Raw genomic sequence first — 45,642 nt, forward strand, 5'->3', positions numbered from 1 at the left:
CCGGCACCCGGGAGAACTCCGGGGTGAACGGCACCACGCAGAGCACGTCCACGCCGAGCGCCTCGATCAGCTCGGCCTTGCGGGCCGGCTCGGTGAGCACCGCCGGGTGTGAGCCGGGGCGGACCACCTCGGCCGGGTGCGGGTCGAAGGTGACCACCACCGACTGCACGCCCAACTCGCGGGCTCGGGCCACGGCGTGCCCGATGGTCGCCTGGTGCCCCTTGTGCACGCCGTCGAAGACGCCGATGGTGACCACCGAGCGTCCCCACCCGCCGGGCGCCGCGTCGTAGCCCCGCCACCGCTGCATGCCGTTCCTCTCTGCTGTCCCGCCGGCTGGCGGGTCGACACCGCCGGCTGCGGGCCGGCGGACCTGCGCCCCGCGGTCAGGCCGGGGCGAGCACGATCTCCGCGCGGGCCCGTCCGTCCCGCTCGCTGACGATAGCGATCAGGCCGCCGGCCGGCCCGAAGACGGCGTACGGGCCGGTGAGGCCGGCCGGGTCCAGGGGCCCTCCGTGGGCGAGCACCCGGGCCTCGTCGGGGGTGGCCTCCCGGCGCGCGAAGAACCGGTCGGCCGCCGCGTCCAGTGGCAGGTTCACCACGTCCGGGGCGCGCTGCTCCAACTCGTCGAGGGTCGCCGCCTCGGCGAGGGTGAAGCCACCGACAGCGGTGCGCCGCAGCGCCGTGAGGTGCCCGCCGACGCCGAGCGCCACGCCGGCGTCCCGGGCGATGGCCCGGATGTACGTGCCGGATGAGCAGGTCACGTCCACGTCCACGTCGACCACGTCCGGCTCGGTACGGCGGATCGCCAGCACCTCCAACCGGGAGATGGTGACCCGCCGCGCCGGCAGCTCGACGCTCTCCCCGTCGCGGACCCGCTTGTACGCCCGCTGCCCATCGATCTTGATGGCGCTGACCGCGCTCGGCACCTGGTCGACCTCGCCGCTCAGCCCGGCCAGCGCCGACCGGATCGCGTCGTCGGTGACCTGCCCGGCCGGCACTGTGGCGGTGACGTCGCCCTCGGCGTCGTCGGTGACGGTGGTCTGGCCGAGCCGGATCGTCCCGGCGTAGCTCTTGCCGGCGCCGATCACGTAGGTCAGCAGCCGGGTGGCCCGGCCGACGCCGATCACCAGCACACCTGTCGCCATCGGGTCGAGGGTGCCGCCGTGCCCGACCCGTCGGGTCTTCGCCAGTCGGCGGATCCGCGCCACCACGTCGTGCGACGTCATGCCGCCGGGCTTGTCGACCACGATCAGACCATCGGTGCTCACGTCGGCCAAGCCTGCCAGATGGCACCCACCGCGCAGTGCGTGGGCAGGCCCCGGGTGACCGGGACGACCGGCGGCGCCAGCAGGGGCCCTCAGCGGACCGCGCCGGTCACCGCCCACCTGCCGTTGCGCAGTCGCAGCAGCAGGGCGACCAGCCGGATCACCACGAACACTGTGAGCCCGGCCCAGATGCCGCCGAGCCCGAGGTTGAGCGCGTACGCCAGCCAGATGGCCGGCAGGAAGCCTCCGAGCGCCGCCACGATGGTGAGGTTGCGCAGGTACCGCACGTCGCCGGCACCGATCAGCACGCCGTCGAGGGCGAACACCACCCCGGCCAGCGGCAGCATGACGACGAACCACGGCCAGGCCACCATGGCCTGCTCGCGTACCCCCGCATCGGAGCTGAACCACGACGGAACGACGCCGGCGCCGGCGGCGACGAGCAGCGCGAAGCCGACGCCGCAAACGCCGCCGAGCAGCCCGATCCGGCGGGCGAGCGCCCGCGCCCCCGCGTCGTCGCCGGCGCCGAGCGCGGCACCGACCAGGGACTGCGCGGCGATGGCGAGGGCGTCGAGCACCAGCGCGGTGAAGAACCAGAGTTGCAGGGCGATCTGGTGGGCGCCGACGGCGGCGGCGCCGAAGCGGGCGGCGACGGCGGTCGCGGACAGGAAGCTGGCCTGGAACGCCAGCCCACGGATCAGCAGGTCCCGGCTGAGCACCAGTTGCTGGCGGATGACGCGGGGTTGGGGCCGCAGTGACACCCGCTCGCCGACCAGGGCGGCGGCGAAGAGCAGCCCGCAGAGCGTCTGCGCGACGACGTTCGCCACCGCAGAGCCGACCAGACCCAGCCCGCCGGGGTAGACCAGCAGCGGGCAGAGCAGCGCGGAGAGCAGGTTGGGGCCGAGCACGAAGAACAACGGGCGGCGAGTGTCCTGCACACCGCGCAGCCAGCCGTTGCCGGCGGCGGCGAGCAGCAGGCCAGGAGCGCCGAGGGCCGCGATCCGCAGCCACTGCGCGGCGGCGTCGGCCACCTCGCCACCACCACCGGCGAGGGTACGCGCGAGCGCGCCGCCGCCGACCTGCATGCCGATCGCGATCAGCAGGCCGACACCGAACGCCAACCAGGACGACTGGACGCCCTCGGCGACGGCGGCCGCCCGGTCTCCCGCTCCGAAGCGGCGGGCCGCGCGCCCGGTGGTGCCATAGGCGACAACGGTGCCCACCCAGGCGGTGAGCGTCATGACCGTGCCGCCGACGGCGAGCGCGGCGAGCGGCACCCGGCCGAGGTGACCGACCACTGCGGTGTCGACCAGCACGTAGAGCGGCTCGGCGGCGAGCACCACGAGGGCCGGCAGGGCGAGCGCGGCGATCCGCCGGGGCGAGGCGGGTCGGTGGGCGGTGGCGGCGTGACTCATCGCCGCCGATCCTGGCACGGCTGCGGTAAGGATCGCAATCCCGCCGACTACTTACCGCGTCGGCGGCGGTGCGGGCTCGTCGTGGCCCGCGCGGTCCCTACCGCCGGACGGATCGGATCACTGCCGGGTGTCCATCGACGTCTGCAGCGCGCGGCGGGCCTGCTCGCGGGCGTCGTCGGTGGTGGTCTCGGGCTTGGGCTTGTTCGGCATGGTGGCGCTCCTCTTCCAGGGCGCGAGCCGCCGACACGCGGCGACCCTCACGGGCGGTCGTGCTGAACGCCCCACGGCGGTCCGGGGTTACCGGAGCAGCCGACTGGGCAGCGTGAGCCCGGGTCGATCCGACCCTGGAGGGAGGCGGCACGGGGTGTGGCACCACCGCCCATGACCTGCACCGCCAGGCGGTACCGGCCTTCTCCCAAGTTATCGTTCAGGTCCACATACTGCTTTCGGTTCCCGCCATTTGGACAGTCGACAACCCGGCTCAGCGAGCCAGGAAGTGCCACCCCAGCCACCACCAGAACCCGAACAGACCGATCCGGCCCACCGGCACCGAACCGACCTCGTAGCGCATCACGTACGCGCAGACCTCGCCCAGGGTGGGGATCCGGGACCCCTCCCGCCGGGCCATCCACTCGACCACAGCGAAGAGGACCAGCGCGGCGAGGAAGCCGCCGATCGCGAGCGCTCGCATCATCGCCGCACCAGCCCCCAGAACGCCGCCAGCCAGGCGAACCAGGCCGCCGACCGGGTCAGGTGGTCCTCCAGGAGAGGATCGGCGAGCCGGGAGAAGGTGGGGAAGTCGTCGCCGGCGGCCAACACGAAGGTCGCGCCCTCGAAGACCCCGAAGACCACCACCGGCACCGCCCACCAGGCCGCCCCCGCGCCCAGCCGGCGCGGCGCCGGACGACGGGGCACCCGGTTGCTCAGACCGAGCCAGATCAGCACCCCGCCGGTGCCGACAGTGAACAGATTCGCCTCGGTCGAGAAGGACGCGAACCGGCCACCGACAAGCGACAGGCAGACCAGGACGGGAACGGAGACGGCGGGCCGGTCCCAGGCGCGGGGGGCCTCCACGGTGAGGTCGTGCGGCTGCTCCATCCCGCAATTCTTCCCGGTCTCACGGAGCGCGGGAAGACCAACACTCCCCGGAGCTGACCCTGATCTTCGGGACCGACCGATCGATGACTGCCGAAGCCGACGTCAGCCGATCAGCGCGGCGTCCAGCTGACCGCGGATCGACTCGACCACCTGATCGACGGTGCCCCGACCGGTGAACCCGGCCGCGAACGTGTGCCCACCACCGCCCAGCGCGACCGCGACACGACTGACGTCCACCGCGCCCTTGCTGCGCATCGACACCGCCCACTCGGCGGGCCTGGTCTGCTTCACCACACAGCTCACATCCGCCTCGGCCGTGCAGCGCACCGAGTCGATGAGCGCCTCCAGCACGTACGGCCGCTGGTCGTGCCGAGCCAGGTCGTCCAACGTGGCGAAGGTCCAGACCAGCCCTCGCCCTCCGGCGGCGGCCGGCTCCAGCCGAGCCCGGCCGAGCACCTCACCGAAGAGGCGGACCGCGCCGAAGGGTCGGGTGTCGAAGACCCGCCGGGAGATGTCACCGGGCGAGATGCCGGTCGCCAGCAACCGGGCGGCCATCTCATGCACCGCCGGAGTGGTCGCCTCGAACCGGAACGAGCCGGTATCAGTGGTCAGCGCCACGTAGAGGCACTCGGCGATGGCCGGATCCACCACCACGCCGAGCCGGGCCAGCAGCTGTTCGGCCACGACCGACGTGGCCGCCGCGCCCGGGTCGACCAGGTTCACAGTGCCGAACCCGGGGTTGGAGGCGTGGTGGTCCAACACCAGCGCCGCACCCGCCGACGACAGCCGCCCGGCCAACTCGCCGAGGCGTGACTCGCTGGCCGCGTCGAAGCAGATCACCAGGTCGGGCGCCGGGTCGGCGGCGTCCGCCGGGACCAGCAGGTCCAGCCCGGGCAGCCCACGAAACGGCTCCGGCACCTCCGGCGGCCCGGGAAAGGTCGCCTGCACCTCGCGTACGCCGAACTGCCGCAGGCCCAGGCCGAAGCCGAGCATGCTGCCCAGCGCGTCGCCGTCCGGGTTGATGTGGCAGATCAGCAGCACCCGGCCGGTCGGCGGGAGAGCCCGCACCAATGCCTCGGCCGCGGCCCAGTCCGCCTCGGCGGGGCCGAGCCCGGCGGCCCCGGTGAGCGGGGCGCTGGCGGTGCTGGTCACCGCGATTCCCCACCCCGCGGAGTTTCCTTGACGTCGGCGGCCTCGTCGGCCTCGTCCGTCTCGTCGGCCTCATCGGTATCGTCGTCCACCCGGTACGGCTGGGCCTCGCCCGCGTACTTCGCCTGGGCGGCGAGCCGCTGCACCTCGGCGTCGGCGTTGCGGGCGGCGGCGAGCAGGTCGTCGATGTGCTTGACCTGGTCCTGTACGTCGTCGAGGACGAACGTGAGGGTCGGCGAGTGGCGCAGCCCGAGCGCCTTGCCGACCGTGCTGCGCAGCATCCCCTTGGCGCTCTCCAGCGCCGCCGCGGTGTCCGCCTGGGCCACCGAGTCACCGAGCACGGTGTAGAAGACCGTCGCGTCGCGCAGGTCAGCGGTAATCCGGGCATCGGTGATGGTGATCATCCCAAGCCGCGGGTCCTTGATCTGGCTCCGCACCACCGACGCGACCAGCTCACGCACCCGTTCCGCGTGCCGGCGTACCTTGGCCGGATCAGACATCTCGCCACCTCCACGGCGTCCTGCTCCCGGTCGACCCGGCGGCCCGGAGGCCGCCGGCCGACCGGCCAACATCTCGAACACTACCTTCGGGGCCGCGCCGGTCGCCCGGCACAGCCGGCACCATGGTCAGTCGTCGTCCACGCCGTAGAGCCGGCGGCGGACCGACAGCAACTCGACCTCGGGGCGATTGGCCACCAGGCGCTCACAGGAGTCGAGCACCTCGCGGACGTGCGCCGTCTCGGCGGCCACCACGGCCACCGCCAGCTGCGCTCGACCATGCAGGTCGAGCGCACCCACCTCGGCGGCCGACACCTCGAAGCGGCGCAGCGCCGCCACGATCGGCCGTACATATGATCTCTTGGCTTTGAGCGACCTGGAGTCGCCCGGCAGCAGCAGGTCGAAGACCGCGGTTCCGGTGAACATCGCCCCGGACGATACCGCCACCCCGCCCCGCATGATCAAGGGGTTTACGCCGTGCGGCGTAAACCCCTTGATCAGCGTGTCACTGCCGGATCAGGCGCGAACCTTCTCCCGCATCTCGAAGGTCTCGATGACGTCGCCGACCTGGACGTTGTTGTAACCACCCAGGGTCAGACCGCACTCGAAGCCCTCGCGGACCTCGGTCGCGTCGTCCTTGAACCGCTTGAGCGAGGTGATCGTGAGGTTGTCCGCCACGACCGTCCCGTCCCGAAGCAGACGAGCCTTCGCGTTGCGTCGGATGATGCCCGACCGGACGATGCAACCGGAGATGTTGCCGATCTTGGACGAGCGGAAGACATCGCGGATCTCCGCGGTGCCCAGCTCGGCCTCCTCGTACTCCGGCTTGAGCAGGCCCTTGAGCGCTGCCTCGATCTCCTCGATGGCCTGGTAGATGACGGTGTAGTACCGGATCTCCACGCCCTCGCGGTCGGCCATCTCACGGACCTTGTTCGAGGCCCGCACGTTGAAGCCGATGATCGTGACCGGCTCGGACGAGGCGCTCGCGAGCATGACGTTGCTCTCGGTGATCGCGCCGACGCCCCGGTCGAGGACCTTGAGCTGGACCTCCTCGGGGATGTCGAGGTTGAACAGCGCGTCCTCCAGGGCCTCCACCGAACCGGAGACGTCGCCCTTGAGGATGAGGTTGAGCGAGGTCTTCTCGCCCTCCTTGAGCTGCTCCATGAGCGTCTCGAGGGTGGCCCGACCACGGGAGTTGGCGAATGCCGCCGCCCGCCGCCGTGCCTGTCGCTGCTCGGCGATCTGCCGCACCGTGCGGTCGTCCGCCGCGGCGAGGAACGTGTCACCCGCACCGGGCGGCGCGGTCAGACCCAGAACCATGACCGGACGCGCCGGACCAGCCTCGGAAAGCTGGTTGCCGTTCTCGTCGAGCATGGCCCGGACCCGGCCGTGCGCCCCACCGGCGACGATCGAGTCGCCCGCCCGCAGGGTGCCCTTCTGCACCAGCACCGTCGCCACCGCACCGCGGCCCTTGTCCAGGTGCGCTTCGATGGCCACACCCTGCGCCGGCCCGTCGATCGGAGCGGTCAGCTCCAGCGACGCGTCGGCGGTCAGCAGGACGGCCTCGAGCAGTTCCTCGATGCCGATGCCGGGCTTGGCGGCCACGTTGACGAACATGGTCTCGCCGCCGTACTCCTCGGCGACCAGGCCGTACTCGGTCAGCTGCTGGCGGACCTTGTCCGGGTTGGCCTCCGGCTTGTCGACCTTGTTGACCGCGACCACGATCGGCACGTCGGCCGCCTTGGCGTGGTTCAACGCCTCGATGGTCTGCGGCATCACGCCGTCGTCGGCCGCGACGACCAGGATCACGATGTCCGTCACCTGGGCACCACGAGCACGCATGGCGGTGAACGCCTCGTGACCCGGGGTGTCGATGAAGGTCACCGCACGGTCCACACCATCGTGCGGAACGTGCACCTGGTACGCACCGATGTGCTGGGTGATGCCACCCGCCTCACCAGCGACGACGTTCGCCTTACGGATGGCGTCGAGCAGCTTGGTCTTACCGTGGTCGACGTGACCCATGACGGTCACCACCGGCGCACGGCTGACCAGACGCTCCTCGGCCACCTCCGCGTCGAGGTCGATGTTGAACTGCGCGAGCAGCTCGCGGTCCTCGTCCTCCGGGCTGACGATCTGGATGTCGAAGCCCAGGTGCTCACCCAGCAGCTGCAGGGTGTCGTCAGAACAGGACTGGGTCGCGGTGACCATCTCGCCCAGGTTGAACATCTCCTGGACCAGCGAACCCGGGTTGGCGTTGATCTTGTCGGCGAAGTCCGACAGCGAGGCGCCACGGGAGAGCCGGACGACCTGACCCTGACCCCGGGGAGCACCCGAGCTCATGGTCGGAGCCGACAGGTTGTCGAACTCCTGTCTGCGCTGCTTCTTGGACTTGCGACCGCGCGTCGGCCGGCCACCCGGACGCCCGAAGGCACCCGCGGCACCGCCGCCACGGCCACGACCACCGGCACCCGGACGACCGCCGCCGCCGGCCGGAGCACCCGGACGGAAACCGCCACCGGGAGCACCGCCACCGCCGCCGGGACCGCCACGGTAGCCACCGCCACCGCCGGCACCCGCGCCGCCACCGGGGCCGCCGCGGTAACCGCCACCGCCACCGGCGCCACCGCCGGGACCGCCACGGAAGCCGCCGCCACCGCCACCGGGGCGACCAGCGCCGCCACCGGGACGACCTGCGCCACCGGGACCGGGGCGACCGGCAGCCGGACGCTGACTCGGCATGGACGCCGGGCTGGGCCGCGGCGGCATGGAGTTCGGGCTCGGCCGCGGCGGCATGCCCGCCGGGCTGTTCGGCCGAGGGCCACCCGCACCGGCGGCCGGGGGCCGCTGCTGCTGGCCACCCTGGATGCCGAACGGGTTGTTACCGGCACCGCGTGCCGGCGGACGACCGCCCGGCCGGGCACCCGGACCGGGAGCCGGCGTGCTCGGACGAGCTGCCGGCGAACCGGGACGGGGCGGCATCGCCGCAGGACCCGGCCTAGGGCCGGGGCGGTTGCCACCGTCTGCCGGAGGCTCCCGGCGAACGGGGTTGTCCCGCTGCTGCTGGCGGGCGGCCTGCGCGGCCTTGACCGCGGCCTCCTGCTCAGCCTTCAGCGCGGCGGCACGCGCCTCCGCGGCCGCCACCTCGATGTCGTGGGCACTCGCCGGCTTGGCGACCGGGGTCGCCGACTGCGGGGCACCGGGAACCGGACCCTTGGGCTTCGGACCGGGTGCCGGCGCGGCCGGCCGCCGAGGCGGCATCGGCCTGGCCGAGACCCGGGGCGCGCCCGGGGTCGGGGTTGGCGTCGGGGTCGGGTTTGAAGCCGGCGTCGACGCGGGCGCCGACGGGGCGGCCGGAGCCGGGGCTCCGGCGGACGCGACGAATGCGTTACGCAGCCGCCGGGCGACGGGCGCCTCGACGGTGCTGGACGCGGACTTCACGAACTCGCCCATTTCCTTCAGCTTGGCGAGAACGGTCTTACTCTCGACCCCGAGCTCTTTTGCAAGCTCGTGTACGCGGGCCTTGCCTGCCACTGCACTCCTCACTCCGAGGTCGTGCGGGCAGCACCCGCAGCGACCTCACTCGTGCACTTGAAGCCTGGTCATTTCAGGGACTTCATCGTGTGCTCATGTCGGTCGTCCTACCCTGCTAGCGACCCTCGCCCGGTCGGGCTGACCGGACGTAGTGGTTGGCGCATCGACGTGCTCCGCCAGCACACCGTGGTCGAGGACCTCGGTGCTGCGCAGCGCACGCCCGAAGGCGCGGCGCCGCACCGCCAGCGCGAAGCAGGCCGGATCCGGGTGCATGTTCGCTCCCCGACCCGGCAGCCTGCGGAGCGGATCAGGCCTGAGGCTGTGACCAGCCTCGTCCCTGACCGCGACGATCCGCAGCAATTCGCTGGCCGGCGCACGTTGCCGGCAACCCACACAGGTGCGCTCCGGCTGCGCGCGTCGTACCACTGGAGGAAGTCTACCCCTAGCTGCCCGAGATCGCGCCGCCCGGCTCCCGCACGTGATCAGTTACCCCACGCGCTGCCGGCGCGGTCTGCTCCGCATCGGAGCGAATGTCGATCCGCCAACCGGTCAATCGGGCCGCGAGTCGGGCATTCTGCCCCTCCCGACCGATCGCGAGCGACAGCTGGAAGTCGGGAACGGTCACCCGGGCGGCCCGACCGGCCAGGTCGACCACCTCGACCCGCAGCGCCTTTGCCGGCGACAAAGCGTTACCAACGAAGGTGGCCGGATCGTCCGACCAGTCGATGATGTCGATCTTCTCACCGTGCAGCTCGCTCATCACGGCACGCACCCGCTGACCCATCGGGCCGATGCAGGCGCCCTTGGCGTTCACCCCTGGGGTGGTGGAGCGGACGGCGATCTTCGTGCGATGGCCCGCCTCCCGGGCGATCGCGCCGATCTCCACGGTGCCGTCGGCGATCTCCGGCACCTCCAGGGCGAAGAGCTTCTTGACCAGAGCCGGGTGCGACCGGGACAGGGTGATCTGCGGCCCGCGCATGCCCTTGGCGACGTGCACCACCACACAGCGGACCCGCTCGCCGTGCGCGTACCGCTCGCCGGGCACCTGCTCGGACTGCGGCAGCACACCCTCCAGCTTGCCCAGGTCGACGCTGACGATGCCCTTCTCGGTACGCGTCTCGTGCGCCTGCACCACGCCGGTGACCAGGTCACCCTCGCGGCCCACGTACTCGCCGAAGTGCACCTCGTCGGTGGCCTCCCGCAACCGCTGGAGGATCACCTGCTTGGCGGTCATGGCGGCGATCCGGCCGAAGTCGTGCGGGGTGTCGTCCCACTCCCGCACCAGGCTGCCGTCGGCGTCCATCTCCTGCGCGTACACCAGGGCGGCGCCCGACTTGCGGTCGATCTCCACCCGGGCGTGCGGTTCGGCCCCGTCGGTGTGCCGGTAGGCGGTCAGCAACGCGGTCTCGATCGCCGCGAGAATCGTGTCGAACGGGATCTCCCGCTCGCGCTCGAGTGCGCGCAGCGCCGCGAGGTCGATGTTCACCTCTCCTCGTCCTCCACATCATCTTCGTCGTCGATGTCGTCTGAATCGTCGTCGATCTCGTCGGAATCATCCGCGTCGTCGAACTCGTCGTCCGGCTCACCGAGCTCGGCGAGCCGGGTGAACTCGACCTGCACGCGGCCTGGGCCCAGCTGGGCGTACGCCCAGGCGGCCCGGCCGTCGTCGGTCTCCAGGTGCACGCCCTCGTCGTCGGCCGCGACCACCCGGCCGGTCAGCTGACGGTCACCGGCGGGCTGCTCGCCACGCTGGCCGGGCAGCGCGACCGCGCCCCGGACGGTGACCTTGACCAGCCGGCCCACGTTGCGCCGCCAGTGGCGGGGCAGGGTGAGCGGCCGGTCGACGCCGGGCGAGCTGACTTCCAGCTGGTACTCCCCGGCGACGATGTCGCCACCGGTCTCCTCCGCGGCGTCCAGCGCGGCCGAAACCGCGCGGGAGACGTCCGCGACGGCGTCCAGGTCGATCCCGCCGTCGGTGTCCACCATCACCCGCACCACGTGCCGGCGGCCGGCCCGGGAAACCGACAGGTCTTCCAGGTCGTAGCCGGCGCCGTTGACCACCGGCTCGATCACGGCCCGCAGTCGGTCCCGCCGCGCGGCGAGGTCACCGCCGCGGGGACCCGCAGCACCACGGGGTCGACCCGTCGGCCTGGTGGCACGGCCACGCTGCGTCATCTCCGCACCCTCTCCCTGGTCGACGGGGACCTGTCGTCCCGCCATGCCGGCACGCCACCGGAGTGGACACGCCGGTGGTTGCGCAGAGCGTAACGCGCCTGCCCGGCGACGGACCGGGCGGCGCACCGACGCCGGTGGCCCCCGGAGCGGCGCGCATGGTGTTGACTTGGCCGGTGGGGATCGGCAGAACGACACAGCGCGACCGGGCATCCGGACATTCCCGGCGAAAGCTCCTGAGTGCCGGGGCACTGCTGGTGCTCGGCGGTGCCGTTGCGCCGCTGACCGGCTGTGATCTTTTCGATCGTGACGATCAACCAGCCCCACCACCCGACCCGCTGCGGCCGATGGTGGACGAGTCACTCGCGCTGGCTGCCGCCTACCGGGCGAGCGCGACCGCACACCCCGAGCTCGCCGACCGGCTCAACCCGATCGCTGAGACACACACCGCGCACGCCACCGAACTGGCCCGGGTGATCGGCGTGACAGTGCCCTCGGCGGCCTCCGCCGCGCCGACCACCGCCCCGGCGGCCGATCCGAACGGCGCGCGCGCCACCCTGCGAGCGCTGGAGAAGACCGCCCAACGGTCCGCCACCGCCGCCTGTGCCGCGGCGCCCGCGGAGCGGGCCGCACTGCTCGGGTCGATCGTCGCCGCCCGGGCCACCCACCAGGAGGCACTGAAGTGAGGCAGCCGTCCACCGGGGAGGCGCTGACCTCCGCCCTCTCCGCCGAGTACGCGGCCATCTACGCCTACGGACGGATTGGTGTCCGGCTCAGCGGAGCGGACCGGGACGCGGCACGTCAGGCCGAGGCCGCGCACCGACGCCGGCGCGACGCGCTGGTGGTGCAGCTCACCACGGCCGGCGGCGTGGTCCCGGCGGACCGCGCCGGGTACGCGCTTCCGTTCCCGGTCACCGACCGGGCGAGTGCCCTGCGGCTCGCCGCCGAGGTGGAGGAGCGCACGGCCGCGCACTGGCGGGCCGCCCTGGCGTCCACCACCGGCGCCGACCGGGACCAGGCGCTGGCCGCCCTGGTCGAGTACGCCGTGCGCGCCACCCGGTGGCGGAAGAGCGCCGGGCTGACCCCGCTGACTGTCCCGTTTCCCGGTCGGCCGGCCTGAACCGGTCCGCCCCGGTTGCGGTACGCATACCTGGTATGCATACTCCGTTGCCATGTCCATCCGTCACGGGTTGCTCGCCCTTCTCGAACGCGGCCAGATGTACGGCTACCAGCTGCGCGCCGCGTTCGAGGAGTCGACGGGCTCGACCTGGCCGCTGAACATCGGGCAGGTCTACACCACGCTGTCCCGGCTGGAACGGGACGGGCTGGTGCGCCCGCTGCCGGAGAGCGAGGCCGGGCAGCGCCCGTACGAGATCACCGACGCCGGTCGGGCGGACCTGGCGCTGTGGTTCGCCACCCCGATCAGCCGTACCGACCGCCCCCGCGACGAGCTGGCGATCAAGCTGGCGCTGGCGCTGACCACCCCGGGGGTCGACGTCCGGGCGGTGGTGCAGGCCCAACGCAGCGCGACGATGCGGGCGCTGCAGGAGCTGACCCGGTTGAAGTACGGCAGCAACCGGCCGGAGGACCTCCCCTGGCGGCTCGTGCTGGACTCGATGGTGTTCCAGGCAGAGGCCGAGGTGCGCTGGCTGGACCACTGCGAGACCAGTCTGGTCCGGCACCAGCCCAGCGGCCCGGCGCCTCCCGCTCCCCGACCGGGTGACGACGACGCGCGGGACGCGGCTCGATGGGCCGGCGAGGAGGCGCGACGGTGAGCGGGTCGGACGACGCGGTGCTGGAGCTACGCGCCGTCCACCGCACACACGGCGCCGGACCGGCGGCGGTGCACGCGCTGCGCGGCGTCAGCCTGGTCGTGCGGCCCGGCGAGTTGGTCGCCGTGATGGGGCCCTCCGGCTCCGGCAAGTCGACCCTGCTGGCTCTCGCCGGCGGGTTGGACCGCCCGACCGGCGGCGAGGTCCGGGTCGAGGGGCAACCGCTGGGGGCACTGGACCGCCGCGGGCTGGCCCAGCTGCGTCGCCGCCGGATCGGCTACATCTTCCAGCAGCTCAACCTGCTGGGCAGCCTCAGCGCGCTGGAGAACGTGGCGCTCCCGTTGGAACTCGACGGAACCAGCGGGCGTCGGGCCCGCGCACTGGCCATGACCGCGCTCACCGAGGTGGGCCTGCCCGCGTTGGGCGACCGCTTCCCGGACCAACTCTCCGGCGGGCAGCAGCAGCGGGTGGCCATCGCCCGCGCGCTGGTGGGCGAACGCCGGCTGGTCCTCGCCGACGAGCCCACCGGGGCGTTGGACTCGCAGACCGGTGAGGCGGTGCTGCACCTGCTGCGCCGCCGGATCGACGCGGGTGCCGCCGGAGTGCTGGTCACCCACGAGGCGCGGCACGCCGGCTGGGCCGACCGGGTGGTGTTCCTCCGCGACGGCGTCCTGGTCGACACCACGGCGCCGCTGGGCAGCGTCGAGCAGTTGCTGTCCGGCAGCGAACGGTGACCATCCGCCGCCTGACCCGGGCCCCCGGTCGGGCCGGAAGCGCGTCTCGGCGGCCGGTCGCCCCGGTCGGCCGACGGCGGTTCGCCGAGCTGACCGGCTCCTGGCGGGCGGCGCTGCGGATCGCCCGGCGGGAGTCACGCCGGTCCCGACGGCGGACCGTCCTGGTGCTCGCGATGATCGCCATGCCGGTCGCGGCGCTGGCCTTCCTGGCCGCGAGTTACGACATGGCCGAGCTGACCCCACAGGAACGCGTCGACCGCCGGCTCGGCGTGGCCGACGCGCAGCTGCAGTGGATCGCCAACGCCCCGGTGGGGCAGGACGAGTGGGGTGAGGGCTGGTACACCCGCGACGGCGAGCTCCCCGCGAAGGTGACCGCGGCCCAGCTGACCGAGCTGCTCGGGCCGGGCAGCCGGGTCACCGAGGTTCGTCAGCGCGTTCCGCTGACACTGCGCGGCCCGCACCGCGACGAGGTCGTGAACGGTCGGGTGCTGGACCTCGCCGATCCGCTGGCCCGTGGGCTGGTGCGGTTCCGGGCCGGCCGGGCGCCTCAGCAGGCCGGTGAGGTCGCGGTCAGTCCGGTGGCGCTGCGCCGGCTGGACCTGCGCCTCGGCCGCGCCGTGGCCGCCGCCGACGGGAGCAGGGCGTACACAGTGGTGGGGGTGGTCGAGTTCCCCGACGACCTCGGGCCGGTGGTGGCGCTGCATCCGGGGGCCGTGCCGTCGACCGGTCCGGAGCCGGACGGTGTCTGGTTGGCGGACGTGCCGGGCACCGTCGACGCAGGGCTGGTGTCCCGGCTCAACGACCGTGGGGTGGTGGTCACCGCGCGACACCGGATCGGCCCGACGACCGGAGCGGACCGGACCTGGTTCGGGTCGATCGTGGGGAGCGACCCCAACGACCTGAGCACCGGCGTCCTGATCGCCGGCCTCGGGCTGCTGGAGGTCGTCCTGCTGGTCGGGCCGGCCTTCGCCGTCGGTGTCCGTCGCCGCCGACGGGATCTGGCGCTGGTCGCGGTGGCGGGCGGGGACGCCGCCCAACTCCGCCGGGTCGTCCTGGCCGACGGTGTGGTGCTGGGCGTGCTGGGGGCCGCCGCCGGCCTGCTGGTCGGCGTCGGCGCGGCGTTCGCCGGTCGCCCACTGATGGAGCAGTACGTCTTCAGCGCCCGTTTCGGCGGCTACCGCTGCTGGCCGAGCGCGCTGGTCCTGCTCGGTGGTGTCGCGGTGCTGGCCGGGGTGCTCGCCGCGCTGGCACCGGCCTGGACCGCCGCCCGGCAGGACGTCAGCGCCGGGCTCGCCGGACGACGCACCCCGGCGAAATCCCAGGGCCGGTGGTTGGTTCTCGGACTGGCGCTGGTGGTCGGCGGGGCGGGGCTGGCGGCGTTCGGGGCCACCCAGACGTCCCCGGCGGTGGTTCTCACCGGGCTGATTCTCGGCGAGTTGGGCCTGGTCTGCTGCACGCCCACGCTGCTCGGGGCGCTCGCCCGCCTGGGCCGGGTGTTACCGCTGGCACCACGGATCGCGCTGCGCGACGCCAGCCGCAACCGGGCCGCCGCGGCACCTGCCATCTGCGCCGTGATGGCCGCCGTCGCCAGCAGCGTCGCCCTCGGCGGATACCTCGCCAGCGACGTCGCCCGCGACGCGCGCGCCTACCGGCCGGCGCTGCCGACCGGCCACGTGATGGTCAACCCGATCGGATCGGCCGGGCAGCCCACGCTGGCCCAGATCACCGACGCGGCCCGCACCCAGTTCGGCGTCGGCGCGGTCGCCCAGGTGCAGACACCGAACTGCGGGGCAGGGCCCACCCGCTACTGCGATGTCGCACCAGTGCTCCCGCTGACCCGGGCCTGCCCCTGGCAGCCCGGCGTCCAACTCCCCGCGGCGCAGCGGCAGCAGGCCCGCGCCGACCCCCGCTGCCAGATCCGCGAGGCGGACTACTTCGGCGGCTACGTGGAAACCGGAGTCGACGACGGGACCGCGCTCCCCCTGCTCACCGGCGTGGACCCGGCGACGACCGCCGCCGCCACGGCCGTCCTGCGCGCCGGTGGCGTGGTGGTGACCGACCCGCGCTACCTGCACGACGGACTGGTGACCGTCCGGGTCGGCGACGTGGAGACCGAGCCGAACGGGCCGATCACGGTCCGCGACCTTCCGGGGTACGCGCTGCCCCGGGCGACCGGCCAGCCCCGTCTGCTGCTCTCCTCCGCCGCCGCCCGGCAACTCGACCTGAACTGGTCTCCGACCGGCTGGGTGATTGGCACCGCGACCCCGCCCGACGAGGAGCAACAGGCACGGTTCGCCGCCGCCATGCGGCCCTTCGGGACGTTCTCGCTGATGGTGGAGTACGGCGGCGCGCCACGCGACGTCTCACCGTTGCTTCTCCTGTTCGCGGCCGCGGCCGGGTTGATCACCGTGGGGGCGGCGGGGATCGCCACCGCGCTCGCCGCCGCCGAGGGACGCGCCGAGCTGACCACCCTCGCGGCGGTCGGCGCGGCCCCAGCGGTACGCCGGCTGCTGGCGATCTGCCAGGCCGGGGTCATCGCCGGTCTCGGTTCGGTGCTCGGCATCGTGGCCGGCCTCGGCACCGCCGCGATCGTGCTGGTCTCGGTGAACCGGCAGTACGCCAACGACTGGCCGGTGTCCGACCCGTACCCCTTTCTGGTGCCGTGGCCCGCGCTCGGGATCCTGGTGCTGGTGCCGGTGGTGGCGATGCTCGGGGCGGGCCTGTTCACCCGGGCACGGCTGCCGATCGAACGGCGGCTGGACTGACCGATCCTCCGGGCGACCGAAAGGGGGACCACGCGGGGGTGCGTCGGGGCCGGGCAGCCGGCAGACTGACCGGCGTGTCGGTGCTCAGAAACGTCGTCCGTCGAGCCGGTCATCATCGCTGGTTCGGCGCCACCGCGCGCCTGCTGGTTCCGGCCGATCGGATGGTCGGTCGACTCACCCGGGGCCGGGTGGTCGCGCTCGGCCTGCTCCCCTCCCTGCTGATCACCACCACGGGACGCCGCTCCGGCAAGCCCCGCAGCAATCCGCTGCTCTACGTGCCGGACGCCGACGCGTACGTGGTGATCGGGTCCAACTGGGGGCAGACCCACCACCCCGGTTGGGCGATGAACCTGCTCGCCGATCCCGCCGCCGAGGTGGAGGTGAAGGGCAAGCGGGTGGCGGTGCTTGCCGAGCGGGCGTCCGGCGCCGAACGGGACCGGTTGTGGCAGCTGCTGGTCACCGCGTGGCCGGCGTACCGCACGTACGTGCAGCGGGCCGGCGGCCGGGAGATCCACATCTTCCGGCTGACCCCGACCGGGCGCGGCGCGCCCGACGGTCCGCCGTCGGCTGGCTAGGCTGACGCTCGGTAACCAAGACGAGGTGGTCCCGTGAGCGCGAGGAGTGAGCCGGGGTTGCGAGCCCCGCAGCCGCGAACAAAGGCTGGTTCCGTGAGCGCGAGGAGTGAGCCGGGGTTGCGAGCCCCGCAGCCGCGAACAGGGCTGGTCCCGTGAGTGAGCGGGCCGGTGTCGGCCGGGGCCTCGACGATCGACGGTGGACGGTCGCGGAGCGGGTCGCCGAGGCGGTCCGGCGGCGGTTCCCGGCCGATGCGCTCGCGATCGCGGTGCACGGGCCGCTGGCGCACGGTGACGACGACGGCGGTGGGGACCGCGAGGTGGGAATGCTCGTGGTCACCTATCGGCCCGGGACCGGGCCCCCGCCGGCGACCCGGCGGGTGGACGGGGTGCTCGTCGATCTGACCGTGGCCGCCGCCGAGGACTACCTGGCCCAGGCCCGGGTGCTCTCCCCGCTCTGGCCGTTGACCGCCGACCGGTACGTCACCACGCAGGCGTTGCACGATCCGACGGGCTGGTTGCGGACGCTGCGCGACGAGCATCTGGGCCGGCTGGCTCGGGCCCGGCCGGCGGAGTTCAGCACCGCGGCCCGGCAGGCGTGGTACAGGGGCAGCGCCGCGCACTCGCGGGCGGCCCGGCTCGCCGAGTGGTACGAGACCGATCAGGCTCTGCTGATGCTCGGTGAGGCCCGGCTGGCGGCGGCCACGGTGACCGGCCTGCTGAGTCGCACCTACTTCCGTGACCCGGGGGACGCGGTGCGGCGCACCGGGTTGGCCGGGGCGGACATGACCGAGGTGGGTGTGGTGCTGGCCCGGCAGGCCGAGGAGTTGGCCGCCCGTGGTCGTGCCGTCGACGGCACTGTGGACGAGCTGCTCAGCGCCTGAGCCGCGTCACAGCCCGCCCGGTACGCCGATCAGCGAGCCGACCAGGTAGGTAGCGCCGGCCGCCGCGGCACCCAGTAGCAGCTGACGCAGCCCACTGGTCCACCAGGGACGGCGGGTGAAGCGGGCCACAACGGCACCGGCGGCGAACAGCCCGAGCCCGCCGACGGCGAGCGCCAGCCAGAGTTCGGTGGCGCCGAGCAGGTACGGCAGGAGCGGGACCAGCGCGCCGACGGAGAAGAACAGGAACGACGAGATCGCCGCGGCCCACGGGCTGGGCTGGTCGTCGGGGTCGACGCCCAACTCCTCGCGGACGTGCACCCGCAGCGCTTCCTCCGGGTCGCGGCGCACCGCCTCGGCGACCTGGGTGGCGAGGTCCCGGGGCAGGCCCCGGGCCACCCACGCGTCGGCCAGCTCCCGGGCCTCCGCCTCGGGATGCCGTTCGAGTTCCCGTCGCTCCTTGGCCACCTCGGCGGCGACCTGCTCGTTGGCGGAGCGCACGCTGGTGTATTCGCCGAGGCCCATCGAGATCGCCCCGGCCACCAGGCCGGCGGTGCCGGTGAGCACGATGCTGCGCGGCGACACCCCGCCGCCGCCGACGCCGGCGATCAGGGCGATGTTGGTGACCAGCCCGTCCATCGCGCCGAAGACGGCCGGGCGTAGCCAGCCGCCGGAGACGTCCGCGTGGTGCGCCTCGCGCAGTGCCGCTGGGGTGTCGGTCACGGCGCCTGCCCTTCGTTCGCGACTGCGGGACTTCGCTTCGCTGCGTTCCTCGCGCTCACGGCAGGGTCAGGATCTCGTGGCCGTCGTCGGTCACCACGATGGTGTGCTCGAACTGCGCCGTCCACTTCCGGTCCTTGGTGACCACCGTCCAGCCGTCGTCCCACATGTCGTACTGGTAGGTGCCGAGGGTGATCATCGGCTCGATGGTGAACGTCATGCCCGGCTCCATGATGTCCGTGGGGCGCGGGCTGTCGTAGTGCGGCACGTAGAGGCCGCTGTGGAAGGCCTCGCCGATGCCGTGGCCGGTGAAGTCGCGGACCACGCCGTAGCCGAACCGCTTGGCGTACGACTCGATGACCCTGCCCACCACGTTGATCTGGCGACCCGGGGCGACGGCGCGGATGCCGCGCATCATCGCCTCGTGGGTCCGCTCGACCAGCAGCCGGGCCTCGTCGCTGACCTCGCCGACGCAGAACGTGGCGTCGGTGTCACCGTGCACCCCACCGATGTACGCGGTCACGTCGACGTTGATGATGTCGCCGTCCTGCAGGACCGTGGAGTCCGGGATGCCGTGGCAGATGACCTCGTTGAGGCTGGTGCAGCAGGACTTCGGGAAGCCCTTGTAGCCCAGCGTCGACGGATACGCGCCGTGGTCGCAGAGGAACTCGTGCACCACCTTGTCGATCTCGTCGGTGGTCACGCCCGGCTTGCAGTGTTCGCCGGCGAGCTGGGTCGCCTGGGCGGCGAGCCGGCTGGCGATCCGCATCTTCTCGATGGTCTCCGGCGTCTGCACGTGCGAGCCACGCCACTCCTGCGGGCCCTTCTTGCCCACGTACTCCGGTCGGGCGATCTGGGACGGCACCGGTCGCATCGGGGAGAGCGTGCCTGGTGTCAGCGGCGGACGGACGGTCATGCCGTAAGCCTATCGCCGGGACCGCTGGTGACCCGCGCCACGGCCGCCGGGTGGAGGTTGTTGCCCTGCCAGGGTGGCTGTGCCATGGTGTCTGCGTGGATCAAGGGGGAGCACCGCCCGTCTTCTCCGCCAGCGCCGAGATCGACGGTGACCACCTCCACGTCGTTGTGGCCGGCGAGGTCGACATGGCGACCGCGGACACGATGCTCCAGACGGCGCTGCGCGAGCCCGCCGGGAAGATCACTCTGGACCTGACCGCTGTCACCTTCTTCGACTCGGCCGCCATCCACGCCCTGGTCCGGCTCGCCCAGCAGACCCCGGGCAGGCTCACCGTTCGTCCGTCCCGGCAGGTCCGTCGGGTGCTGGAGATCGCCGGCCTCGGCGAGCAGAGCTGGCTCGACCCGGCCTAGTCCGGCGTCACACTCCTCGGCCCAGGGCGGGCGGAGCCCAGACCCTGAGGTGCGTCGGCGAAGGCCCGGCCCGGCCGGGCCCGCGCTCAGTCCTGCAGCTGCCGGCGCAGCGTCACCTCGGTGCCCTCATCGGTACGCCGTACCGACAGCTCGCCCAGCGCTCTGATCAGGGCCAGGCCGCGGCCCCGGAAGCCGGAGCCGGTCGACTCCCGCCACTGCCCGCTGTCGCGCACGGTGGCCGTCACCGTCCGACCCTCGATGGCCACCTCCACACTGATCATGGCCTCGGCGGGGTGGATCGGGTGCTCGATGGCGTTGGCGGCGGCCTCGGAGACGGCGACTGTCAGGTCGAACAGGTCGGTCTCGCCGACGGATTGCGCGACCAGGAAGTCCTCCAGCCGCTTTCGCAGCACGCTGAGCCGGGTCGGGTCCGCCGGAAGCCGCAGCGCGAAGCGGTTCAGCTCCGCCGCCTCCAGGGCGAGAACCGCCACGTCGTCCCGGCGTGGCCGTCCGGTGACCCGCTCGACGACCGCGTCGATCAGGTCCACCACGTGCTCACTGGGGGTAGCCGCGTCGACGCGGAGCTGGGCCAGTGAGGCGTCGATGCCGAGCTGACGGTCCTCGATCAGCCCGTCGGTGTAGAGCAGCAGTCGGGTGCCGGCCGGCAACTCGCCTTCGACCGACTCGTACGTCGCGCCGGGGAGGGCGCCGACTGGTGGGCCGAGCGCCCGGTCGTGCAGGAACGCCACGTCGCCTCCGGTGATCAACAATGGGGACGGGTGACCGGCGCTCGCGTACCGGAGCCGACCGGTGCGGGGGTTGAACAACAGGCAGACCACTGTCGCGAAGGAGCGGCCCTCGGTGGAGCCGACCAGCCGGTTGAGCCGGGTCAGCGACTCACCCGGATCGAAACCCTCCAGCACGTACGCCCGCAGCGCGTTGCGCAGTTGCCCCATCGCCGCGGCGGCCCGCACGCCCTTACCGACCACGTCCCCGATGACCAGCACCAGGTCGTCGCCGTTCAGCGCGATCGCGTCGTACCAGTCGCCGCCGACCTCGACGTCGGCGCTGCCGGGCAGGTAGCGGCTGGCCACCACCGCGCCGGGCAGTTGCGGCAGCGATCGGGGCAGCAGGCTGTGTTGCAGGGTGGTGGCGATGCGGTGTTCGGCTTCGTAGAGCTGGGCGTTCTCCAGTCGCACCCCGACGAGCCGGGCCAGCTGGGTCAGCGCGGCGTCGTCGGCCTGCGCCTCGTCGCCATCCGCCCGCCAGACCTGCAGCTCGCCGAGCTGCTTGCCCGTGGTGCCGGTCAGCTCGGTGACGAAGGACGGGTCGGCGGCGGTGGTGCCGCCGCCGTCCGCCTCGAAGCGCGCCTCGGCCGCTGTGACCACCACCCGAGCCGCCTCGGCGAGGCTCAACGCGTGCCGGGCGGCGACCTGGAGCACGTCGGCTGTGGATCGGGCGGTGTTCACCGCCACCGCCGCGTCGGCCAGCGCCCGGAGCCGGCGGATGATCTGCCCGCGCAGCTGGCCCAGCTCGACGTTGGCCCGAACCCGGGCGATCAGCTCCTGCGCGGAGAACGGCTTGGTGAGGTAGTCGTCGGCGCCGGCGGCGAGACCGGCGACGGCCTCCGCGGAGCCGGCGCGGGCGGAGAGCAGCACGATCGGCACATGCCGGGTACGGGGGTCCGCGCGCAGCGCGCCCACCAGCCCGAACCCGTCCAGCCGGGGCATCATCACGTCGGTGAGCACCAGGTCGAACCCGCCCTCGCGGGCCAGCGGCAGGGCATCGAGCCCGTCGTTGGCGGTGACCACGTCCCAGGTCGGGGAGAGCAGCCGGCTGACGTGCTCCTGCAGGTCGGCGTTGTCGTCGACGACCAGGATCCGGCCAGCCGAGGTGCCCTTCGCCCGCTGCCCGTCGAACTCGGGTGTCGGCGCGACACCGGCCCACAGCGCGGTCTCCGCCACGAAGAGCCGGGCCTGCTCGGGCTCACCCACGGGCAGCGGGTCGAACGCCACCACCCGGTCGGCCGGCAGGTGCCCCGAGCCGAACGGAATGGTCACCGTGAAGGTGCTGCCCTCGTCGAGCTGGCTGGTCAGCCCGACGTCACCGCCGTGCATCTCGACCAGTTCCCGAACCAGCGCGAGGCCGATGCCGGTGCCTTCGTGGGTGCGTGACCGCGCCCCGGCCACCCGGTGGAACCGTTCGAAGACGTGCGGCAGCTCGTCCGGCACGATGCCGATGCCGGTGTCCGTCACTTCCAGCCGGGCCGCGCCCTCCACGGCCTGGATCCGCACCCGGATCTCGCCGTCGAAGGTGAACTTGACAGCGTTCGACACCAGGTTGAGGACGATCTTCTCCCACATGTCCCGGTCGACGAAGACCGGCGTCGGCAGCGGCGGACAGTCCACCACCAGTCGCAACCCGGCCCGGTCGGTGGCGGAGCGGAAGGTGCTGGCCAGTCGGGCGGTGTAACCGGCGAGGTCGGTGGGCTGGTAGCGGGCGGCGAGCCGACCGGATTCCAGTCGGGAGAAGTCCAACACGGTGTTGACCAGCTTGAGCAGACGCAGCGCGTTGCGGTGCATCATGGTGAGCCGGTCGGTTTCGGTGGCGGGCAGCTCCGGATCGGCCAGCATGTCCTCCAGCGGGCCGAGCACCAGGGTGAGCGGGGTGCGGAACTCGTGGCTCACGTTGGCGAAGAAGTTGGTCTTCGCCCGGTCCAGCGCGGCCAACTCGGCGGCGCGGGCCCGTTCCTGCTCGTACGCCCGCTGGGCCCCGACCGCCCGGGAGATCTGGGCGGCGACCAGACCGAGGAAGTCGCGGTAGTCGTCGCCGAGCGGCAGCTGACGGGCCACGCCGACGACAAGCGCGCCAACCGTCTGGTTGGTCGCCGTGAGTGGCAGCACGAGGGCCTGGTCGGCGGCGTCGACCGGCATCACGTCGAGCAGAGCGGCCACCTCGACAGTGGCGGGCGTGCCGTCGGCGGTCAGCCGGGCCAGCAGCTGGGACGTGACATCGGCGGTGGGCGGGGTGGTGCCGGTGTAACCGGCCAGGGTGAGCTGGTCGCTGTCGTCGGCCAGATAGATCAGGGCGAACGGCACGTCCGCCCGGTGCCGGCCGAGCACCCCGGCGGCGGTTCGGCCCAGTTCCGCGGGGCTGCCGACGTCGCTCAGCTCGACGCCGAGTTCGGACAGCGCCCGCAGCCGCCGTTCGCCGAGCACCCGCCCGGTGGTCTCGCTGACGATGCAGTAGACGCCACTGACCGAGCCGTCGTCACCTCGGATCGGGTCGTACGAGACGTTGAAGTAGGTCTGCTCGACGAAGCCGTAACGGTCCAGCAGAAAGGGATGGTCCTCGCCCCGATAGGAGCGACCGGTGCGACGGACGCTGTCGAGCAGCGGGCCGAGCACCGCCCAGGTCTCCGCCCACCACGAGCGGGCCGGTTGGCCGATCACGTCCGGGTGTTTGCCGCCGATGGTCGGCCGGTAGGCGTCGTTGTAGAAGGCCAACTGCTCGTCGCCCCAGAACATGACGATCGGCGCGCTGGAGGCGAGCATCATCGCTACCGCGTTTGTCAGCGCCGGCGGCCACTGGTCGGGCTCACCGAGCTGCCCGGAGGACCAGTCGAAGGTGGCCAGCCGTTCGCCCATTTCGCCGCCGGCCGCGAACGCTGCCGCCAGCATCGGCGGGGTCTCGCGGCCGGACAGGGCGGCATGCCCGATGTCCGCGCCCCCCTGGGCCGAGCTCATGCAGCCTCCCGCTCCGGCCGTACCCCTCGACCGTTGATCTTCACCCGCCGTGCTCCGACTTGTACCCCAGGGGACCAGCAACGTAACGCATCACGAGCGATGGACGCTGGTTATGTACGCCTGGTCCGTCGGGCACCGGACAGTGCGGGTGAACGGCGGCGTCGAACGGCGGTGGCCGGAGCGCCCTGACGAGTCAGAAGACCGGCAGTCCGTCGATGCTCGCCGCGTTCTTGGTGGCCCGGTAGACGACCAGATCCTCGGCGCTGCGGCGGGAGTGTGAGGTGAGTAACAGGTCGCGTTCGGCCCGGAAGTCCATCAGTGGCACCGCGTACCCGCAGGAGTCACTGACCCGTTCCACGTCGACCGTGATGACCGCTCGGACGGCGTGCACGTCCGGCGGTGCCGGAAACTCGGCGAGCCGATCGGCGAAGGCGTCCTCGGTCACCGCGACGCTGCTGCCCCGCCCGTGCAACCGGACGATCTTCGGCGGGCCGTCGAAGGCACAGAACATCAGCGTGATCCGGCCGTTGTCCCGCAGGTGGGCGATGGTCTCCGCCCCGCTGCCGTGATAGTCGAGGTAGGCCACCCGGTGCGGGCCGAGGATCAGGAAGGTGCCCCGCATGCCCTTCGGCGACACGTTGACGTGCCCCTGGGCACCGGACGGGGCGGTCGCCACGAAGAAGAGCGGCTGGGCCGCGATGAAGTCACGCAGTCGACCGTCGATCTCCGGATAAACCTTGCCCATTCGTCGATCCTCCCACCGGCAACGCCGACCGACGGGGGCGATCTCGGTCACACCCGCTGGTCAGCGGCCCGCACCAACGCCGTGATCGGCAGGGGATCCGACTCGTTCTCCGGATGCCACTGCACCCCGAGCACGAACGGCAGGGCCGGGTCCTCCACCGCCTCGACCACGCCGTCCTCCGCCCAACCGGTCACCGTGAGCCGGCCCGGGTCGGCGACCGCCTGGTGGTGGTACGAGTTGACCTGGTCGGCTCCTGCCAACACGGAGGCGGCCAGGCTTCCCGGCGCGAACCGCACCGCGTGGGCCCCGTAGACGCCGGGGGCCGGACGGTGCGCCTCGTGACCCACCACGTCCGGCAGGTGCTGGTGCAGGGTGCCGCCGTACGCGACCGCGAGCAACTGCATCCCCCGGCACACGCCCAGCACCGGCAGTTCGGCGGCGAGCGCCGCGGCCAACAGGGTCAACTCGCCGGCATCCCGGTCCGGCCGGTCCTCGGTCCGCGGGTCGGGCGGCTGGCCGTACCGCCCCGGGCCGACGTCCGCGCCACCGGCCAACAGCAGCCCGTCGAGGACGGCCACCACGTCCGCGTCCACGTCGTCAGGCGGCAGCACCACCGCCCGGCCACCCGCGGCCGCCACCGCCCGCGTGTACGCCTCCGGCACCAGTACCGCCCGTACCCCACGCCAGGCGGCCCAGTCGGCGGGTTCGACGTACGCGCTGACCCCGATCAGCGGCCTTTTCACAGCGGAGTGACGTAGGCGCCGGTGATGCCCCCGTCGACCACGAACTGCGCGGCGGTCATGAACGAGGCGTCGTCGCTGGCCAGGAACGCCACCGCGGCGGCGATCTCCTCCGGTTGCCCGAAGCGTCCCATCGGCACGTGCACCAGCCGACGGGCGGCCCGCTCCGGGTCGGCGGCGAAGAGTTCCAGCAGCAACGGGGTGGCCACCGGGCCGGGGCAGAGCGCGTTGACCCGGATGCCCTCGCGGGCGAACTGCACACCCAGCTCCCTGGTCATCGCCAGCACCCCACCCTTGCTCGCGGTGTACGCGATCTGCGACGTCGCCGCACCCATCAACGCCACGAACGACGCGGTGTTGATGATCGATCCCTTGCCCTGCCGGCGCATGTGCGGGATGGCGTACTTGCAGCACAGGTAGACGCTCGTGGTGTTGACCCGCAACACCCGCTCCCACGCGTCCAGGCCGGTGTCCAGGATGGAGTCGTCGTCCGGCGGTGAGATGCCGGCGTTGTTGAACGCGATGTCCACCCGGCCGTGCCGGTCGGCGACCCCGTCGAACAGGTCGCGTACCGCCGACTCGTCGGCCACGTCGGTGGCCACGAACTCGCCGCCGCACTCCTTGGCGGCCTTCCTACCGGCGGCCGCGTCGATGTCCACGCAGACCACCCGGGCCCCCTCGGCGGCGAACCGCCGCACGGTGGCCAATCCGATGCCGCTGCCCGCTCCGGTGACCACTGCCACCCGGTCCTGCAACCGACCCTGCACTGACCTCACTCCTCTGTCGCGATGAACACGTTCTTGACGTCCGTGAAGGAGTGCAGCGCGTCCGGGCCCAGTTCACGGCCGAGCCCCGACCGCTTCATCCCGCCGAACGGGGTCCAGTAACGCACCGAGGAGTGCGAGTTGACGCTGAGGTTGCCCGAGTCGACGGCCCGGGCCAGGCGCAGGGCCCGGCCCACGTCCCGGGTCCAGATCGAGCCGGAGAGGCCGTACTCGGTGTCGTTGGCGAGCCGGACCGCGTCCGCCTCGTCGTCGAACGGCAGCACCGAGACCACCGGGCCGAAGATCTCCTCCCGCCAGTGCCGGTCGGCCGGCGAGTCGGCCAGCAGCACGGTCGGCGCGTGCCAGAAGCCGGGGCCGTCCGGGCAGGACCCGGTGAACGCGACGGTCGCCCCGGTGAGGTAGCCGGCGACCCGGTCCCGTTGGGCGGCGGAGATCAGCGGGCCCATCTCGGCGGTGTCCCGGGACGGGTCCTCGACGCGTACCGTGCGTACCGCCGGTTCGAGCAGCTCCAGGAACCGGTCGTACACGGGGCGTTGGACCAGGATCCGCGACCGGGCGCAGCAGTCCTGGCCGGCGTTGTCGAAGACCGCGCCCGGCGCGGTCGCGGCGGCGCGTTCCAGGTCGGCGTCGGCGAACACGATGTTGGCGCTCTTGCCGCCCAGCTCCAGGGTGAGTCGCTTCACCTGGGCGGCGCAGCCGGCCATGATCCGGGTGCCGACCTCGGTGGAGCCGGTGAAGCAGATCTTGCGGACCGCCGGGTGGCTGACGAACCGCTCCCCCACCACCGAGCCCTGGCCCGGGATGACTGTGAAGACGCCGTCGGGCAGGCCCGCCTCGCGGGCCAGCTCGGCCAGGCGCAGCGCGGTGAGCGGGGTCAGTTCGGCCGGCTTGAGCACCACTGTGTTGCCGGCGGCGAGCGCCGGGACGAAGCCCCAGGCGGCGATGGGCATCGGGAAGTTCCACGGCACGATCACGCCGACCACACCGAGTGGCTCGTGGAAGGTGACGTCCAACCCGCCGGGCACCGGGATCTGCCGCCCGGTCAGCCGCTCGGGCGCGCCGGCGTAGTAGTTCAGCACGTCGCGGACGTTGCCCGCCTCCCAGCGGGCGTTGCCGATGGTGTGCCCGGAGTTGCGGACCTCCAGCGCGGCCAGCTCGTCCACGTGCGCGTCGACAACGGCGGCGAACCGCCGCAGCAACCGCCCCCGATCCCCCGCCCCCACGGCCCGCCAGGTCTCGAACGCCCGAGCCGCCCGGGAGATCGCCGAGTCAACCTCGTCAAGGGTCGCCCCCCTGACCTCCTGAAAACCAACCCCGGAAGCCGGATCAACAACCAGAGCCACGCGCCCACCGCCCCTCGCCGTCGATCATGGAGTTGTGGTGCCTCGGGAAAGCCGCAATCCACCGCGCTCCGGCCACCACAAGTCCATGATCGACGCGGCCAGGCCGGCGCGGGCCGTCAGAGGCGTTCGAAGCCACGGGTCAGCTCCCAGTCGGTCACCGCTGCGTCGTACGCGGCGATCTCCACTCGTGCCTGGTTGGCGTAGTGGGCCACCACCTCTTCGCCGAACGCCTCGCGGGCCACCTCGGAGTCTTCCCAGAGGGTCAGGGCGTCGCGGAGGGTGCCGGGAACCCGCTCGGCCTCCGGGTCGTCGTAGGCGTTGCCGGTGCACTCCTCGCCCAGCTCCAGCTCGCGCCCGATGCCGTGCAGGGCACCGGCGACCAGGCCGGCGATGGCCAGGTACGGGTTGACGTCGGCGCCGGGCACCCTGTTCTCCACCCGCATCCCCTGCCCGTGCCCCACCACCCGCAGCGCGCAGGTGCGGTTGTCCACCCCCCAGCGCAGCGCGGTCGGGGCGAACGATCCCGGTTGGTAGCGCTTGTAGGAGTTGATGTTCGGGGCGAAGAGCAGGCTGAACTCCCGCATGGTGGCCAGCAGCCCGGCGAGCACCCGCTGCCCGGTCTGCGACAGGTGCGCGGGCCCGTCGCCGAGCATCGCCGACGAGCCGGACGAGTCCCGTAGCGAGAAGTGGATGTGGCAGGAGTTGCCCTCCCGCTCGTTCGGCTTGGCCATGAAGGTGATCGCCATCCCCTCCTGGGCGGCGATCTCCTTGGCGCCGTTCTTGTAGATCACGTGGTGGTCCGCGCAGGCCACCGCCTCGTCGTACCGGAAGGCGATCTCGTGTTGCCCGAGGTTGCACTCGCCCTTGGCGCTCTCGGGGGTGAGCCCGGCGGCGGCCATCTCGGTGCGGATGCGGCGCAGCAGCGGCTCCACCCGGGCGGTGCCGAGCAGCGAGTAGTCCACGTTGTACTGGTTGGCCGGGGTGAGGTCCCGATAGCCGCGCTGCCAGGCCTCCTCGTACGAGTCGCGGAACAGCACGAACTCCAACTCGGTGCCGGCGTACGCGGTCAGCCCGTGCTCGGCCAGCCGGTCCAGCTGCCGACGCAGGATCTGCCGGGGCGAGGCGACCACGTCACCCGAGCCGTCGAGCCAGGTCAGGTCGGCCAGCAGGAGGGCGGAGCCGGGCTGCCAGGGCACCCGGCGCAACGTGGCGAAGTCCGGCACCATCGCGAAGTCGCCGTAGCCGCGTTCCCAACTCGACATCGCGTACCCGTCGACGGTGTTCATGTCGACGTCCACGGCGAGCAGGTAGTTGCAGCCCTCGCTGCCGTTGGCCACCACCTGGTCGAGGAAGAAGGGCGCGTGGAACCGCTTGCCCTGCAACCGGCCCTGCATGTCGACGAGGGCCAGCACCACGGTGTCGATCTCGCCCTCGGCGACGGCGACCCGCAGTTGTTCCAGCGTGAGCGGAGCTTTCCTCATTCGCGGGCCTCCATCACCAAGGTCTACTGGCAAACCGGATCACCGTCAATGCCCCCGGCGCCACGTGCGGCAAACCCGACCGTCGGCCGGCGGGACGGCAGCACCGCCCGTCCCGCCGGGCGCCGATCAGACCGGGCCGTCGGCCGGTGCCTGGTCGGCCGCCACCGCGGGTTCCTCGACGGTACGGACCGGGCCAGTGAACCACTTGTGGGCCGAGGCGTACCACCAGACGGCGACCACCAGCAGCACCCCGCCGACGGCGAGCGGCGCGTAGTTCACCGCCGACCAGGTGAACCCGTCGTTTCCGGGCACCCCGGCCGGCACGATCGGCAGCACGAAGTAGACGGCGATGATCGCGATCTCGATCACCGCGATCCAGCCGAGCAGCTTGTACTTGCGGCCGAGCGTCCACGGCCCGGGGACGAACCGGTCGCCCATCCGCAGCCGCAGCGCGATCGGGATGAGGAAGGACAGGTAGAGCCCGAGCACCGCGACGGAGACGACCGCGTAGAAGGCGATCGGGATACCGGCGGAGCTCTCATAGAGCGCCGGCAGCGTCAGCACCAGGCCGGCCGCTGTGGCGCCGATGATCGCATTGACCGGGGTGCCGTTGCGGTCGACAGTCGACCACAGCCGCCATCCGGGCACCGCACGGTCCCGGCTGAACGCGTACGCCATCCGGCTCATCGAGGTCACGCAACTCATGCCGCAGAAGAACTGCCCGATTGTCGAGATGATGATAACGATCTTGAAGAAGACCGGGGTCAGCGCCGACTCGAAGATCGCGCCGGAGAAGCCGCCCGCGGCGTTCACCGCCTCGACGTCGGTGGCCGCGAAGAGGAAGGCCAGCAGCAGGATCCAGCCACCGACCGCCGAGTAGAAGATCGACTGCCAGAGTCCGCGGGCAGCGGCCTGTGACGCGCCCCGGGTCTCCTCGGAGACGTGCGCGCAGGCGTCGAAGCCGGTGATCGTGTACTGGGTCAGCAGGAAGCCCAGCGGCAGCACGTAGAACCAGAACGTCAGCCCGCCGATGTCCCCGTCACCGAAGCCGGAGTTGTTGAACCGCTCGGTGAACACGAACTGGAAACTCTGGTGGTTGTCGGGCACGAACACCAGGATGGCCACCACCACCGCCGCGCCCGCCACGTGCCACCAGACCGAGACGTTCTGGAGTACGTCGATGATCCGGTGCCCGAAGATGTTGATCAGCCCGTGCAGCACCAGGATGACCACGAAGAGGACGAACGCCTGACGCAGCGTCCCGGCCCAGCCGTCGAAGAGCGCCGACAGGGTGAGGTTGAGGAACGTCGCGCAGCCGTAGTCCACCGAGGCGGTGACCGCCACCAGCCCGATCAGGTTCAGCCAGCCGGTGAACCAGCCGTGCACCGGGCGGCCCATGGTGGCCGCCCACCAGTAGATCCCGCCCGCGGTCGGGTACGCCGACACCAGCTCCGCCATGCAGAAACCGATGATCAGGATGAACAGCGAGATCAGTGGCCACCCCCAGGAGATGGCGACCGGCCCGCCGTTGTTCCACGCCTGACCGAACGTGGTGAAGCAGCCGGCCAGGATCGAGATGATCGAGAAGGAGATGGCGAAGTTGGAGAAGCCGCTCCACTTGCGGCGCAACTCCTGTTTGTAGCCGAGTTCAGCGAGCCGTCGGGCATCCTCGTCCAACGGTTGCTCGGCGGTCGGCACGGGCGTCGTGGCCACTGCACACCTCCCTGAGGTGGTTCCGCGTGCGAGTGGGCAAAGTGTCGTCCCGGCCGATCAAGGCGGTCAATACGTAGTCGGTGGGAATCTCACCGCCGTCGGGCTAATTGCGTTGCCATCCGACCGCCCCGGCCCGCATCCTTGACACCGTGACCAGCCCGTTCACGACGGGCCTACCCCGGGCACTCGGACCGCCCGGACCGCGGCGGCGCGGGGCGCAGCCTCTCTCTCACGTACGGCGCTCCGCCGTGCCCGACAAGTGCCCCGCGCCCCGACCCGTCACGACGAGCCCCTGACGTCAGGCGGGCACATCGACAAGCAGACCCGATCGGGCCACCCCTAGCGAACCGGTGTACGCCCGCCGTGCCGCGGCGACCGCCGCGTCGGGGTCCGTGCCAGGCCACAGGTGCGTCAACAGAACCGCTCTGGTCCGTGCCGCAGTGGCGTAGCGACCCACCTCGGCGGCGCTCGACAAGAACCCGACATGCCGGTCCGGGATCTCGTCGACATACGTCGCGTCGGCGATCAGCAGGTCGGCGTCGCGGGCCAACGCCACCAACATCGGGCTCGGCCCGGTGTGCCGGTGTAGGCCAGCACCGTTCCGCCAGCGGAGAAACGGGCCCCGGCGTTCGGCACCCAGTGCGGCAGTGACCAGGTCCGCACGGTGAACGGGCCGACGCCGAAGCTGTCACCGGGGGTGAACGCGTGCAGTCGGTACGCCGTGTCGATGAGCCCCGACTCGTCGATCGCCAGCAACGGGTCGAGGCCGCCGCTGGGCGTGTACACCGGCAGGGCCGGCGCGGACCGGTCGGGCAACACCCGTGCCCGCAGCAGTGGCTGCAGGTCCGCGCAGTGGTCGGGATGGCCGTGGCTGACGAACACCGCGTCGACCGCCGAGGCGGGCAGCCGGGTCAGCAGCGGTTGCAGTGTCGCGTAACCAGGATCAATCAACAGCCGAAAGCCCTGGTGCTCGACCAGAAAGCCCGCACACGCCTGCTCGGCGGAGGGCCAGGCACCAAGGCCGCCGAGCACCACGACGCGCATGAGGATGGACCCTAGCCGCCGCGGCTCCGCCGTACCGGCCCGAACTCGTCCGACCAAGGGCAGCGGGTCAGGTCAGGAGGAGGCCGGCTACCCAGAGGGCCGCGACCAGGAGGCCGGCCAGGAATTCCACAAGCATCGACAGGCCGGCGGCCTTCAGGGCCTGCACGGTGGACGGCCAGGCCAACTGGTTGCTGCCCAACCGGAGGCGTTCGGCCGCCCACACCCCGGCCACGAAGCCGAGCGCCAACCCGACCACCGGCACCACGAAGAAGCCGATGATGCCGAGCACCCCGCCGGCGAGCAGCGTGGACGTCGGCACACCGGTGCGCTTCAGGTTCCGGCCCGGCCACGCATACTTGATCACGGCACCACTCGCGGCGACCACTGTGGCGGCGGCGAACACCGCCCAGCCACCCAGCCCGGCGCCGCCGAAGACCGCCCAGAGCAGCACGCCGCCCCAGCACAGCGGCAGCGCTGGCAGACCGGGCACCACCACACCCGCCAACCCGGCCAGGATGGCCAGCCCGGCCACCACGGTCACCGCCGTCTGCGAGTCCGTCAGGTCCACGCCGCCACCCTCCGTCGCCACCCTCCGGACCGGAACGGTCCCCCACTGCGCTCCGTGCCGTCGCTGCGCGCCACACTGCTGTACCAACTGGTTCGCTCGCTGCGCTCGCTCACGCCAGCACTCCGCTGCGCTCCGTGCCGTCGCTTCGCGCCACGCTGCTGTGCCAGTTGGTTCGCTCGCTGCGCTCGCTCACGCCGCTGCGGCCCCGCCGCCGCGCAGCCGGGCGGTGATCGCCTCAGCCGGGACCGGCGCGCCGAAGTACCGGCCCTGCCCGGTGTCGCAGCGCAGCGCCCGCAGCCGTTCCGCCTGCACGCCGGTCTCCACCGCCTCGGCCGTGACCCACAGCTCCAACGCGTGCGCCAACCTGACCAACGCGTCGACGATCCGTTCGTCGCGGTGGTCGGCGGCCAGGTCGGTCCCGTCCGCGCGGATGCCCTCCACGAACGGGCCGGCGAGCTTCAGGCAGTGGATCGGCAACCGACGCAGGTACGCCAGGTTGGAGTACCCGGTGCCGAAGTCGTCCACGGCCAGCCGGACGCCGAGCGCGGCGAGCCGGTGCAGGCTGCGCAGGGGTTCACCGGCGCTGCCCATCACGGCGCTCTCGGTCAGCTCCAGTTGCAGCAGCTCGGCGGGCAGCCCGCTGGTCTGCAACGCGTCGGCGACAGTGTCCACGATGGCCGGTTCGTCGGCCTGCCGGGCAGCCAGGTTGACGCTGACCACCAGCCTGGCGTCCGGGAACTCCCGCCACCACCGTTCGGCGTCCGCGCAGGCCCGCCGCAGCACCCACTCGCCGAGCCGGACGATCAGGCCGGTCTCCTCGGCCAGGCCGATGAACCGGTCCGGCCCGATCAGGCCCAACTCCGGGTGCTCCCAACGGACCAGCGCCTCCACGGCGAGCATGGTGCCCTCCAGCAGCGACACGATCGGTTGGTAGTGCAGGACGAACTCGCCCCGGTCCAGTGCGGCGGGCAGCCCGGCGACAAGCGCCGAGCGGGCGATGTCCCGGGCGCCGCGCTCCGGGTCGTAGACCGCCCACCGGCCCCGACCCGCCGCCTTCGCCCAGTAGAGCGTGGTGTCCGCGGCCTTCATCAGCTCGGACGCGGACGTCTCCGAGGCGGGACACTGAACGATGCCCACACTGGCCGAGACGGCCAACTGGTGCTCACCGACGTGGACCGGCGCCGCGACGGCGGCCAGCGCGGCCTCCGCGACGGCGATTGGGTCGTCGGTGTCGTCCCCTCCGTCGACGAGGATCACGAACTCGTCGCCCCCCATCCGGGCGACCAGGTGGCCGTGGTCGGCCACGCACGCGGCCAGCCGCCGCGCGATCATCACGAGCAGCCGGTCACCGAGGTCGTGGCCGAGGCTGTCGTTGATCGCCTTGAAGCCGTCCAGGTCGAGGAAACACACACCGACCCGCTGCCCGGCGCCAGCGGTGTCGAGCACCCGTCCCAACGTCTCGAAGAACAGCGTCCGGTTGGGCAGCCCGGTCAGCGGGTCGTGCAACGCCTGGAAGCGCAGCCGCTGCTGGAGTTCGTACCGCTCGGTGATGTCCTCGATCATCGCGACGGTGAATCGGGGCCGGCCCTCGTGTCGGATCAGCGAGACGGCCAGGTCCGTCCAGACCACGCTGCCGTCCTTGCGGTGGTAGCGCTTCTCCACCCGGGCCACGTCGTGCTTGCCCTCGATCAGCTCCTGGTAGAGCTCCCACATCCCGGCGGCGTCGTCGGCGTGGAACAACGCCGCCACGTTGATCTCGCGCAACTCCTCGATCGAGTAGCCGAGCATGTCGGCGAACGCCTGGTTGACGTCGATGATCCGGCCGTCCACGTCGGCGATCCCGATCCCGATCGCGGCGCCGGTGAACACCGCCCGGAACCGTGCCTCGCTCTCGCGCAGCGCCTGCTCGACCTCGTCGCGCGCCTGCCAGGCCGATCGGGCGATCCGCTCCTGCTGGCTGAAGGTGCGGTCCCGCAGCGCGCGGGCGAACCCGGCGGCGACGCCGCCCTGCATCGCCGCGATCCGCTCGGCGAGGTCCGCCGGCCGGTCACCGTCGCCCAGGACGCGCCGCCCGAAGTCCGCGCCAAGCGCGCGCAGCGTCCACTCCAGGGCCTGCGGCTCGGTGAGGTGCGCCTCCACCAGGGCCCGCCCGACCTCCTCGGCCGGGCGGGTGCGAAACGGCTCCGCCCGTACCGCCTTTGCCAGCCGGATCGTGTGCGCCAGCAGCAGCCGCTCGGTCTCGGCCACGCTGAGCGGCACGAAACCGAGGCGGCGTACCGCGCGGGCCCAGTCGGCGGCGTACCCCCGGGGGTCGGCCCGGCCGGCGGCGACCCCGTCGGGGCCTGGGCCGGCATCGACCCCGGTGGGGTCCGGGACGGCGGCCACGGGATCAGCCGGCGGGCTGGTCGTACCGGGCGACGCCCCCGAAGGCACCGAACCGCTCCGGGTGCTCGTCCACGTCGGACGGTGAGTCGGGACGCCAGAGCGGCATGTGCACCACGCCCGGTTCCAGCACGGTCCAGTCGCCGAAGAAGCCGGTGACCTGCGCGCGGGAGCGCAGGGTGATCTCCGTGTCGGTGCGGGCGGAGAGCCGCTGGGCGTCCAGCATCTCCTGCGGCTGGTCCTCGAAGGTGGAGTGCGAGATGACCAGGAAGCTGCCGGGCGCGGCGGCGGCCCGCAGCGTGGCCAGGATGTCGTCGGGGCGGTCGGCGTCCGGGATGAAGTGCACCACCCCGGCCAGCAGGACGCCCATCGGTCGACTGAAGTCGATCAGCCCGAGCTGTCGGGTCTCGGCGAGGATCCGCTCCGGCTCACGCAGGTCGGCGTGGATGACACCGGTCAGCTCGTTGCCGGCCAACAGCTCCCGGCTGTGCGCGACGGCCACCGGGTCGATGTCGACGTACACCACCCGGGCCTTGGGGTTCACCCCCTGCGCCACCTCGTGCACGTTGCCCACGGTGGGAATTCCGGAGCCGATGTCGAGGAACTGGTCGATGCCGGCGTCGAGCAGCACCCGGACGGCCCGGCGCAGGAATTCCCTGCCGGAACGCATGGTGGCGGCGAGATTCGGGGTCATGCTGGCGATCTGCTCGGCCAGCTGCCGGTCGATCTCGAAGTTGTGCGCCCCACCCAGAAAGTAGTCATACACCCGGGCCGCGCTCGGCCTGGTCAGATCGATCTCGGTCGGCAGTCCGTCCGGCATCAGTGTGCTCCCCAGTTCATCGCCGCGGCGCGGGACGGCACCGGCGAATGGGCGCGCCGCGGGCACGCGCCAGCACCGGTCGACCCGCGGGTCGTGTGGTGTGGACCACTCTAGGCGGCTGACTCCAGCAACAGCGAGATGCCTTGACCAACGCCGATGCACATGGTGGCCAGGGCCCGGCGGCCACCGCGACGGCGCAGCTCCAACGCGGCGGTCAGCGCCAGCCGCGCGCCGCTGGCACCCAGCGGGTGCCCGAGCGCGATCGCCCCACCGTTCGGGTTGACGTGGTCGGCCTCCACCGGCAGCCCCAGCTCCCGCAGCACCGCCACGGACTGCGCGGCGAACGCCTCGTTCAGCTCCACCACGTCCACCGCACCCAACTCGACGCCGACGCGGTCGAGCAGCTTACGGGTGGCCGGCACCGGGCCGATCCCCATGATCCGGGGCGGCACACCGGCCGCCGCCGCGCCGACGATCCGGGCCAGCGGGGTCAGGCCGTACCGGGCAACCGCCGCCTCGCTGGCCACCAGCAGCGCGACCGCGCCGTCGTTGACGCCCGAGGAGTTGCCGGCGGTCACCGTGCCGCCGTCGCGGAACGGGGTGGGCAGCGCGGCCAGCTTCGCGAGCGTGGTCTCCCGGGGGTGCTCGTCGACCTCGACCAGCCGGGTCTCCCGACGACCGGCCGGCACGGACACCGCCACGATCTCGTCGGCGAACCGGCCGTCGGCCTGCGCCTTTGCCGCACGCTGCTGTGAGCGGTACGCGAAGGCGTCCTGCTCGGCCCGGCTGACGCCATACTCGGCGGCCACGTTCTCCGCCGTCTCCGGCATCGAGTCGACCCCCCACCCGTCGCGCATCAACGGGTTCACCAACCGCCAGCCCAGTGTGGTGTCGTACACCTCGGCCGAGCGGGAGTACGCCGACGTCGCCTTCGGCATGACGAACGGCGCCCGACTCATGCTCTCCACCCCACCGGCGATCACCAGCTCGGCGTCCCCGGCGACGATGGATCGGGCGGCGGTGGCGAGCGCGTCCAGGCCCGAGCCGCAGAGCCGGTTGACAGTGCTGCCCGGCACCTCCTCGGGCAGGCCGGCCAGCAGCGCCGCCATCCGGGCCACGTTGCGGTTGTCCTCGCCCGCCTGGTTGGCGCAGCCGAGCACGACGTCGTCGACCCGCGCCCAGTCCACCGACGGGTGGCGGGCGACCAGTTCACGGATCACGTGCGCCGCCAGGTCGTCGGGGCGGACGCCGGCCAGCGCGCCCGCGTACCGGCCGATCGGGGTGCGGACACCGGCCACCAGGTATGCCACGGTCATCGCGAGTCCTTAGGGGGTGCAGACGGCGGGGGTGGGGCACGCCCACCGGGTCACGAGGGCTGCCGGCCGCCAGGATATCCGCGCCGGCAGCGGATAGGTTGACGGCATGGCCCGGGCCCAGTTCAGCGCAGAGACCAGCGGCGGTGGCGCGTTCGTCCGCCAGCCGAACCGGTTCACCGGTCGGGTCACCGCCGACTCCACCTCGCCACCCGGCGGCGGCCCCGACGAGCAGGACCGCTGGCCGTTGGAGGCCGGCCGTTACCGGCTGATCTGGTGCCGGGCCTGCCCGTGGGCGCACCGGGCGAGGATCGTGCGTGGCCTGCTCGGGCTGGACGACGCGATCTCGCTGGGCACCGTCGACCCGATCCGGGACGAGCGGGGCTGGGCGTTCGCCCTCGACCCGGACGGCTTCGACCCGGTCCTCGGGGTGAGCTTCCTCTCCGAGGCGTACCTGGCCACCGACCCGGACTACACCGGTCGGGTGACAGTGCCGGCGCTCGTCGACACCCTGACCGGTCGGGTGGTCACCAACGACTATCCGCAGCTCACCCTCGACTTCTCCACGCAGTGGCGGTCGCTGCACCGTGCGGGGGCGCCGGACCTGTACCCGGTCGACCTGCGCCCCGAGATGGACGCGCTGATGGCCGAGATCCACACCGACGTGAACAACGGCGTCTACCGCTGCGGGTTCGCCACCTCCCAGCAGGCGTACGACGAGGCGTTCCGGGCGCTCTTCGCCCGGCTGGACGCGCTCTCCGAGCGGCTGGCCGGGCAGCGTTACCTGATGGGTGACGCGATCACCGAGGCAGACGTGCGGCTGTTCACCACGCTGGTTCGCTTCGACGCCGCGTACCACGGGCACTTCAAGTGCAACCGCAACAAGCTGACCGAGATGCCGGTGCTGTGGGCGTACGCCCGGGACCTTTTCCAGACGTCGGGTTTCGGGGAGACGGTGGACTTCGACCACATCAAGCGGCACTACTACGGCACGCACCGGGAGATCAATCCCAGCGGCATCGTGCCACTCGGGCCGGACGAGTCCGGCTGGCGCACGCCGCACGGGCGTGGCTGAGCCGGGTCGGCCCGCCGCCCCGACCGTGCCGAGGGCCCGCGGCGACATCGCCCGCCGGGCCGCCGGGTCCGCAGCGGCCGGCTGCACCCTGGCCGGCGCGGTGGCGGTGACGCTCGCCGTGGTCGCCGGTCCCGGTCCAGGGCTCACCGGGTACGTCAGTGAGGCGGGGATCGCCGGCAGCGCCCACGCCACGACGTACCGGATCGGGATTCTGGCCCTCGCCGGCGCGTTGCTGCTGATCGGCGCGGCGCTGCCCCCCGGGGTGTGGGCGGCGGCCCCTGCGCTGCTCGCCACCGGGGCCGTGTTCACCGCCGTGTCCGGGACGGTGACCTGCTCCGACGGCTGCCCGCTGCCGCCGTTCGAGCGCGCGACGACGGCGGACCTGGTGCACGGCAGCGCGAGCATCGCGGCGACCGCGTCGATGGTCTTCGCCATGATCACATTGGCCGTCTCCGGGCCGGCCGGTCCGACGGTGCGCCGGCTGGCCGGCGTGGCCGCCGCGCTGGCCCTGCCGCTCTGCGCCGCGGTGGGGCTGACGATGCTCGTCATCGGCCGGGGTTCGCTGGTGGGGGTGCTGGAACGGCTGATCCTCGCCCTCGCGGTGCTGTGGGGCCTGAGCACCGCCACCGCACTGGCCCTCTGTAAGGAGCCTCACGCCTTCCGGTCCTTCCGATGAACGGGAATCGGCGTATCGTCGGCCAGCGATGACAAATGTCTGGGGCCTCACTGTGCGCCTGTATGTCGATCTTCGACTGCAGGCCAGTGGCATCTGTCCGGGCTAGCCGCGTTCCCACGCCTGCCCCGATCGGACCGGACAATTGGATACGTCCTCATGCCCTTCAGCCTGCGCAAAATTCCCTTCTCCGTGCAGATCCTGCTCGGCCTCGTGCTCGGCGTCGCGCTGGGCTTCCTGGCCCGCACCAACGACCTGAGCTGGCTCACCAGCACCCTGCACACCGTCGGCAGCCTCTTCGTCCAACTGCTCAAGCTGGCCGTGCCGCCGCTGGTCTTCACCGCCATCGTGGTCAGCGTGGTCAGCCTGCGCGGCGTCGCGAACGCCGCCCGGCTCGCCCTCAAGACCCTGATGTGGTTCGGCATCACCGCGCTGATCGCGGTGAGCATCGGCATCGGCCTCGGCCTGCTCACCAACCCGGGCAAGGGCGTGACCCTCGACCTGGGTGGCGCCGCCGCGCCGAAGAAGACCGGCTCGTGGACCGACTTCCTCACCGGCATCGTGCCCACCAACCCGGTCGGCGCGTTCGTCGAGGGCAACGTCCTCCAGATCGTCTTCCTCGCCGTCGTCATCGGCGCCGCTGCCCTGCTGGTCGGCGAGGCCGCCGAACCGTTCGTGGCGCTCAACCGCTCCCTGCTGGAGATCGTCCAGAAGGCGCTCTGGTGGGTCATCCGGCTCGCCCCGATCGGCACCCTCGGCCTGATCGGCAACGCCGTCGCCTCGTACGGCTGGGACCTGCTGGCCCCCCTCGCGAAGTTCACCACCGCCGTTTACGTCGGCTGCGCCATCGTGCTGTTCGTGGTCTACCCGCTGGTGCTGATCCTCGCCGGCCGCCTCAACCCGCTGCGTTTCTTCGCCGGCGCCTGGCCGGCGATCGAGCTGGCCTTCGTGTCCCGCTCCTCGGTCGGCACCATGCCGGTGACCCAGCGCTCCGTCGAGCGTCTCGGCGTCCCCCGCGAGTACGCCTCGTTCGCGGTGCCCTTCGGCGCCACCACGAAGATGGACGGTTGCGCCGCCATCTACCCGGCCCTCGCCGCGATCTTCGTGGCCCAGGTGTTCGGCGTGCAGCTCGGCATCGGCGACTACCTGCTGATCGCGTTCGTCTCGGTGGTCGGCTCGGCGGCCACCGCCGGCCTGACCGGCGCGATCGTCATGCTCACCCTGACCCTCAGCACGCTGGGCCTGCCGCTTGCCGGCGCCGGCCTGCTGCTGGCCATCGACCCGATCCTGGACATGATCCGCACCGCCACCAACGTCGCGGGGCAGGCCCTCGTGCCGACAGTGGTCGCCGCCCGCGAGGGCACTCTCGACCGCGAGGCGTACGAGTCCGCCGGCCGGCGTGACCTGACCGAGCCGGAGCCGGTCGCCGACACCCGGCCCGAACTCAGCCCCGTTCCTGCCTGATCGGCTCACCAGTACGGCGACGGGCCCCTCTCCCCGGGGGCCCGTCGCCGTGTCGGAGAGGATGACCCCATGAGTTCCCTGTTCGCTCCCCTGGCCCTGCGCGCGGTCACACTGCCCAACCGGATCGCCATGGCGCCGATGTGCCAGTACTCCGCCGGCCCCGACGGTCTACCCACCGACTGGCACCTCATCCACCTCGGCAGTCGCGCGGTCGGCGGCGCCGGCCTGGTGATGACCGAGGCGACCGCCGTACTTTCCGAGGGCCGGATCAGCCCGCAGGACACCGGCCTCTGGTCAGGTGCCCACGTCGACGCCTGGCGGCCGGTGACCGCATTCATCGCGGCCCACGGCGCGGTGCCGGCCGTGCAGCTCGCGCACGCCGGCTTCAAGGCCTCCACCTACCGGCCGTGGGCGCCGGAGCGCGGTGGCGTGCCGGACGCCGAGGGTGGCTGGACGCCCGTCGCCCCCGGCTCGGAGCCGTTCACCACCGGCTACCGGACGCCGATCAGCCTCGACGAGGCCGGCGTCGCCGGTGTGGTCGAGGCGTTCGCGGCCGGCGCCGAACGCGCACTGGACGCCGGCTTCGCCGCTGTGGAGATCCACGCCGCGCACGGCTACCTGCTCAACGAGTTCCTCTCGCCGCTGACCAACCACCGCACCGACTCGTACGGCGGCGACCGGGCCGCCCGGATGCGACTCACCCTGGAGGTGGCCCGCGCCGTGCGTGCCGCTGTCGGCGAGGAGGTGCCGGTGCTGACCCGGATCTCCGCCACCGACTGGGTCGAGGGCGGCTGGACGATCGAGGACAGCGTGGTGCTCGCCGGCGAGCTGGCCGGCGTCGGCGTCGACCTGGTCGACACGTCCTCAGGCGGGGTCAGCACGGACCAGCGCATCCCGCTCGGCCCCGGCTACCAGGTGCCGCTGGCCGCTCAGATCCGCCGCGAGGCCGGTGTGCCGACCGGCGCGGTGGGCCTGATCGTGGAGCCCGAGCACGCCGAGCAGATCGTCGCCAGCGGCGAGGCCGACCTGGTGCTGCTGGGCCGGGAGTTGCTGCGCGACCCGTACTGGCCGCGCCGGGCAGCCGCGAAGCTCGGCGTCGCGTACTCCGGGCCCGCCCAGTACGCCCGCGCCGCCTGACTCCGGGCCGGTCGGGTGGCCTGACGCCCGGCCGGTCGGGCGGCCGCCGCGTGTGCGGCCGCCCGACCGCCGGTCAGCCGGCCAGGTGCGACCAGTCGCCCTCCAGCTCCTGCCAGCTGCCCTGGGCGGCCACCGTACCGCCGAGCAGCACCACCACGTGGTCGGCCCGGACCAACGCCGCCCGCTTCGCGGTCGAGCCGACGACTGTCACCCCGTGGCCGCGCAACGCCTGCCACAGCGCCAGCTCGGTGGTGACGTCCAGCGCCGACGACACGTCGTCGGCGACCAGCAGTTCGGTACGCGGAGCCAGCGCCCGAGCCAACGCCAACCGCTGCAACTGCCCGCCGGAGAGCCGGGTGCCCTTGTGCCCGATGAGCAGGCCCAGCCCACCACCGGCGGCGGCCAGGTCATGGTCGAGCTGGGCGGTGCTGACCGCCCCGGCCGCGTCCACCTGGTGCCCGAGGGCGATGTTGTCGGCCACCGTGCCGGAGAGCACCCGGGGCAACTGACCGACGTAGCCGACCTGGTTGGGACGCAGGAACAACTCCGGCTCGGTGACCGGGTCGCCATTCCAGGCCAGCTCGCCGGTGTGGTGCACGATCCCGGCCAGCCCGCGCAGCAACGAGGACTTGCCCGACCCGACCGGCCCGACGACCAGCACCAACTGCCCCCGCTGCACGGTCAGGTCCACGTCCCGGACGGCCACTGTCCCGTCGGAGTGCACCACCCCGAACCCGCGCAGCTCCAGCCGGCGCAGCGGATGCCGCGGCGGCATGGTCGGCGCGGGCGCCGTCCCGGCGGTCAGGTCGACCCCCGGCACCCCCGCGGAGTACGTGCTCACCCCGGCCATCGCCGCCGTGCGCCGGGTCCACACCCGCGCCGAGGGCAACTGCGAGATCAACGACGCCGTCGTCCAGGCGAACCAGCGGGCCGCGCCCAGGGTGGACACGGCCACCAGCACCGCCCCGGCGGAGAGCGAATCGTTCAGGTAGAGCGCCCAGGCGCCGATCGGCAACAGCCCACTCGCCATCGACGGCGTGGACCGCGCCCACACCTGCACCGAGATCTCCCGCCGCTGGCGGTCGCTGCGCAGCACGTCCAGGCCCGCCAGGTGGCGCAGCACCGCCGTGGTCGCGCCGGCGAGCTTCACCGTCCGCGCCGCGGAGAGCGCGGAGACCAGCGCCGTGGCGAAGGAGGCCCGCGCCGCCACCGTCGCCCGGGCGGCCCGCTCCAGCTTCGGCCCGAACAACGTCGCCGCCAGCCCGGAGACGACCATCGTGCCGAGGAAGAACAGCCCCGGTACGACGCTGCCGGTGACCGCCGTCATGGCGACCACGAGCACCAGCGCGACGGTCTGGTCGAGCACGTTGTCGGCGAGTTGGACCACCCGCTCGGTGTCCCCACCCTGCGCCACCACCTCGGCGGGGGTGTGTGAGCTGACCCGGCGCGGCCCGGTCTGGCCGTGCACCAGGCGAAGGCCGATCCGCAGCATCTGCCGCACCCACCACTGCGGGAACCAGACGTGGGTGTAGAACGGCAGCGGCAAAGTGACCAACAGCCCGGCGACGATCCCCACCGCCGGCAGGTACGGGTTACCAGTCCCGTCGACCAGGTCCGCCCAGAGCCAGGGCAGCACCGGGCCGTCCAGCCCGAGCAGGCTGAGCCCGAGGAACAGCACGATCGCGGCCGCCCCGTACCGGGGATCGTTGGTGCAGAGGCGGAAGATCTCTCGCAGCGTCCGGGCCGGCGGCACCGGCGGCAGTGGTGGCGGGTCGGCGCGGATCGGCCCAGCAGGGCTGACCGGGCTGACCTGGTTGATCTGGCTGGTCTGGCCGACCTGGCTGACCTGGCTGGCCTGACCGACCTGGCTGGCCTGACCGACCTGGCTGGCCTGACCGACCTGGCCGATCTGACTGACCTGGCCGACCTGGCTGACCTGGCTGGCCTGCTCGGTCGGCTCGGCCCGTGCCGGTGCCAGTTCGCTCGGCCAGGCGTCGGCCGGACCGGGCCTGACCAGCAGGTCGGTGCCGACGCCGGTGCCACCGACCGGCGCCACAGTGGCGTACGCGGCGGCGTGGCTGGTCGCCAACAATTCGGCGAAGCGCGTCGACGTCTCCAGCGGACCGGCCTCGACCACCGCGCCGTCGGCGAGGACGACCACCTCGTCACAGCGGCGCACCGAGGAGAGTCGGTGCGCGATGACGATGCCGATCCGGTCGCGCAACAGGCGTTCGGTGGCCCGCTGCACCCGTGCCTCGGTGACCGGGTCCAGCCGTGCGGTGGCCTCGTCGAGGATCACCACGTGCGGTTCCCGGACCAGGATCCGGGCGAACGCCACCAACTGCTCCTGACCGGCGGAGAGCACGTGCCCGCCCTCCCCCAACCGGGTCGTCAACCCGTCCGGCAGCTCGGCGATCCAACCGGCCAGGCCCAGCTCGTCGAGCGCCCGAGCCGCCGCGTCGAGCAGCTCCGGGTCGAAGAGCGCCACGTTCTCGGCGAGCGTGCCGGCCAGGATCTCGGTGCGCTGCGGCACCAATGCCACCCAGCGGCGCAACTGCTCGACGTCGAGGTCGCACAGGTCGGTGCCGCCGAGGAAGACCGTGCCCCGCGGCACGTCTACCGCCCGGGTGAGCACCTTCGCCAGCGTGGACTTGCCCGAGCCGGTCCGTCCGATCAGCGCGTACGAGCGACCACGGGCGAAGGTCAGGCTGAGCCCGCGCAGCGCGGCCCCCCGGTCACTCTCCCCGTACCCGAAGGTCAGGTCCCGAATGCGCAGGTCGCCCTCGCTCGGGCTGGCCCCGCCGACCGGCTCCTGCCGGGCCTGGTAGAGCAACTGCACCCGCGCCCACGCGCCGAGCGCCTCCTGGATCTCCGGCACCATCCGGCTGACGTGTTCCGCGGTTGCCCCGAAGGCCAGGGCGAGCAGCCAGATGGCGGTGAGCCGGGCGGCGTCGATCCGGTCGGTGGCCAACGCCCAGGCCCCACCGAGCACCACCACGCCGATGCCGGCCCGGATCGTCGCGGTGGCCACCGTCGCCACCCGGGCGGACAGCACCCAGACCACCCGGCCGCGGGACAGCACGGCAGCGGCCCGCCGGGCGTACAACCGCAGCACGTACGGCCGAGCCAGACTGGTGCGGACGTCGTCCTGGCCGTGCACCGCCTCCTCCATCACGGCGGCCAGGTCGGACCACGCCTCCTCCTCGGCCATCCGGGCCGGGCCGATCCGTGCCGTGGGCCGGCGCAGGCCGACCGCGAGCACCACGGTGAGCAGCAGCATCGCGATCCCCGCCGGCCACCACACGAAGAGCGCCACGACCATCGACAACAGCCCGACGCAGAGGCCCTGGGCGAGCCGGGTGCCCTGGTTACGCACGGCCGACGCCACCTGATAGACGTCCCCGTCGATCCGGTCCAGCAACTCGCCCACCGGGGTGGTCTCCAGGGTGGGCAGGTCCTGCCCGAGAGCGACGCGACAAAGCCGGCGACGCACGTCGGCGGACCAGTCGGCGGTCAGGCCAGCCATCAGCAGACTCACGGCGAGGTCGCTGAGGACCACGGCGACCAGAGCTGCGGCCAGCACGGCGAAGAAGCCAACTGAACGATGCACCAGCACCGCGCCGGCCAGCGCCGACGCGCCCGCCTGCCCGGCGGCGCCCAACACGATCAGGACGGCCACGATCGTCATTCGGCGGGTCGAGGTGCCCCACAGATCACGGAGCAAGCGCATGAAAAGTCCTCCGGGACGTGGGTGGCGGAGACCTCAGCCTGCCGGCACGAACCCGTCAACTCAACCGATTTTCCCGTCCCTGAGCAGGGCGTCCATCGGTTCAGGCAGCAGCGGGGCGCGGTGGACAGGCCAGGGCTGACTGCTCTGGGCCGGAGCCGAAAGAAGCCGGCCGCGCAGCCGGCGCTGTAGGCGTTTTGACCGATTTGAAGGGACATGGCCACTCGGCCACGCCGTCAGACCTTCTCGATCGACTCGGGTTCCTTGATGTCGCGGTGTCCGGGCGTCCCGGATGCCCCGACTTCCGTGAACCCGAGTGGATCACGGGGGTCAGGGTGGATTCGACGCCGTAGTGTGCGGCGTTGTGTGGGCGGTTTGTCGGATGGTGGGGTTTTGTGGGTGGTGACCGGGTGCACCCGTCGGCCGGAATCGTGGCCGGGGCGGGGTCGTTACCTACCCTGACGATCGCAGCACCACCGCCCGCCGCCCGGCCCGCACCGGGCCTGGGATGCGGGTCGCGCAGGTTGGAATGCCAGCCTCCGCCCGGTCGTTACCGTCCCCACGAACGACCGCAGGCACCGCCTCGATGAGGGTGCCGATGGATGGGCCAACCCGGAATGACCCCGGCCCCCCGGTCGTTGTGATCCCCACGAACGACCGCAGGCGCCGCCCCGACGCGGGTGCCGGCAGGTGGGCCGCCCCCGGAATGACCCCGGGCTCCCGGGTCGTTACACAGGGACCCGGTGCCACGAGCCCCCCGCTCGCTAGGTCGCCGACCCCGGACGCCCGACAAGGGCGTCACCCCCAGACTTTTCCCCCTTGTTAGTGCAGCGCCGGACGAGGTGCTCACACCCGTTTCTGCCGTTCCCCCCTGATCGGTGTGCGGGTGTTCTACCCCCGAAGGAGCTACCCCCATGAACACGATCTTCCGTAAGAGCATGCTGTCTGTTGCTGGTCTCGCGTTCGCCGGTGGTGTCTTCGCCGGC

39 protein-coding genes and 1 pseudogene are annotated in these 45,642 nt (G+C 72.4%); 12 read left to right on the forward strand and 28 right to left on the reverse strand.

Annotation, left to right across the window (positions count from 1 at the left end; all coding sequences use genetic code 11):
- From ABZU74_RS30255 to rimP, 12 genes and pseudogenes are all read right to left on the reverse strand, one after another.
- Positions 1-307: pseudogene (locus ABZU74_RS30255) on the reverse strand (bifunctional riboflavin kinase/FAD synthetase); the annotation flags it as partial.
- A 76-nt stretch (positions 308-383) separates the two neighbouring features.
- Positions 384-1,304 carry a tRNA pseudouridine(55) synthase TruB gene (truB, locus tag ABZU74_RS30260; RefSeq protein ID WP_355431064.1) on the reverse strand — a complete coding sequence of 307 codons (921 nt, stop codon included), beginning with the start codon at positions 1,302-1,304 and terminating at the stop codon, positions 384-386.
- 53 nt (positions 1,305-1,357) lie between these two features.
- On the reverse strand, positions 1,358-2,680 hold the full coding sequence (locus tag ABZU74_RS30265) for an MATE family efflux transporter (RefSeq protein ID WP_355430967.1): 1,323 nt from the start codon (positions 2,678-2,680) through the stop codon (positions 1,358-1,360).
- 481 nt (positions 2,681-3,161) lie between these two features.
- On the reverse strand, positions 3,162-3,371 hold the full coding sequence (locus ABZU74_RS30270; protein ID WP_181539437.1) for a DUF6186 family protein: 210 nt from the start codon (positions 3,369-3,371) through the stop codon (positions 3,162-3,164).
- A complete protein-coding gene (locus ABZU74_RS30275; RefSeq protein ID WP_355430969.1) occupies positions 3,371-3,778 on the reverse strand; it encodes a hypothetical protein in 408 nt (135 codons plus the stop codon). Before ABZU74_RS30275 ends, ABZU74_RS30270 begins: the two co-directional genes overlap by 1 nt.
- A 102-nt stretch (positions 3,779-3,880) precedes the next feature.
- A complete protein-coding gene (locus ABZU74_RS30280) occupies positions 3,881-4,930 on the reverse strand; it encodes a bifunctional oligoribonuclease/PAP phosphatase NrnA (protein WP_355430972.1) in 1,050 nt (349 codons plus the stop codon).
- Positions 4,927-5,427, reverse strand: a complete 501-nt coding sequence (rbfA, locus tag ABZU74_RS30285) for a 30S ribosome-binding factor RbfA (RefSeq protein ID WP_355430975.1) — start codon at positions 5,425-5,427, stop codon at positions 4,927-4,929. Before rbfA ends, ABZU74_RS30280 begins: the two co-directional genes overlap by 4 nt.
- A gap of 126 nt (positions 5,428-5,553) precedes the next feature.
- Positions 5,554-5,850: a DUF503 domain-containing protein gene (locus ABZU74_RS30290; protein ID WP_091400377.1), complete on the reverse strand. Its 297-nt coding sequence runs from the start codon at positions 5,848-5,850 to the stop codon at positions 5,554-5,556.
- 90 nt (positions 5,851-5,940) lie between these two features.
- Complete coding sequence (gene infB / locus ABZU74_RS30295) at positions 5,941-8,958, reverse strand: translation initiation factor IF-2 (RefSeq protein WP_355430978.1); 3,018 nt, start codon at positions 8,956-8,958, stop codon at positions 5,941-5,943.
- A gap of 93 nt (positions 8,959-9,051) precedes the next feature.
- Entirely contained in the window at positions 9,052-9,384 is a 333-nt protein-coding gene (locus ABZU74_RS30300; protein ID WP_081884157.1) for a YlxR family protein, read from the reverse strand.
- A 16-nt stretch (positions 9,385-9,400) separates the two neighbouring features.
- Positions 9,401-10,444 carry a transcription termination factor NusA gene (gene nusA, locus ABZU74_RS30305; protein ID WP_355430982.1) on the reverse strand — a complete coding sequence of 348 codons (1,044 nt, stop codon included), beginning with the start codon at positions 10,442-10,444 and terminating at the stop codon, positions 9,401-9,403.
- Positions 10,441-11,133 (reverse strand): ribosome maturation factor RimP, encoded by a 693-nt coding sequence (rimP, locus tag ABZU74_RS30310; protein WP_355430985.1) that lies wholly within the window; start codon positions 11,131-11,133, stop codon positions 10,441-10,443. The genes nusA and rimP overlap by 4 nt, the downstream gene beginning before the upstream one ends.
- A gap of 155 nt (positions 11,134-11,288) precedes the next feature.
- Here rimP and ABZU74_RS30315 point away from each other — a divergent pair, with 155 nt between their 5' ends.
- The 7 genes from ABZU74_RS30315 to ABZU74_RS30345 all read left to right on the forward strand — a co-directional run bounded on the left by ABZU74_RS30315 (position 11,289) and on the right by ABZU74_RS30345 (position 17,857).
- On the forward strand, positions 11,289-11,816 hold the full coding sequence (locus tag ABZU74_RS30315) for a hypothetical protein (RefSeq protein WP_355431067.1): 528 nt from the start codon (positions 11,289-11,291) through the stop codon (positions 11,814-11,816).
- Entirely contained in the window at positions 11,813-12,250 is a 438-nt protein-coding gene (locus ABZU74_RS30320; protein ID WP_355430988.1) for a ferritin-like domain-containing protein, read from the forward strand. Before ABZU74_RS30315 ends, ABZU74_RS30320 begins: the two co-directional genes overlap by 4 nt.
- Before the next feature lie 52 nt (positions 12,251-12,302).
- Positions 12,303-12,905 carry a PadR family transcriptional regulator gene (locus tag ABZU74_RS30325; protein WP_355430991.1) on the forward strand — a complete coding sequence of 201 codons (603 nt, stop codon included), beginning with the start codon at positions 12,303-12,305 and terminating at the stop codon, positions 12,903-12,905.
- On the forward strand, positions 12,878-13,636 hold the full coding sequence (locus ABZU74_RS30330; protein WP_355430994.1) for an ABC transporter ATP-binding protein: 759 nt from the start codon (positions 12,878-12,880) through the stop codon (positions 13,634-13,636). Before ABZU74_RS30325 ends, ABZU74_RS30330 begins: the two co-directional genes overlap by 28 nt.
- Positions 13,633-16,401, forward strand: a complete 2,769-nt coding sequence (locus ABZU74_RS30335) for an ABC transporter permease (protein WP_355430997.1) — start codon at positions 13,633-13,635, stop codon at positions 16,399-16,401. The genes ABZU74_RS30330 and ABZU74_RS30335 overlap by 4 nt, the downstream gene beginning before the upstream one ends.
- Before the next feature lie 74 nt (positions 16,402-16,475).
- Positions 16,476-16,976, forward strand: a complete 501-nt coding sequence (locus ABZU74_RS30340; protein WP_355431000.1) for a nitroreductase family deazaflavin-dependent oxidoreductase — start codon at positions 16,476-16,478, stop codon at positions 16,974-16,976.
- A 152-nt stretch (positions 16,977-17,128) separates the two neighbouring features.
- Positions 17,129-17,857: a nucleotidyltransferase domain-containing protein gene (locus tag ABZU74_RS30345; protein WP_355431003.1), complete on the forward strand. Its 729-nt coding sequence runs from the start codon at positions 17,129-17,131 to the stop codon at positions 17,855-17,857.
- 6 nt (positions 17,858-17,863) lie between these two features.
- Here ABZU74_RS30345 and ABZU74_RS30350 read toward each other — a convergent pair whose 3' ends face one another.
- Positions 17,864-18,577, reverse strand: a complete 714-nt coding sequence (locus tag ABZU74_RS30350) for a VIT1/CCC1 transporter family protein (protein ID WP_355431006.1) — start codon at positions 18,575-18,577, stop codon at positions 17,864-17,866.
- 55 nt (positions 18,578-18,632) lie between these two features.
- On the reverse strand, positions 18,633-19,490 hold the full coding sequence (map, locus tag ABZU74_RS30355) for a type I methionyl aminopeptidase (RefSeq protein WP_355431009.1): 858 nt from the start codon (positions 19,488-19,490) through the stop codon (positions 18,633-18,635).
- A gap of 95 nt (positions 19,491-19,585) precedes the next feature.
- On the opposite strand from map, the gene ABZU74_RS30360 reads away from it, so the two are divergent.
- Positions 19,586-19,900: an STAS domain-containing protein gene (locus ABZU74_RS30360; RefSeq protein WP_355431011.1), complete on the forward strand. Its 315-nt coding sequence runs from the start codon at positions 19,586-19,588 to the stop codon at positions 19,898-19,900.
- 86 nt (positions 19,901-19,986) lie between these two features.
- On the opposite strand, the gene ABZU74_RS30365 is transcribed toward ABZU74_RS30360, so the two are convergent.
- The 13 genes from ABZU74_RS30365 to pcaF form a co-directional block, all read right to left on the reverse strand.
- A complete protein-coding gene (locus ABZU74_RS30365; protein WP_355431014.1) occupies positions 19,987-23,646 on the reverse strand; it encodes a SpoIIE family protein phosphatase in 3,660 nt (1,219 codons plus the stop codon).
- Positions 23,647-23,839: 193 nt separating this feature from the next.
- Positions 23,840-24,391: a pyridoxamine 5'-phosphate oxidase family protein gene (locus ABZU74_RS30370; RefSeq protein ID WP_355431016.1), complete on the reverse strand. Its 552-nt coding sequence runs from the start codon at positions 24,389-24,391 to the stop codon at positions 23,840-23,842.
- Positions 24,392-24,438: 47 nt separating this feature from the next.
- Positions 24,439-25,134, reverse strand: coding sequence for a gamma-glutamyl-gamma-aminobutyrate hydrolase family protein (locus ABZU74_RS30375; protein WP_355431019.1), 696 nt, complete (start codon positions 25,132-25,134; stop codon positions 24,439-24,441).
- The gene (locus ABZU74_RS30380; RefSeq protein ID WP_355431022.1) at positions 25,131-25,898 is read right to left on the reverse strand and encodes a 3-oxoacyl-ACP reductase; all 768 of its coding nucleotides are present in this window, start codon (positions 25,896-25,898) and stop codon (positions 25,131-25,133) included. Before ABZU74_RS30380 ends, ABZU74_RS30375 begins: the two co-directional genes overlap by 4 nt.
- Positions 25,899-25,903: 5 nt before the next feature.
- Entirely contained in the window at positions 25,904-27,259 is a 1,356-nt protein-coding gene (locus ABZU74_RS30385; RefSeq protein ID WP_355431025.1) for an aldehyde dehydrogenase family protein, read from the reverse strand.
- Positions 27,260-27,375: 116 nt separating this feature from the next.
- Positions 27,376-28,740: a glutamine synthetase family protein gene (locus ABZU74_RS30390; protein WP_355431028.1), complete on the reverse strand. Its 1,365-nt coding sequence runs from the start codon at positions 28,738-28,740 to the stop codon at positions 27,376-27,378.
- 126 nt (positions 28,741-28,866) lie between these two features.
- Positions 28,867-30,453 (reverse strand): amino acid permease, encoded by a 1,587-nt coding sequence (locus tag ABZU74_RS30395; RefSeq protein ID WP_355431031.1) that lies wholly within the window; start codon positions 30,451-30,453, stop codon positions 28,867-28,869.
- Positions 30,454-30,751: 298 nt separating this feature from the next.
- On the reverse strand, positions 30,752-31,015 hold the full coding sequence (locus ABZU74_RS30400) for a hypothetical protein (protein ID WP_355431034.1): 264 nt from the start codon (positions 31,013-31,015) through the stop codon (positions 30,752-30,754).
- Entirely contained in the window at positions 30,979-31,497 is a 519-nt protein-coding gene (locus tag ABZU74_RS30405; RefSeq protein WP_355431037.1) for an MBL fold metallo-hydrolase, read from the reverse strand. Before ABZU74_RS30405 ends, ABZU74_RS30400 begins: the two co-directional genes overlap by 37 nt.
- 67 nt (positions 31,498-31,564) lie before the next feature.
- The gene (locus ABZU74_RS30410) at positions 31,565-32,065 is read right to left on the reverse strand and encodes a DUF456 domain-containing protein (RefSeq protein WP_355431040.1); all 501 of its coding nucleotides are present in this window, start codon (positions 32,063-32,065) and stop codon (positions 31,565-31,567) included.
- Positions 32,066-32,254: 189 nt separating this feature from the next.
- A complete protein-coding gene (locus ABZU74_RS30415) occupies positions 32,255-34,450 on the reverse strand; it encodes an EAL domain-containing protein (RefSeq protein WP_355431043.1) in 2,196 nt (731 codons plus the stop codon).
- A gap of 4 nt (positions 34,451-34,454) precedes the next feature.
- Positions 34,455-35,267 carry an SAM-dependent methyltransferase gene (locus tag ABZU74_RS30420; protein WP_355431046.1) on the reverse strand — a complete coding sequence of 271 codons (813 nt, stop codon included), beginning with the start codon at positions 35,265-35,267 and terminating at the stop codon, positions 34,455-34,457.
- Between the two features lie 110 nt (positions 35,268-35,377).
- Positions 35,378-36,583 (reverse strand): 3-oxoadipyl-CoA thiolase, encoded by a 1,206-nt coding sequence (gene pcaF / locus ABZU74_RS30425; RefSeq protein ID WP_355431049.1) that lies wholly within the window; start codon positions 36,581-36,583, stop codon positions 35,378-35,380.
- 106 nt (positions 36,584-36,689) lie between these two features.
- Here pcaF and ABZU74_RS30430 point away from each other — a divergent pair, with 106 nt between their 5' ends.
- The 4 genes from ABZU74_RS30430 to ABZU74_RS30445 all read left to right on the forward strand — a co-directional run bounded on the left by ABZU74_RS30430 (position 36,690) and on the right by ABZU74_RS30445 (position 40,929).
- Positions 36,690-37,655 (forward strand): glutathione S-transferase C-terminal domain-containing protein, encoded by a 966-nt coding sequence (locus tag ABZU74_RS30430; RefSeq protein WP_355431052.1) that lies wholly within the window; start codon positions 36,690-36,692, stop codon positions 37,653-37,655.
- The gene (locus ABZU74_RS30435; RefSeq protein ID WP_355431055.1) at positions 37,648-38,331 is read left to right on the forward strand and encodes a DUF998 domain-containing protein; all 684 of its coding nucleotides are present in this window, start codon (positions 37,648-37,650) and stop codon (positions 38,329-38,331) included. The genes ABZU74_RS30430 and ABZU74_RS30435 overlap by 8 nt, the downstream gene beginning before the upstream one ends.
- A gap of 168 nt (positions 38,332-38,499) precedes the next feature.
- Positions 38,500-39,792 (forward strand): dicarboxylate/amino acid:cation symporter, encoded by a 1,293-nt coding sequence (locus ABZU74_RS30440; protein WP_355431070.1) that lies wholly within the window; start codon positions 38,500-38,502, stop codon positions 39,790-39,792.
- A gap of 69 nt (positions 39,793-39,861) precedes the next feature.
- A complete protein-coding gene (locus tag ABZU74_RS30445; RefSeq protein WP_355431058.1) occupies positions 39,862-40,929 on the forward strand; it encodes an NADH:flavin oxidoreductase/NADH oxidase in 1,068 nt (355 codons plus the stop codon).
- Positions 40,930-41,002: 73 nt separating this feature from the next.
- Here ABZU74_RS30445 and ABZU74_RS30450 read toward each other — a convergent pair whose 3' ends face one another.
- Entirely contained in the window at positions 41,003-44,659 is a 3,657-nt protein-coding gene (locus ABZU74_RS30450) for an ABC transporter ATP-binding protein (RefSeq protein ID WP_355431061.1), read from the reverse strand.
- Positions 44,660-45,642: the final 983 nt, after the last annotated feature.

Origin of the sequence: Micromonospora sp. NPDC005171 (assembly GCF_040608575.1) — a bacterium.
Taxonomy (GTDB): Bacteria; Actinomycetota; Actinomycetes; order Mycobacteriales; family Micromonosporaceae; genus Micromonospora.

Bases quoted from the DNA above. Each gene is read 5' to 3' on its own strand.
- ABZU74_RS30315 (WP_355431067.1), top strand. From the start codon at position 11,289: ATGGTGTTGACTTGGCCGGTGGGGATCGGCAGAACGACACAGCGCGAC.
- rbfA (WP_355430975.1), bottom strand. From the start codon at position 5,427: ATGTCTGATCCGGCCAAGGTACGCCGGCACGCGGAACGGGTGCGTGAG.
- rimP (WP_355430985.1), bottom strand. From the start codon at position 11,133: ATGACGCAGCGTGGCCGTGCCACCAGGCCGACGGGTCGACCCCGTGGT.
- ABZU74_RS30290 (WP_091400377.1), bottom strand. From the start codon at position 5,850: ATGTTCACCGGAACCGCGGTCTTCGACCTGCTGCTGCCGGGCGACTCC.
- ABZU74_RS30400 (WP_355431034.1), bottom strand. From the start codon at position 31,015: ATGTTGGTGGCGTTGGCCCGCGACGCCGACCTGCTGATCGCCGACGCG.
- ABZU74_RS30365 (WP_355431014.1), bottom strand. From the start codon at position 23,646: ATGAGCTCGGCCCAGGGGGGCGCGGACATCGGGCATGCCGCCCTGTCC.
- ABZU74_RS30450 (WP_355431061.1), bottom strand. From the start codon at position 44,659: ATGCGCTTGCTCCGTGATCTGTGGGGCACCTCGACCCGCCGAATGACG.
- ABZU74_RS30325 (WP_355430991.1), top strand. From the start codon at position 12,303: ATGTCCATCCGTCACGGGTTGCTCGCCCTTCTCGAACGCGGCCAGATG.
- ABZU74_RS30445 (WP_355431058.1), top strand. From the start codon at position 39,862: ATGAGTTCCCTGTTCGCTCCCCTGGCCCTGCGCGCGGTCACACTGCCC.
- ABZU74_RS30275 (WP_355430969.1), bottom strand. From the start codon at position 3,778: ATGGAGCAGCCGCACGACCTCACCGTGGAGGCCCCCCGCGCCTGGGAC.
- ABZU74_RS30370 (WP_355431016.1), bottom strand. From the start codon at position 24,391: ATGGGCAAGGTTTATCCGGAGATCGACGGTCGACTGCGTGACTTCATC.
- ABZU74_RS30270 (WP_181539437.1), bottom strand. From the start codon at position 3,371: ATGCGAGCGCTCGCGATCGGCGGCTTCCTCGCCGCGCTGGTCCTCTTC.
- ABZU74_RS30420 (WP_355431046.1), bottom strand. From the start codon at position 35,267: ATGCCGGACGGACTGCCGACCGAGATCGATCTGACCAGGCCGAGCGCG.
- ABZU74_RS30265 (WP_355430967.1), bottom strand. From the start codon at position 2,680: ATGAGTCACGCCGCCACCGCCCACCGACCCGCCTCGCCCCGGCGGATC.
- pcaF (WP_355431049.1), bottom strand. From the start codon at position 36,583: ATGACCGTGGCATACCTGGTGGCCGGTGTCCGCACCCCGATCGGCCGG.
- ABZU74_RS30405 (WP_355431037.1), bottom strand. From the start codon at position 31,497: ATGCGCGTCGTGGTGCTCGGCGGCCTTGGTGCCTGGCCCTCCGCCGAG.
- ABZU74_RS30430 (WP_355431052.1), top strand. From the start codon at position 36,690: ATGGCCCGGGCCCAGTTCAGCGCAGAGACCAGCGGCGGTGGCGCGTTC.
- ABZU74_RS30330 (WP_355430994.1), top strand. From the start codon at position 12,878: ATGGGCCGGCGAGGAGGCGCGACGGTGAGCGGGTCGGACGACGCGGTG.
- ABZU74_RS30390 (WP_355431028.1), bottom strand. From the start codon at position 28,740: ATGAGGAAAGCTCCGCTCACGCTGGAACAACTGCGGGTCGCCGTCGCC.
- map (WP_355431009.1), bottom strand. From the start codon at position 19,490: ATGACCGTCCGTCCGCCGCTGACACCAGGCACGCTCTCCCCGATGCGA.